The organism is Atlantibacter sp. RC6 (assembly GCF_014193285.1).
GTDB lineage: Bacteria > Pseudomonadota > Gammaproteobacteria > Enterobacterales > Enterobacteriaceae > Atlantibacter.
On record NZ_JACHZE010000010.1, the window covers coordinates 114050 to 170923 of the forward strand.

Sequence of the window (56874 nt, forward strand, 5' to 3'; positions counted from 1 at the left end):
GTTCGAGGTTCAATGCGTCTTTTATTCAAGCAATTTCAGTATATCAGTGGATGAGCGTTAACGTCTAAAAAATATATTCCTTGCAACACATTTTTTAAAACGGTGGAAAACTTTGAACAATAAAACGGCAACTTATTCGTATAAATAAGCGCTTAGGGGCGTTATTACAGATAAAACTGAAAAAATAATTGCGGCGAGGGGGATATTAAAAAGCCGGGCGGCGAGCCCGGAAAATGCACAATGAGAGAATAATTTTTTATTTTCGCTATCCGACGCGCATCAACATGCTGCGGCAGACATATGCATAAGCAGCATGTTGATACAGCACGAATTCAGGGTGAAGAGAACCAGTCGTCAGCGCTTTCCCAGGTTTCCTGAAGGATCTCGCTGATGCGGTCTTTGTCCTCTTTTGCGCCGCCTAATACAGAAAGATTGTTGGCAGCGGCATAGCGCACGCTGACATGATTTCCGGTATCCGGAAAAGAGTGCTCAATACGGCGCGTCAGTTCAGTGGTCAGCGCGTCAATCGCGCCGGGTGGTAATACGGTGGTTTTGGCTATGGTGACTTCAATACGCATGATCGCCCCCTGTTGTTTATACTGGATATTTATACAGTTAACTTATCCAGGTTGCAACAGGAGGCAGAAAATATTTCTCTGTCAGCGTTTTACCGACCAGCGCACTGTTTCACCCGCCAGGAACGGGATCAGGGTATCGTCACTCAGGGCAATGCTCGGGGCGATGGTCTGGTCCTGTTTGACCAGCGTGATGTGCTGTTCATTCACCGGCAGACCATAGAAACGCGGGCCGTTCAGCGAGCAAAACGCTTCGAAATGTTGCAGTGCATTCATCTCTTCAAACACCGTGGCATAGGCACCCAGCGCGGATGGTGCGTTGAAACAGCCTGCACAACCGCAGCTGGTCTCTTTTTTATGACGCGCATGGGGCGCGGAGTCGGTGCCGAGAAATACCCGATCGCAGCCGCTGGCAACCAGTTCGCGCAGCGCCTGTTGGTGAACGCTGCGTTTTAAAATGGGCAGGCAGTAGAGGTGAGGGCGCACGCCGCCCACCAGCATATGGTTGCGGTTAAACATCAGATGCTGCGGGGTAATGGTGGCGGCCAGCAATGTATTACCCTCCTGAACATACTGAGCGGCGTCTTTGGTAGTGATATGTTCAAACACCACTTTCAATTGAGTCAGGCGCTGGCGCAGTGGTTCCATCACGGTTTCGATAAAGCGCGCTTCCCGGTCGAAAATATCAATATCGGCGTGGGTCACTTCGCCGTGCACCAGCAGCGGCATGCCGATTTTTTCCATCCGCTCCAGCACCGGCATAATCGCATCGATGCTGGTAACGCCATGGCTGGAGTTGGTCGTGGCATTGGCGGGATACAGCTTGGCGGCAGTAAACACGCCTTCGTTAAACCCGCGCTCCACCTCGTTGGGATCAAGAGAATCGGTGAGATAGCAGGTCATTAACGGTTCAAACGTGTGACCGGCCGGTACGGCATCCAGAATACGCTGACGGTAGGCGCGGGCGGCCTCGACCGTGGTCACCGGCGGAGCCAGGTTAGGCATGACAATCGCGCGGCCATAGGTTTCGCTGGTATACGGCACTACGATGTTGAGCATTTCGCCATCGCGTAAATGAACGTGCCAGTCGTCTGGGCGGCGGATGGTTAATTCCTGGGATGATACTGTCATGAGCGTGCTCCGGCTGGTGGGAAATCAGTCAACAATGGCTGGATTTATGCCGGGCACAAAGGATATGCGGAAACGTTTTCGTTTGCATCCTTTTTATTACGGGGGCAGCGACTGCCCCCGTTCAGATCAGTCGATAAACGGAATAACGATCTCGCCCGGTTTTACTTCAATCCCTTTAGCATATTGCTTTGCCAGCGCCTCGCCTTTGGTGCGGTCTTCACTCAACACATAAGCCGGTTGCTGGTTAAAATAACTTTTTAGCGACTGGTTAAGATAGGGCGTCAGGGTCTTTAAAACGCCTTCCATTTTCTGCGGCAACACCTCTGCGCTGACCACTTCCATATCCTGCAAATAGATCGCCCCCTGCTGTTTATTAAACGTCGGCAGCGCCTTCAGGGTCAGCTTCATGGTGGCTTTCTGATCGCCGAACAGTGAGGTCAAATCCAGGTTCGCATCACCAGTCAGCGTGACTTTATTCGGCTCCTGGCGGCCAATCTGGCTGGAGAGGTTAGACAGCACGATATGCGCGTCGGCAATACCCGGCAGACCAATGTCTTTGGCAAAGTTATTGCGCTTCGCCAGCGCCTGGTTGATTTCCTGTTCGGTCACGGTGTATTGGGTCAACTGATTGCAGCCCACCACCAGCATCGTCAGTAGCCCGACGAGTGCGATAACGATTTTTTTCATGTGATTCCTCAGCGTTACGCCATCCATAATCCCGGCAGCATCGCGCAGTGAGGCGGAAAATAACAGGGGAAAAAACTGAAACGCCGGCGCGACGCGCCGGCTCTGGCTCAGATTGCCATGGAGGTGAGCAGGTTAACCTGGGTCTGCTTGGCCATATTGTCGCGGTAGTCCGCTACGCGGGTCGGCCAGGTGATCCCCTGCACCAGCGTCAGGTTACGCAACAGCGGGAACAGATCGATATCATCCTCAGACAGTTCGCCGTTAACCGCGTTCGGCGCTTTGATGTGCTTATCCAGCGCGCGCAAATCATCGCTGATGTTTTTAATCAATCCCGGCGAGTGAGCCATATGCTCGGCAAAGGGGCCAATAGCCGCCTGTTTTTTCTCGGTAAAATACGCCCGGGCTTCCGGCGTGGAGAACTCGTCAAAGGGTGCTTTCGCCATGCGCGGCAGCAGCAGACGGTTGGCGTATTCATTGACTTTGCGTAACCAGGTGGCGATAGCCGGGTTACGCGCGCCGGTCAGCAGCGGCTTGCCGTCGAGTTTATCGACGTAATGCACGATATCCATGCTCTCAGGCATATAGCGGCTGTCGTCTTTTTGCAGGATTGGCGCCATCTTCTGGCCAATCATTCGGGTGGGGGTATCAACATCGTCATTCATCAGGACGTTGAGCTCGACGGGGATATTTTTCAGCCCGAAAATCATGCGCGCTTTTACGCAAAATGGGCAGTGATCGTAAATATATAGCTTCACGTTTCTCCTCCATATGATGACCGTCACTTTCAGTATGGAGGAGAACAAAGCCGGGGGCAAATCAGCTGCCCGGCTCCAGCATGGACGGATCGACGCGGCGTAGACTGAACTGCCACCACAGCGCGAAGAAGGTAATCAACCCCACCGCGCCCAGCATCGCCCAGGGCAATTCCGGCTGGCCGAGCGTATGCCCCATATCAAACAGCCAGCCGCCGCCCGCATAGCCAAACGCGCCGCCAATCGCCAGGCCGAGACGGCTGAAGCCCATATAGCTACCGCGCGCCCGGGCGTCCGCCAGCGAGGCGCTAAGTGTTTCCCGGGCCGGTTCGGCAATAATCGAACCGATATAAAACACGCAGATCAGCGTAAACAGCTGTTGCAGGGAGTCGGTTAAGCCCATCGGCACCAGGCTTAAAGTCATCAGCAGCAGGCCTGCCATCAGGCGCTGCTCAAGCCGGAAGCGCTTTTCGCTCCAGCGGGCGATGGGGTAGAGCAGCGTCAGCGACAGCGCCGCTTCGATGGCGTACATCCATTTGACCGCCGCAGGCGTGCCGGCAATGTTGTTAACCATAATGGGCAGCATCAGCATCACCTGCACCGCCAGCATGTAGTAGCCCGCCAGAGTTAACACGTAGGTGATAAACCGCTTGTCTTTTAACACCCGGCCCATGCCTTCGCGCATTGGCGTGCGGATGGTTGAAAGCTTATAGGCAGGCAGCAGCCAGGCGTTTACCCCCGCGCACAGCACAAACAGCACCGCGCCCACGGCGCACACCAGCCGGAAATCGTATTGCAGCAGCCAGCTACCGAGCAGCGCGCCGATCACCGCCCCGGCGCTATCCTGCATCATCAGCAGCGAGAAGAAACGCCCGCGCTGGTGCGGACGCACCAACTTCACCACCAGCGCTGAGCGCGGCGGATCGAACAGCGTGCCGCCGATACCGGAGAGAAAACAGGAAAACCACAGCAGCCACGGCTCATGGGCGATCCCCATGGTGGCGAAGCCCGCCGCGCGCAGCAGCATCCCGGTGACGATCATCGGCTTAGCGCCAAACCGGTCGGCAATCGCGCCGCCAAAAATCCCTAAACCCTGTTGTGTCAGCTGACGCAGGCCGAGCGCAATCCCGACCAGCAGCGCGGCCCAGCCCATTTGGTCAACAAAGCGAATCGAAATTAGCGGAAAGACGACGAAGAAGCCCAACACCACCAGCATATTGTCGAGCAGCAGGAAATATTTACCCAGGCTCCTTGCCTGCGAGACCCCAGCCATTTCCCCCTCCCGGGAAACGAAACCACAGAAAACCATTTTGCTGTGCCCGGTCACATTTTCCCATCATCGCTGCGACAATATTTTTTTATCAATCTGTGAGATTGATTGATGGCATTAATCGAAACGCGATAACGGCCTGAAAAAAGGCATGTTGCTGTTTTCACTGTTCTCCTGGCAACAGGTATAGTAAAAACATGGCATGGCTAACGGGCGACGACAGAATGCCTGCAAGGAGTAACGACAGATGTTTGGCTATCGCAATAATGTGCCGAAAATACGCTTAGTGACCGACCGCCTGGTGGTCCGCCTGATTTACGAACGGGATGCCTGGCGGCTGGCGGACTACTATGCCGAGAACCGCCAGTTTCTTAAGCCCTGGGAGCCGATTCGTGACGAGAGCCATTGCTATCCATCCGGCTGGCAGGCGCGGCTCAGCATGATCAACGAACTGCATAAGCAGGGCAGCGCGTTCTATTTCGCGCTGTTCGATCCGGATGAAAAAGAGATTTACGGCGTGGCCAATTTCTCCAACGTAGTGCGCGGCTCGTTTCACGCCTGCTATCTGGGCTATTCGCTGGGGGAAAAATGGCAGGGGCAGGGGCTGATGTTTGAAGCGCTGACCTCCGCGATCCGCTATATGCAGCGTACCCAGCATATTCACCGCATCATGGCGAACTATATGCCCCATAACCAGCGCAGCGGGGATCTGCTCGCCCGGCTGGGTTTTGAAAAAGAGGGCTATGCCAAAGATTATTTGCTGATCGACGGCGTCTGGCGCGATCACGTATTAACCGCACTGACTACCAAAGAATGGACCGCAGGTCGTTAAGGAGCCTCAATGAAATATCAACTCAGCGCCACCGAAGCCCGCGTGATTGGCTGTATGCTGGAAAAACAGGTCACCACGCCTGAGCAGTATCCGCTGTCGGTGAACAGCGTGGTAACGGCCTGCAACCAGAAAACCAACCGCGAGCCGGTGCTGAATCTCAGCGAATCCGAGGTGCAAAACACCCTGGATTTGCTGGTCAGGCGCCACTACCTGCGCACCGTCAGCGGGTTCGGCAATCGGGTGATGAAATACGAACAGCGCTTTTGTAACTCCGAATTTGGCGATCTCAAGCTGAACAGCGCGGAAGTGGCGCTGATCACCACGCTGCTGCTACGCGGTGCGCAAACGCCGGGCGAACTGCGCGGTCGTACCTCACGGATGCACGAATTTGCCGATATGGCGGAAGTGGAGAACACTCTGGAACGGCTGGCGACCCGTGAAGATGGCCCGTTTGTGGCGCGCCTGCCGCGCGAGCCGGGTAAGCGCGAGAGCCGCTATATGCACCTGTTTAGCGGCGATATGGAAATCCCTGCCCCTGGCGATGAGCCAGTGAGCGCAGCATCGGAAGATTTAGCGCTGCGTGTGGAAGCGCTGGAAGCGCAGGTTCAGGCGTTACAAACCCGGCTCGATTCCCTGTTAGCGCACCTCGGAGAATAATATGGCTCAATTGCGGGTTGGTATGGTGGGCCTGGGCGGTATCGCGCAAAAAGCCTGGCTGCCAGTACTTTCGGCGGCGGCGCGCTGGCAACTGGCGGGGGCGTTTTCCCCGACGCAGGCCAAAGCGCAGCCGGTTTGCGACGCATACCGTATTCCTTATATCGGGTCGATTGCCGAACTGGCGACGCGCTGTGACGCGGTGTTTGTGCACAGCAGCACCGCCAGCCACTACGCGGTGGTCAGCGAGCTGCTTAACGCGGGCGTTCACGTTTGCGTGGATAAACCGCTGGCGGAAAACCTCTCGGATGCCGAGCGGCTGGTGGATCTGGCGGCGCGCAAAAAGTTGACCCTGATGGTCGGCTTCAACCGCCGCTTTGCGCCGCGCTATCGGGAGTTGAAAGCGCAGCTGGAAAATTGCGCCTCGCTGCGGATGGATAAACACCGCGCCGACAGTGTTGGCCCGCACGATTTACGCTTCACCCTGCTGGACGACTACCTACACGTAGTGGACACCGCGCTATGGCTGGCGGGCGGCGCGGCAGAGCTGCAAAGCGGCATACTGCAAACCAACGACCAGGGCGAGATGCTGTATGCCGAGCACCACTTCGCCCATCAGCAGTTGCAAATCACCACCAGCATGCATCGCCGCGCGGGCAGCCAGCGCGAGTGGGTGCAGGCGGTAACCGACGGCGGGTTGTATCAGGTCACCGATATGCGCGACTGGCAGGAAGAGCGCGGGGCAGGGGTAGTGACCCAGCCCATTCCCGGCTGGCAGAGCACGCTTGAACAGCGCGGATTTGTCGGTTGCGCGCAGCATTTTATCGACTGCGTGGCAAATCAGACCATTCCCGAAACCGCAGGCGAACAGGCGCTGCTGGCCCAGCGGGTGGTGGAAAAGCTATGGCGCGAGGCGATGGAAGAATAACCGCCCGTTACAGTCGGAGCTAGAATTTCACCCGCGCTGGGGTAGACTAGGCGCTCGCTGAATACCTGACGCCTGCTTTGCAGGCGTCAGTGTTTGTGGAACGGAATAATGAACTTATTAAAATCGCTGGCTGCGGTCAGCTCGATGACTATGTTTTCCCGCGTGCTGGGTTTTGCGCGCGACGCCATTGTGGCACGGGTGTTTGGCGCAGGGATGGCGACCGACGCCTTTTTTGTGGCGTTTAAACTTCCCAATCTGCTGCGCCGTATTTTCGCCGAAGGGGCGTTTTCCCAGGCGTTTGTACCGATCCTCGCGGAGTATAAAAGCAAGCAGGGCGAAGAAGCCACGCGGCTGTTTATCTCCTATGTTTCGGGCCTGCTGACCCTGGCGCTGGCGATTGTCACGCTGTTGGGGATTATCGGCGCACACTGGGTGATCCTGGTGACCGCGCCGGGCTTTGTGGATACTGCCGACAAGTTCGCGCTTACCGAGCAACTGTTGCGCATCACTTTCCCGTATATCCTGCTGATATCGCTGGCCTCGCTGGCCGGGGCGATCCTGAATACCTGGAACCGCTTTTCGGTTCCGGCGTTCGCGCCGACGCTGCTCAATATCAGCATGATTGGCTTTGCGCTCTTTGCCGCGCCCTATTTCCATCCGCCGGTGCTGGCGCTGGCCTGGGCGGTGACGGTAGGCGGCGTGCTGCAACTGCTGTATCAACTGCCGCATCTGAAGAAAATCGGCATGCTGGTGCTGCCGCGTATTAACCTGCGCGATGCCGGCGCGATGCGAGTGGTGAAGCAGATGGGCCCGGCGATCCTCGGTGTGTCGGTGAGCCAGATTTCCCTGATTATTAACACCATTTTCGCCTCATTCCTGGTGTCGGGTTCGGTTTCCTGGATGTACTACGCGGACCGCCTGATGGAGTTCCCGTCCGGCGTGCTGGGCGTGGCACTGGGCACAATATTGCTGCCGTCGCTGTCGCGCAGCTTCGCCAGCGGCAATCATGATGAATATAACCGTTTGATGGACTGGGGACTGCGGCTGTGCTTTTTACTGGCGCTGCCGAGCGCCGTGGCGTTGGGCATTCTGGCCGAACCGCTGATCGCCGCGCTGTTCCAGTACGGTAAATTCACCGCCTTCGATGCTGATATGACCCAGCGGGCGCTGATCGCCTACTCGGTGGGCCTGATGGGGCTCATCGTGGTGAAAGTGCTGGCGCCGGGCTTCTACTCCCGTCAGGACATCAAAACCCCGGTGAAGATCGCCATCGTGACGCTGATAATGACCCAACTGATGAACCTGGCGTTTATCGGGCCGCTGAAGCACGCCGGGCTGTCGCTGTCGATCGGCCTTGCCGCCTGTTTAAACGCCAGCCTGCTCTACTGGCAGTTGCGTAAGCAGAAAATCTTCCAGCCGGAGCCGGGTTGGGCGCGCTTTTTAATCCGGCTGATTATCGCGGTGCTGGTAATGGCGGGCGCGCTGATCGGCATGATGATGGTGATGCCTGCGTGGGATCTGGGCACCATGCCGTACCGTATTCTACGCCTGCTGGCCGTGGTGATTGTTGGGGTGGTAGCGTACTTCGCCACGCTGGCGGTGCTGGGGTTCAGAGTGCGGGATTTTGCGCGTAGAACGGCGTGAGTCGATAAAAAAAGGCCTGACAGGGAGTCAGGCCTGGTAAAGCGTATTAAATAGAAATCTTCTTCCCACCACGCACAGTATTTGCCGTCTGGCCATCCGCGCCGTAAAGGGTCGGTTCCTGGTGCGGTTTTAGCACCTCCAGCGCCTGCTGATTGCGGGCGATTTGCCCCTCCAGCAGCCAGCCGTTGTGCTGGTTAAGCGTGCGCAATTGTTGCGTCGTCTCGGTTATCGCCTGCCAGCGTCCTGGCGCATCGTCATTGGCGCTGCGTCCGGCGTTCTGCTCCGCGCGGCGCTGTTGCTCCAGGTAATCAAGCGTGGCCAGCAGCGAGCTTTTTTGCTCGGTAATACGTTGCAACGCGCTGCCATTCACGTGGCCTGCTGATAATTGAAGTTGCTCGGCATCCATCACCTCTTTCAGCGAGTTGAGGACTGCCGTCATTTGATCCAGCACTTCTGACAGACGACTCATACCATTATTTACTCTGCAGGAAACTCTGAGCTTCGTTAATTAGCGCATCGGCAATTTTGCCTGTGTCCATTTTGAGCTCACCGTTTCGAATAGCGGTTTTGAGCGCTTCGACACGCTCCATATTGATATCACTGCTTCCAGCCTGCATCAGACGCGCCTGCGCGCCGCTGAAGGTGACGCTGGTGCTGGTGGCGGACGCGGTTTTATCCAGGCGATTAACGGGAACTTGTGCAGGCTCGGCCGCCTCGCGCGGTTGGACAGTGCCGATTGGTTTTAATGGCGATGTGCGTTCTATGCTCATGTTCAATCCTCATCGAGGGGGCTCGTGGCTGTGAGCCTGTCTTATCATTTGTTGATATTCTATCGGCAGCCGCAGCAAAATCTTTACACCCATCATTACGCTTACCCGCGAATTAATGACCAGAAAGAATGCCTTACTCTACGGCCCCGGCTACCGGCGCCAGCGATTACGCGCGCCTGGATGAGTGTAGAGGCAAGAGATTAAAGCGTTATCAGAATATTCCCATCATTATCTACCGTTCCGCTGACCACCTGGCCGTTGGCCATGCGCACCCGGGCATTTTGCGTGACGGCGGCATTATTTAACGCCTGGCCTTCACTGTTGACGCTGAATCCCTGGCCGGTGGCAATCACCATGACGCGCTGCCCGGCTTTCACCCGCCAGGGCTGGCGCACCATCGACATGGTCAGGGTTTGCCCCGGCGCTAAATCGCGCAGCGTCTGGGACTGGCGCGCCTGATCGAGCGACAACATCGCCCGCGGCGGTAGCTGGTCCAGCCGACCGCGTTGCAGGCGCAAATTCCCGTCATTCAGCTCGCTGCCGCGAGCAACCGGCGCGCTGGCCACGACATACTCGCCGTAAGCCTGAACCGTTACCTGTAAATAACGTTTATCGTTGCCGCAGCGCGCCAGCACGCTCAGGTTGCCCCACAGCCTGGCGTTGCCGGGCAGGCTGTAAGCCGGATTGTCACAGGCTGGCCAGTTGCTTTGCGGCGACTTAACCGTGACCTGAACCTCGTCGCTGATACCCGCCAGTCGTTGGGCGAAAAAAGCCGTCAATCCTGCCGTCACATCGGCGTTAACCGATGCGCTAAGCAGCATCAAAGCGGTAGCAAGCGTGGCGGGTAAACGTTTCATCCGAGGCTCCGGTAGCGCGATGGTGAGGATTTTACCGCGACTCGTGATGACTCAAGGCAACAAATAGCGACGCATTTTGCGCTTATTCCAACGATAAGGCGAGGTGGTCGCGCATTAAGCTGTCGCCATCACCATGCTATTCGCGGAGGAACCATGCTCGACAAACTCGATGCCGCGTTACGTTTTCAGCAGGAAGCGCTCAATTTGCGCGCGCAGCGTCAGGAGATCCTGGCGGCGAACATTGCTAATGCCGATACCCCAGGCTATCAGGCCAGGGACATCGATTTCGCCAGCCAACTCAAACAGGTAATGGAGCGCGGACGGGTTCAGGGCAACACGGTTGCACTGACCATGACCTCCGCTCACCACATTCCCGCCCAGGCTTCCACGGCCCCATCCATGAATTTGCTGTACCGCATTCCCGACCAACCGTCGATGGACGGCAACACCGTGGATATGGACCGCGAACGTACCCAGTTTGCAGATAACGCGCTGAAATACCAGACGGATCTGACGCTGATGAGCGGGCAAATCAAAGGCATGATGAACGTGCTGCAACAAGGAAACTAATCATGGCGCTGCTCAATATTTTTGATATCGCCGGTTCAGCCATGACCGCGCAATCGAAACGCCTCAACGTGGCGGCAAGCAACCTCGCCAACGCCGACAGCGTGACCGGGCCGGACGGCCAGCCCTATCGCGCCAAACAGGTGGTATTCCAGGTGGATGCCCAGCCTGGCGCGGCCACCGGCGGCGTGAAGGTCAGCCAGGTGGTGGAAAGCCAGGCGCCGGACAAGCTGGTTTACGAGCCAGGCAACCCGCTGGCGGACGCCAACGGCTACGTCAAAATGCCTAACGTCGACGTGGTCGGCGAAATGGTCAACACCATGTCGGCGTCGCGCAGCTATCAGGCCAACGTCGAAGTGCTGAACACCGTGAAAAGCATGATGCTGAAAACGCTGACCATCGGACAATAAGGAGAACACCATGTCCATTGCCGTTAACGTTAACGACCCAACCAATACTGGCGTCAGCGGAACCAGCTACTCCACCGGTTCCAACAGCCTGACCGGTAGCAGCGCGTCCGATCTCCAGAGCAGCTTCCTGACGCTGCTGGTGGCGCAGCTGAAAAACCAGGATCCCACCAACCCGCTACAGAACAACGAACTGACCACCCAGCTGGCGCAAATCAGCACCGTGAGCGGGATTGAGAAGCTCAACACCACGCTGGGCGCGGTATCGGGCCAGCTTGACAGTAACCAGTCGCTGCAAGCCAGCGCGCTGATCGATCGCGGAGTGATGATCCCGGGCAGCACCATTCTGGCCGGTAAAGAAACCACCACCCCGTTTGGCGTGGAGTTGCAGCAGGCGGCGGATAAAGTCACCGCCACCATCACCAATAAAGAAGGCGTGGTGATGCAAACCCTGGATATCGGCAAACTCAGCGCGGGCGTTCACACCTTTAGCTGGGACGGCAAGATGGCAGACGGCACCGCTGTGCCGGACGGCGCATATAACGTGACGATTTCAGCCAGCTCCGCCGGGACCCAACTGGTGGCGCAACCGCTGAATTTCGCTTTAGTCAACGGCGTGACGCGCAGCAACGGCAGCACCCTGTTAGACCTGGGCACCTACGGCACTCTCGCAATCAGCGAAGTGCGACAAATTATCTAACGCTTGCACTTACAGGAGTAAGACATGGGCTTTTCTCAAGCGGTCAGCGGCCTGAATGCTGCGGCCTCCAACCTGGACGTGATTGGCAACAACATCGCCAACTCCGCGACCTACGGTTTTAAATCCGCTTCCGTTTCCTTCGCAGATATGTTCGCCGGCTCTAAAGTCGGCCTCGGGGTAAAAGTCGCGGCGGTGACCCAGGACTTCAGCGACGGCATTACCACCAATACTGGCCGTGGCCTCGACGTTGCTATTAGCCAGAACGGTTTTTTCCGTCTGGTGGACAGCAACGGCTCGGTGTTTTACAGCCGTAACGGCCAGTTCAAACTGGACGAAAGCCGTAACCTGACCAATATGCAGGGCATGCAGGTGACCGGCTACCCGGCAACCGGTACGCCGCCGACCATCCAACAGGGCGCCAACCCGGTTGGTCTGACGATCCCCAATACGCTGATGTCGGCGAAAGTTACCACTACCGCGTCGATGGTGGTCAACCTGAACTCCTCGGATAAAACCATTGCCGCGGATGTGGCGTTTAACCCGGCCAATGCCGATAGCTACAACAAAAAAGGCAGCGTCACGGTATTCGATACCCAGGGCAACGCCCACGACATGAACGTCTATTTCCGTAAGAACGCCGACAGCAGCTGGGCGGTATATTACCAGGACAGCAGCGTGGCGGGCAGCCCGGTTTCCGCACCGACCACCATGACCTTCGACGGCAACGGTAACCTGACGGCGCCGACCAACCCGGCGACGATTGCCATGACGCCAGGCTCGTTGAACGGGGTTGCGCCAACGCCGTTTACCCTGGATTTCACCGGCTCGATGCAGCAGAACACCGGCTCCAACAACATCGTCTCCACCGAGCAGAACGGCTATAAGCCGGGCGACCTGGTGAGCTACCAGATTAACGATGACGGCACCGTGGTCGGCAACTACTCCAACGAGAAGCAGCAATTGCTGGGCCAGATCGTGCTGGCGAACTTCGCCAACCCGGAAGGGCTCTCATCCCAGGGCGATAACCTGTGGGAAGCGAGCAACGCATCCGGCGTGGCCCTGCTGGGCACCGCAGGCAGCGGCAACTTCGGCCAACTGACCAACGGCGCGCTGGAAGCCTCTAACGTCGATCTGAGTAAAGAGCTGGTCAACATGATCGTGGCCCAGCGTAACTACCAGTCCAACGCCCAGACCATCAAAACTCAGGACCAGATCCTGAACACGCTGGTTAACCTGCGTTAATGCCTGACGGGACGGCCTAATGGATCACGCAATTTATACCGCTATGGGGGCTGCCAGCCAGACCCTGAATCAACAAGCGGTCAATGCCAGCAACCTGGCGAACGCCTCCACGCCGGGTTTCCGCGCCCAGCTTACCGCGCTGCGCGCGGTGCCGGTGGAAGGCTTATCGCTGCCGACCCGCACCCTGGTGGCGGCGTCCACGCCTGGGGCCAATATGTCACAGGGCGCGCTGGATTATACCTCGCGTCCGCTGGACGTGGCGCTGCAACAGGACGGCTGGATCGCCGTCCAGAGCGCGGCGGGCACCGAAGCCTATACCCGTAACGGGAATATCCAGGTCACTGCCGGGGGGCAGTTGACCATTCAGGGTAATCCGGTGATGGGCGACGGCGGCCCGATTGTGGTGCCGGAAGGCGCGGAGATCACCATTGCGGCAGACGGCACCATTTCGGCGCTCAACCCCGGCGATCCGCCAAACACTGTCGCGCCGGTCGGTCGTCTGAAGCTGGTGAAGGCCGATGGGAATGAAATCGTGCGCGGCGATGACGGATTATTCCGCTTAAGCGCCGCCGCGCAGGCGCAACGCGGCCCGATGTTGCAGGCCGACCCGAGCATCCGCGTGATGTCCGGCGTGCTGGAAGGCAGCAACGTCAAACCCGTCGAAGCGATGACCGATATGATCGCCAACGCCCGACGCTTTGAGATGCAGATGAAAGTGATCTCCAGCGTCGATGATAATTCTCAGCGGGCTAACCAGCTGCTGTCGATGACTTAATTAAGGGCACTTTATGATTAGCTCATTATGGATTGCGAAAACCGGCCTCGACGCCCAGCAAACCAATATGGACGTGATCGCCAATAACCTGGCGAACGTCAGCACTAACGGCTTTAAGCGCCAGCGCGCGGTATTTGAAGATCTGCTGTATCAAACCATCCGCCAGCCGGGCGCGCAGTCCTCCGAACAAACCACGCTGCCGTCGGGTCTGCAGATTGGTACCGGCGTGCGTCCGGTAGCGACCGAGCGCCTGCACAGCCAGGGCAACCTGTCGCAAACCAGTAACAGCAAAGACGTGGCGATCAAAGGCCAGGGCTTTTTCCAGGTGATGTTGCCGGATGGCACCTCTGCCTATACCCGCGACGGTTCATTCCAGGTGGATCAGAACGGCCAGCTGGTGACGGCGGGCGGTTTCCAGGTGCAGCCTGCGATCACCGTTCCGGCGAACGCGCTCAGCATCACCATCGGTCGCGATGGCCTGGTGAGCGTGACCCAGCAGGGCCAGGCCGCGCCGGTACAGGTTGGGCAGTTAAACCTGACCACCTTTATGAACGACACCGGGCTGGAAAGCATTGGTGAAAACCTGTACATCGAAACCCAGTCTTCCGGCGCGCCGAACGAAAGCACGCCGGGGCTGAACGGTGCCGGGCTGCTGTATCAGGGCTATGTGGAAACCTCAAACGTTAACGTGGCGGAAGAGCTGGTGAATATGATCCAGGTGCAGCGCGCTTACGAAATTAACAGTAAAGCGGTCTCCACCACCGACCAGATGCTGCAAAAATTGACGCAACTCTAACGTGATCCCGGCGCGGCGGCTGTCGCGCCGGGCACGAATACTGAAGATGAAAGCAATGCAAAATACCGGTGCGCAATATCGCCCTCTTTTGATCGCCCTGATGGTGACGTTATCCGGGTGTGCCTGGGTCCCCTCGAAGCCGCTGGTGCAGGGCGCGACAACCGCGCAGCCCGCGCCTGGCGCCGCGCCGGTGGTCAATGGCTCAATTTTCCAGTCCGCGCAGCCGATTAACTACGGCTACCAGCCGCTGTTCGAAGACCGCCGGCCACGCAACATTGGCGATACCCTGACGATTGTCCTGCAGGAAAACGTCAGCGCCAGCAAGAGCTCGTCGGCCAACGCCAGCCGCGACGGCAAAACTAACTTTGGCTTTGAGGCGGTACCGCGCTACCTGCAGGGACTATTCGGCAACGATCGCGCCACCGTGGACGCTTCCGGCGGCAACAGCTTTAACGGCAAAGGCGGCGCTAACGCCAGCAACACCTTCAGCGGCACGCTCACCGTGACCGTCGACCAGGTGCTGGCGAACGGCAACCTGCATGTGGTGGGCGAAAAACAGATCGCCATCAACCAGGGCACAGAATTCATTCGTTTCTCCGGTGTCGTGAATCCACGCACCATCAGCGGCAGCAACACCGTTCCGTCCACCAACGTGGCGGACGCGCGTATCGAATATGTCGGCAACGGCTATATCAACGAAGCGCAAAACATGGGCTGGCTGCAGCGTTTCTTCCTTAACTTATCGCCGATGTAAGCGAGGTGACTATGTTGAAATCACTCCTCACAATCGGGTTGCTGCTGGTGGCGTCTTTTGCCCAGGCCGACCGTATTCGTGACCTCACAAGCGTACAGGGCGTTCGGGAAAACTCCTTGATTGGCTACGGCCTGGTGGTGGGCCTGGACGGAACGGGCGACCAGACCACCCAGACGCCGTTTACCACCCAGAGCCTGAATAACATGCTCTCCCAACTGGGCATCACCGTGCCGCCGGGCACCAACATGCAGCTGAAAAACGTGGCGGCGGTGATGGTGACCGCGTCGTTCCCGGCCTTTGCCCGCCAGGGGCAAACCATCGATGTGGTGGTTTCCTCAATGGGTAACGCCAAAAGCCTGCGCGGCGGTACGCTGCTGATGACGCCGCTGAAAGGTGTGGACAACCAGGTTTACGCGCTGGCGCAGGGGAACATTCTGGTGGGCGGCGCGGGCGCGTCGGCGGGCGGCAGCAGCGTTCAGGTTAACCAACTGAACGGTGGCCGTATCACCAACGGCGCGGTCGTAGAGCGCGAGTTGCCCAGCCAGTTCGGCGCCAGCAACACCCTGAATCTGCAACTGAATCAGGAAGATTTCACCCTGGCGCAGCAGATCACCGACACCATCAACCAGGCGCGCGGCTACGGCAGCGCCACGGCGCTGGACTCCCGTACCATCCAGGTGCGTGTGCCCACCGGTGGCAGCTCCCAGGTGCGCTTCCTGGCGGATATCCAGAATCTGGAAGTCAGAGTCGCCCCGCAGGATGCCCGGGTGATTATCAACTCGCGCACCGGCTCAGTGGTGATGAACCGTGAAGTGACGCTGGACAGCTGCGCGGTGGCGCAGGGCAATCTGTCGGTGACCGTCAACCGCCAGCTTGACGTCAGCCAGCCGGATACGCCGTTCGGCGGCGGCCAGACGGTGGTGACGCCGAACACCCAGATCGATATGCGCCAGAGCGGCGGTTCGCTGCAAAGCGTGCAGTCCAGCGCCAGCCTGAACAGCGTGGTGCGGGCGCTTAACGCGCTGGGCGCAACGCCGATGGATTTGATGTCGATTTTACAATCGATGCAAACGGCGGGCTGCCTGCGCGCCAAACTGGAAATCATCTAGGTCATTGTTATGCTGAACGACACCAAACTGCTCTCCAGCGCCGCGTGGGACGCGAACTCGCTGAACGATCTGAAAGCCAAAGTGGGACAGGACCCGAAGGCGAACGTTAAAGCGGTGGCCCAGCAGGTCGAAGGCATGTTTGTCCAGATGATGCTGAAAAGCATGCGCGAAGCGCTGCCGAAAGATGGCTTGTTCAGCAGCGACCAGACGCGGCTTTACACCAGCATGTATGACCAGCAAATCGCCCAGCATATGTCCAGCGGTAAGGGGCTGGGGCTGGCGGACGCGATGGTCAAGCAGATGACCAGCGAGTCACAGGAGCCTGGCGAGACGCCGGACCAGGTGCCGCTGAAGTTCGATCTGGAAACCATCACCCGCTACCAGACCCAAACCCTGGCGCAGACCGTGCGCCAGGCGGTACCGCGCGCGCCGTCTCAGGAAGAACCGCTCAGCGGCGACAGTAAAGATTTCCTGGCGGCGCTGTCGTTGCCCGCCAAACTGGCCAGTGAGCAGAGCGGCGTGCCGCACCATCTGATTCTGGCCCAGGCGGCGCTGGAATCCGGCTGGGGACAACGCCAGATTTTAAAAGCCAACGGCGAGCCGAGCTTCAACCTGTTCGGCATTAAAGCCAGCCCCGGCTGGAAAGGCGAAGTGGCGGAAATCACCACCACCGAATATGAAAACGGCGAAGCCAAAAAGGTGAAGGCTAAATTCCGCGCCTACGGCTCGTATCTGGAAGCGCTGTCGGATTACGTCAATTTGCTGACCCGCAACCCGCGCTATGCCGCCGTAACCAGCGCGGCGACGGCGGAGCAGGGCGCGACGGCCCTGCAGAACGCCGGTTACGCCACCGATCCCAACTACGCCCGCAAGCTGACCACCATGATTGGCCAGCTGAAAGCGATGAGCGAAAAAGTTTCTAAAGCCTATAGCAACGATATTTCTACTTTGTTCTGAAAATGCCTCAAGTCTGGTAGAGCGCTGCCGATAACGGTATGCAGGAACCGAGTCTGAAAGTTCATAAGGAACCTCCATGTCCAGTAGCTTAATTAACAGCGCAATGAGCGGCCTTTCCGCGGCTCAGGCGGCACTGAATACTGTCAGTAACAACATCAACAATTACAATGTTGCGGGCTATACCCGTCAGACGACGGTGCTTTCTCAGGCCAACAGTACGCTGGGTGCCGGTGGATGGGTGGGCAATGGCGTTAATGTCACCGGTGTACACCGCGAATATGACGCGTTTATCTCCAATCAGTTACGCGCCGCGCAGAACCAGAGCAGCGGCCTGACGACCCGTTATGAGCAGATGTCAAAAATCGACAATATGCTCTCCAGCAGCACCAATACCCTGTCGTCCACCATGCAGGATTTCTTTAAAACCATGCAGACGCTGGTGAGCAACGCAGAAGATCCGGCGTCACGCCAGGCGCTGCTGGGCAAGGCGGAAGGGCTGGTTAACCAGTTCCGCGTCACCGACCAGTATCTGCGCGATCAGAATAAAGAAGTGAATGGTTCGATTAGCACCAGCGTCAGCCAGATCAACACCTACGCGAAGCAGATCGCCAACCTGAACGACCAGATTTCGCGTTTGACCGGCGTGGGCGCCGGGGCCTCTCCGAATGATTTGCTCGATCAGCGCGACCAGTTGGTGAGCGAGCTGAACAAGATTGTCGGCGTGGAAGTGACTGTTCAGGACGGCGGCACCTACAACGTGACCGTGGGCAACGGCTATACCCTGGTTCAGGGCAGCACTGCGAACCAACTGGCGGCAGTGGCGTCAAGCGCCGATCCGTCGCGCACCACGGTAGCGTTTGTTGATAAAACCGCAGGCAACGTCGAGATACCGGAAAAACTGCTGACCAGCGGCTCTCTGGGCGGTCTGATGACGTTCCGCTCTCAGGATCTCGATCAGACGCGTAACTCCCTGAACCAGATGGCGCTGGCGTTTGCCGACGCGTTCAACACCCAGCATAAAGCGGGTGTGGATGCCAATAATGAGAGTGGCACCGATTTCTTTAGCTTCGGCAAACCAGAAGCGCTGAGCAATGCCAAAAACAGCAAGCCGGGCGCGACCTTTGACGTGAGTTTTACCAATACCTCGCAAGTGCAGGCGTCGGATTATAAAGTGACCCGCGTCGGCGGCGAATGGCAGGTGACGCGTTTGTCCGACAACGCCAACGTAAAACTGACCGATAATGGCGACTCCATTGAATTTGATGGCCTGAAAATCGACATCACCGGCACGGCGGCAAACAATGACTCGTTTATGGTGAAACCGGTCACCAACGCCATTATCAACATGGAAGTGAAGATCAAAGACGAGTCGCAGATCGCGATGGCGAGCGCCAAAGACAGCGGCGAGAGCGACAATACCAACGGTCAGAAACTGCTCGATCTGCAAAATAACAAAATGGTCGGCGGCAATAAAACCTTTAACGATGCCTACGCCAGCCTGGTGAGTAATGTCGGCAACAGTACCAGTACGCTTAAAGTGACCAGCACTACGCAGAGCAACGTGGTGGTGCAGTTGACCAACCAGCAGCAGTCTATCTCCGGGGTCAACCTCGACGAAGAGTACGGCAATCTGCAACGTTTCCAGCAATATTACCTGGCGAATGCCCAGGTGCTTCAGACGGCATCCACGCTGTTTGATGCGCTGCTGTCCATCCGCTAACGGGAGAATTGATCGATGCGTATCAGTACTCAAATGATGTACCAGCAGAATATGCGTGGCATTACTAACGCGCAGACTGAATGGCTGGGGTATGGCGAGCAAATGTCCACCGGCAAACGGGTGAACAAAGCGTCGGACGATCCGATTGCCGCCGCCCAGGCGGTGGTGCTGTCGCAGGCGCAGGCTGAAAACAGCCAGTATACCCAGGCGCGTTCGTTCGCCACCCAGAAAGTCTCGCTGGAAACCAGCGTACTGAGCCAGGTGACGACGGCGATCCAGACTGCCCAGGAAAAAATCGTCCAGGCGGGCAACGGCACGCTGAGCGATGATGACCGCGCCTCGCTGGCAACTGATTTACAAGGTATCCGCGACCAGCTACTGAACCTGGCAAACAGCACCGACGGCAATGGACGCTTTATTTTTGCCGGTTATAAAACCGATGCCGCGCCGTTTCAGGGAGAGGCGGGGAGTATTGAATACAAGGGCGGCAGCGAGCAGATCACCCAGAAGGTGGATTCGGCGCGTACCATGGTGATTGGTCATACCGGCGATTCCGTGTTTATGAACGTCACCAGCAATGCCGTACCGGAGCCGGAAGGCGGCACCCAGGAGAAGAGCCTGTTCAACATGCTCGACACCGCTATCGCGGCGCTGAAAACCCCGAAAGCGGGTGCCACGGAAGAAGAGCAGGCCGCTCTGGATGCCGCAGTGGATAAAACCAACCGCGGCCTGAAAAACTCGCTTAATAACGTGTTGACCGTGCAGGCCGAGCTGGGTACGCAACTGGCCGAGCTGGGCAGCCTGGATACCCTGGGCAGCGATCGCGCCCTGGGCCAAACGCAGCAGATGAGTAACCTGATTGATGCGGACTGGAACTCGGTGATTTCATCCTATGTGATGCAGCAAGCCGCGCTTCAGGCCTCGTATAAAACCTTCACCGATATGCAGGGCATGTCGCTGTTCCAGTTGAACCGTTAAGGCGAAAGATTTGAGCATATTTTGAAACTGGATATGCTTTCTGCCCGCTTCCGCACCCCGGAGCGGGCTTTTTTTTACCTCAAACGGGCTGCTATTCCACCGTCCATGCTTCAGAGTATCGCCGGTCGGCAAACATCTCTTTCAGCCCTGCGGTTTGCTTCAGGCGCAACACCTCGTCCTGCTCCATCCCCAGCTCTTTGGCAATATGCTCATCGTCCCATCCATAGTGAGATAACTCCAGCACCAGCGCCGACATTGCGGGGATCTGATGCTTACCCCTGGCGCGGTTATGGCGCACGGTAGAGGCCATATTATCTTCGCGGCTGACCTGATCTGTTTGCAGCAGCACCACGGGAATATAACCACGCAGCCTGGCCGATAGCGTTTTATTTTTTACGCCCACCCGGAAACGGTGCGCGCCGTCCACCAGATTCAGTGTTTCGTCACTCGCGGGCGTTGCCACCACCGGTTGGGTATAGCCGTCCTGAATCAACGAATGAACCAAAAGCTTGCGTTCAGCGGCCGCCATGACGTTCGGGTTATAGCTATTTTCTCTGAGCGCATCAGCTTTGATCCACAGTACACAATCCACCGGCTCCTGATGAAAAGGGCTCAGGCCATGCAATGCCTGCTTGATGGTATTTAATGCCTCAATGCGTTCGGCTTCGGGCTGGCTCTGTAGCCAGGCGGTAAGAGGAGATAACAGACCTGCCAGCCTCTCATTCATAGTACTTTCCATAATTTACGTTTCTCCTGAATACGCTTTTTCCAGCGTTCGTAATGATGAGTCCGGGTCGGGCTGAAAGAGAGCCCCCGGCACCAGTAATCGTTGCGTAAAATCGTCCGGCATATCCGTCGCCAGGAGGGGATATCACGACTGCCGGTGTCTTTATCCTGACAATCAGGAATGTCTTGCGGGTAATCGCGCTGACGATACCACTGGAGATAAATGGCGATCTTATTACGGTAATGTTCCGCTGTTGACGGCGGCAGGCTGTCGAGCAGAAACATCGCGTAAGCTTTCCAGGTCATGGCGTCGGGCTTAACCAGCACGCCCTGGCCATAAAATCCGTTGCGTTCGGCGCCATACAGCTCGCCAGTGTGGGCACCGCTGACCCGCTGGCATACCCGATCCCATATGTCCGGTTCAAGAACATGATACAGCCATAATCCCGCGCGCTGCTCGGGCCCGAACGGTTCGCAAATCCGCATATAGCGCGGTTTTACGCCCGCCTGAAACATGAGCTGGTACAGCGGATTACACAGCGCATCGTGGTGGGCGAACCATGACCAAATGTCCGCTGTTTTCCAGTCATACAGGGGAGCGACAGTACAGACACCGGACGTCATACTGACCGTGGTCCAGGGTTTTTCCGGGCTATAACGTGCTTTACGGCGGTCGCAAATACTCTGAAAACGTAGCAGTGATTCATCGGCGCGCATGCCGGTAAGAACGGCGGTTGGGGTAATCGGGGCCTGCCGGGCCAGCCAGTCGTTAAATGCGGGAATGAAATCTTCAAACGTCATGCCCGGGGTATAAAACGCGAAGTATTGCGGATCGATGATGGCGTCTTGCGGCGGCTGACGCACCCATTCAACGCCCGGTTGCCAGGCGGTCCATTCCGGCTGGCAGGCCGAGGTGCCGTTAACGGTGGTAATGGGTAGCGCCACCCAATAAAACGTGTCGATACAATCGGCGTACAGGGATCGCATCGCCTCCACATGATTAATGGTGTGCCTGAACTGAACCTCCCAGTCAATAAACAGCACACTAAATGTTTTGCCGCGCTGGCGCGCTTCCTGCGCCGTTAAATGCAGTAATAAAGTAGAATCCTTGCCGCCGGAAAAAGAGACACAAATCCGGGAGAAAGTATCGAAAATCCAGGCTATTCGCTCAGCAGCCGCATCGGAAACGGTCATGTTGAGTGGGATTTTGCGCACCGGCGACTTCTGACTGACGTTGCTCATAAAATTCCCTTTTTTTAGCGCCAGGACATTCGCCAGACGGTTACTGATGCTACCCGCTTGCGAAGCCATATGCGCATTCTCATATTAATTTTCAGTAGCTTAGTGGAAGTGACTTCCGGGCTAAATATAATCCCAAACGAATGCATACTCGCGGGTTTAGCCCCAGTTTTAGGATTTCACTAATATCAGACAGGGTGACTCATGCGCTGCTGGCGACGCTCGGCCATCCGCACCACCAGGCTGCCTGCGCTGGCGAGCACGGCAAGCATCACCACGCCCATCCAGCCATACTCTTCCCACATGGCGCTGCCGAGCACGGAACCTAATGCCATGCCGATAAACACGCCGGTAAACAGCAGGGCGTTGAGGCGGCCTCGCGCCTGAGGGTCGAGCCGGTAGACCAGGGTCTGGTGCGCCACCAGCGAAGATTGCAGCCCAAGATCGAAACCAATGGCGCACAGCGCGATCAGCGTCAGTTGCCAGAAAGGCGACAGCAGGGGGAGCAAGAACATCAGCGCAAAGGAGAGCGTGGCAAGCGCGGCGGCATATTGGGTGACCCGGTTCGATCCTACTTTATCCGCCAGCGCTCCTGACAGCGGCGCCGCCAGCGCGCCTGCGGCTCCGGCGATGCCGAATGCGCCAGCCACGGCGCTACCCAGATGGAATTGCTGGCTTAACATCACAGCGAGCATGGACCAGAAGGCGCTAAAGCCGATCGAGAGCAGCCCCTGCGCCAGCGCGGCGCGGCGTAACGCAGGATGACGGATCCACAAACCAACCATGGATTTCATCAGCGACGGGTAACCCAGCTCCGCCTGGGCAGTAAAGCGCGGCAGCACGCGCCACAGGGCCAGGCCGATCAGGGCGATGCTGAATGCCGCCAGCTGATACATAACGCGCCAGCCAAAAGCTGCGCTCACCAGGCCGCTCACGGTGCGGGATAACAGGATCCCCAGCAGTAAGCCGGTCATCACCATGCCCACGGCTTTGCCCTGCTTACCCGAAACGGAAAGAATGGCGGCGGCCGGAACGATGTCCTGCGCCACGGTGGCGGCAGCGCCCAGCAGCAGGCTTAATGCCAGCAGGTTGTGTTCGCCGGTTGAAAAACTATACAGAACCAGCATCAGCGCCAGGGCGAATGCTTTTACCAGAATAATGATACGCCGGTCGAAACGGTCGCCGAGTGGCAGCAGGAACAGGATCCCCAGCGCATATCCGGCCTGGGTGAGCGTAGGGATTAACCCCATGCTGCCGATGCCGAGATGCAGATTATCGCCCATCAGGGGCAGTATCGGTTGCGCGTAATAGATCGATGCCACGCTGAAACCCGCGGCGGCGGCAAGCACCAGCAAAGTACGCATCAGCGCCGAAGAGGAAAGGGAAGTGGTCATGGGTAAAGCCTCACATATCTGGAAGATGTCAGGATTGTCGGCGACAGAGGGCTGGCGCGGTAGCGGGACAACTGATAAAACGGTTATACACCAAACGTATGCCAGGAAAATTTTTATGGCAAATGAACGTATAGACAGAATTGAGTTGATGAACACCTTTATCCGCATCATTGAAAGCGGATCGCTGAGCGCGGCGGCGGTGCAGTTGAACACCACCCAGGCAACCGTCAGCCGACGGCTTAAATCGCTGGAGGAGATGCTGGGCTGCAAGCTGCTGTTGCGTACCACCCACGCCATGAAGCTCACCGATGATGGGGAGCGCTGCTATCACCATGCCAAAACCGTGACGGGCCACTGGATGATGCTGGAGGACGATCTGCGCAATGCCGGGGATGAGCCGGTGGGCACCTTGCGGGTGCGGGCACCCCACGCGTTTGGGCAACAGCAACTGATTGCGCCGCTCACGCAGTTTCTGCGCCAATATCCGCGGATGAACGTAGAGTGGATGCTGAACGATAAAGCGCCGCTGTTTGTCACCGAGAACATCGATTGCGCTATCCACCTCGGCGCGCAGCCCGACCCGTCTACCATTTCGGTGTTACTGGCGGAAGTGCCGCGTATCGTGGTTGCCGCGCCGGCGTTGCTGGCGGGGTATCCGCCGATTAACCAGCCGGAGGCACTGGCGGCGTTGCCCTGGGTCGCCTTAAACCTGTTCTATCAACAGGAAGTCACGCTGAGAGAAGTCGCAGGGGGCGAAACGCGATCGCTTGCCATTGCGCCGCGTCTGAGTACAGACAGCCTGTACGCGGTAAGAGAGACGGTGCTGGCAGGGTTAGGTGTGGGGATCGTCTCGGCGTGGATCGTGGCGCAGGATCTTGAGCAGGGCAAACTGGTGCATGTGCTTCCGCAGTGGCAGGCAGCGCCGCTGCCGGTGTGGCTGGCTTATCCCTACAGTCGCTACTATCCCGCGCGCTTGCGTAAATTCCTCGAGCTGATGCGGGAAATCTTGCCTGGGTTGATGGGAATGCAGCCGCCGGAGAGGCGAAAAAAAAGCCGGTCATAGTGACCGGCTTACGGGGAGATTACTCAGCCTGACCCGGACGGGTGGCTGGCGCGGTAGCCTGGTGGCTGGCGCTGTGGCCGCCAGCTGAACCTTTGCCGCTAAAGGCAAATGGCTCACGCACCCAGTTGCTGTGACGCGGCGCTTCCGGTACGTATTCCGGAGCCGGAGCACGTGTCATCGGCGCGCTGGCAACCGGTTTGGCGGCAGCGGGCTGGGCTTCAGGTTGCAGCTCAGCTTGTACAGGCGCAGCGGCTTTCACCGGCGCTTCCACTTTTACCGGCGCTTCCACTTTCACCGGTTCAACAACCGGTTTGGCAACGTCGGCTTCCGGCGTCTCAACGATGGCGGGCTGCGGCTGTTCAGCTTCGCGCACAGCAGGTTGTTCCTGCGGCGCATCGGCGATGCTTTCTTCGGCAACCGGTTCAACCACCGTGGCTTCCTGAGCGGCTTCCAGTACGGCTTCAGCAGCGGGCACAGAGTCTACCGGTTTGGCTTCTTCAGCAACCTGCTCAGCAACCACTTCATCCTGCGGCGCGATAATTTCCGGCTGGGCATCTACCGGGGCGGCAATCACTTCCGGATGGGTCGTTTCAACCGGTGCGGCTTCGGCGACCTCGGTTACCACGGGCGCAATCTGGATCGCCTGCTGTTCCACCGGTGCTTCAACCGGCTGTTCCTGTTGTTCAACCAGCGGCGCTTGCGCGACCGGGTAGCGGATCCAGACTTTGCCGGACGCCATTTCCGGCGAAGCGCATGCCACGGCCAACGGCATCGGCGATGCGGTTGGGTAACGCTCATCACGATAACGGCGGCGGCGCTGACCGCTCACGCGCAGATGACGCGGTGAACGACGGGAGCGGCGCGGCATACCGTTGGCGTCAGCGCGGTTTTCAGCGCTTTCTTCCTGCTCGGCTGTTTCGTTTTCTACCACGGCAGGCAGCGGGATGGTTGCCAGTTCGGTACGCTGTACCGGCGCGGCTTCCTGCTGTTCAACGTCGACAATGGCTTCGGACTCAACCACTGTGTCATTGAAGCGCACTTTCTGGCTCAACTGGCGCTGTTTACGGCGCGGCATCACCTGGACGCGTTCTTCCTGCTCGGCATCCTGCTCCGGGCGCTCTTCGCGGTTCAGCGCTTTAACGTCCTGCTGCGCCTGGCGCTTGTCTTCAGAACGGCGGCGGCTGCGTTCACGACGCGGCTGCTGCTCGTCACGACCTTTGGTCTGTTCGGTCTCATCAACGGTAACGTCACGGACTTCACGCGCTTCAGCGGTCTGCTGCTGGGCCTGACGGCGGTTGCGGCGGTTCTCGTCGCGCGGCTCACGTGGCTCACGCGGTTCGCGAGGTTCACGCGGCTCACGGCCTTCACGATTATCGCGGCTGTCGCGTCCCTGGCGATCGTTGCGATCGCGGCGGTTGTTCTGGCGACGGTTATTACGACGATCGCCACGCTGTTTCTCTTCACTTGCTTCTTTCTTCGGCTCTTCCGCAACCGGGGCTGGAGCGGCTGGCTCACCGGCGAACAGCGATTTCAGCGCGCTGATAAAGCGGCTGAACAGGCCCGGCTGGGATGCCTGAGGCGCGACAGGCTGCGGCGCGACCTGCACTTTCGCCGGGGCTTCCTGAACGGCTTTTGTCTCTGGCGGCGCAGGCGGGATATCCGGCATCGCGAAGGTGGCTAACGCCGGCTCTTCCGGACGTTTGCGTTCGGCTGGCTCGTCATCGGACGGCATGGCCATCGCTTCTTCATGCAGCTTCGGCAGCATGTAGCTCAGCGTCTTGGTCTCTTCCCCTTTACGCACGCGCAGCACGGAGTAATGCGGGGTTTCCATCTGGTCGTTCGGCACGATTACCGCGCGCACGCCGCCCTGACGGTTTTCAATGGCGGTGATGGCGTCGCGTTTTTCGTTCAGCAGATAAGAAGCGATCGGTACCGGAACGATGGCGTGAACTTCTTTGGTGTTCTCTTTCAGCGCTTCTTCTTCAATCAGACGCAGAATCGACAGGGACAGCGATTCATTGTCACGAATGGTGCCGGTGCCGCTACAGCGCGGGCAGACGTGATGGCTGGATTCACCCAGAGACGGGCTCAGGCGCTGGCGCGACATCTCCAGCAGGCCGAAGCGTGAAATATGGGAAATCTGGATACGCGCGCGGTCCTGTCGAACGGCTTCGCGCAGACGGTTTTCCACCGCGCGCTGGTGGCGCACCGGGGTCATATCGATAAAGTCGATAACGATCAGGCCGCCAAGGTCGCGCAGGCGCAGCTGACGGGCGATCTCATCCGCCGCTTCCAGGTTGGTGTTAAAGGCCGTTTCTTCGATATCGCCGCCGCGGGTCGCGCGGGCGGAGTTGATGTCGATAGCGGTCAGCGCTTCGGTGCTGTCGATAACGATAGAACCGCCTGACGGCAGGCGCACTTCGCGCTGGAATGCCGATTCAATTTGCGATTCGATCTGATAGTGGCTGAACAGCGGGATTTCACCGGTGTACAGTTTGATTTTGCTGCTGAAATCCGGACGGCCCAGCGCGGAGATGTGCTGGCGAGCCAGCTCAAGCACTTTCGGGTTATCGATCAGGATTTCGCCGATGTCCTGGCGCAGATAGTCGCGGAAGGCGCGCACAATCACGTTGCTTTCCTGATGGATCAGGAAAGGAGCAGGGCGGCTTTCAGCGGCTTTCTTGATGGCTTCCCAGTGTTTCAGACGGAAGCTTAAGTCCCATTGCAGCGCTTCGGCAGATTTGCCCACGCCTGCGGTACGCACGATAAGGCCCATGCCGTCCGGTAGTTCGAGACTGGCCAGCGCTTCTTTCAGTTCGGTACGGTCGTCACCTTCGATACGGCGAGAAATGCCGCCCGCGCGCGGGTTATTCGGCATCAGAACCAGATAGCTGCCCGCCAGACTAATGAAAGTGGTCAGGGCCGCGCCTTTGTTGCCGCGCTCTTCTTTGTCGATCTGAACGATAACTTCCTGGCCTTCGCGCAGCACATCTTTGATGTTCGGGCGGCCATGAGAAGCATAGTTAGCAGGGAAGTATTCGCGGGCGATTTCTTTAAGAGGGAGGAAACCGTGTCTTTCAGCGCCGTAATCAACAAATGCAGCTTCAAGACTGGGTTCAATGCGGGTGATTTTGCCTTTGTAGATGTTTGCTTTTTTCTGTTCGTGCCCTGGGCTTTCAATGTCCAGGTCGTACAGGCGTTGCCCATCCACAAGGGCGACACGCAACTCTTCTTGCTGAGTCGCGTTAATTAACATTCTTTTCATCGTAACTTACTCATTATTCTTACATTGACGACTAAGCTGCGGGCAAGATATCGCCTTTCCGGGTATGAACCGATGGCCTCGTGACTATTCACGTCGCCAACCTCACGGTTGTCGCTCGCTTAAGAGGCGCAGAGTGTCGGTAGCCTGTATTTCATCTGGAAATACAGCGCAATTATCAGGGGAACTGCCTGGGATGTTTCGCCAGAGAAGCTTCCATTTTACCGGTAAGGACTGCAACCCGCAGCCCGCTAACTGCCTGAAGGTTCAATACGTCTTACGCCATTGCTGCGTGGATGAACGGACAGGCAAAACTGGTAATTCCGCAAAGTTCCTTGTCTTAACAAGTTTTAACACGGAAAACTACAGCATTATTCCATTGCTAAGCTTGTTATAGCAAGATGACTTTTGCCATTTATCACCCGGTTACTCACAGTTTCTTAACCACAAATTACCGATTGTTGTTATATCCACCAATCCGGTGATTCATAAGCTGCCTGAATCCGAGTGACAGTAAGTATAAGCATATAAAAATGAGTGGCGCTAATGAATGTCGATAATTAGAATCGCCACCATGAAAACTGAGACCCCAGCCGTAAAAATCGTTGCCATTACCGCTGATGAAGCGGGGCAGCGTATCGATAACTTTTTGCGCACCCAATTAAAGGGTGTGCCTAAGAGCATGATTTATCGCATCCTGCGCAAAGGCGAGGTGCGGGTAAATAAAAAACGTATCAAACCTGAATACAAACTCGAAGATGGGGATGAAGTGCGTATCCCGCCGGTTCGCGTCGCCGAGCGCGAAGAGCAGGCAGTCTCTCCGCATCTGCAAAAAGTCTCCGCGCTCACCGAGGCGATTTTGTATGAAGATGATCATATCCTGGTGCTGAATAAGCCCTCCGGCACCGCCGTGCACGGCGGCAGCGGGCTGAGCTTCGGGGTGATTGAAGGCCTGCGCGCCCTGCGCCCGGAAGCCCGTTTCCTGGAACTGGTCCACCGTCTTGACCGCGATACCTCCGGCATCCTGTTGGTGGCAAAAAAGCGTTCGGCGCTGCGTTCGCTGCATGAACAGTTGCGCGGCAAAGAGATGCAAAAGGATTACCTGGCGCTGGTGCGCGGGCAGTGGCAGTCGCATGTCAAAGTGGTGCAGGCGCCGCTGTTGAAGAACATTCTGCAAAGCGGCGAGCGCATCGTGCGGGTGAACAGTGAAGGCAAACCATCGGAAACGCGCTTTAAAGTAGAGGAGCGCTATGCGTTCGCCACGCTGGTGCGCTGTAGCCCGGTAACGGGACGCACCCACCAGATCCGCGTGCATACCCTGCATGCCGGGCATCCCATCGCCTTTGACGATCGTTACGGCGACCGTGAATTTGATAAACAGCTGGCGGATACCGGCCTCAGCCGCCTGTTTCTGCATGCGGCGGCGCTGAAATTCCAGCACCCCAATACTGGCGAGACGATGCGCGTTGAAGCGCCGCTGGACGATGAGCTAAAACGTTGTCTGAGCGTGTTGCGCAACGGCAAATAACAGTAATAGCCCGGTGTGATACCGGGCTTTTTTACGTTAGCGCAGCGGATTTACCCCTTCATTACGCAGCATCTGGCCCAGCGCGATCAACGGCAGGCCAACCAGCGTATTCGGATCGCGCCCGCTTAAGCGTTCAAAAAGCGTTATGCCGAGCCCTTCGCTTTTAAAGCTGCCCGCGCAATAAAGCGGCTGTTCCTTTTTTACATAGCCAGCGATCTCGTCGGCGCTGAGATGACGGAAGTGCACATCAAACGGCTCGCATTCGGTTTGCAACTGCCCGTTGGCGGAGTTATATAGCGCCAGACCGGTATAGAAGGTAACGACGTGACCGCTGGCTTTGGTCAACTGCCAACGCGCGTTTTCTTCGGTCAACGGCTTGCCGGTGATGTTGCCGTCCAGCACGCAAACCTGATCGGAGCCGATGATCAAATGATTCGGAAAACGGCCCGCCAGCGACTGCGCTTTCTGTTGCGCCAGACGCACCACCAGATGGCGGGCCTCTTCGTTCGCTAACGGCGTCTCATCGCAGTCCGGCGCGGCGGTAATAAACGGCAGGCCCAGTTTTTCAAGCAGGCTCTGGCGGAAGGGGGAAGTGGAAGCGAGTACCAGTTGGGTCATTTTTTTCTGCCATAATTCGCGAATCTGATTATGACATCTTAAACTGTGGACAATGCTGTGTGTGATTTATTAGCAAATGGCATGTTGATACCGCCTTTTCCTTTGACTCTATGACATTACGACGTTAATATGCGCGCCCTATGCAAAAGGTAAAATTACCCCTGACTCTCGATCCGGTTCGTACCGCTCAAAAGCGCCTTGATTATCATGGCGTGTATACCCCTGAACAGGTGGAGCGCGTCGCTGAATCAGTTGTCAGTGTGGACAGCGATGTGGAATGCTCCATGCGCTTCGCCATCGATAACCAACGTCTCGCCGTGTTAACCGGCGATGCGAAGGTGACGGTGACGTTGTCATGTCAGCGTTGCGGGAATCCGTTCTCCCATCAGGTCCACACAACGTATTGTTTTAGTCCGGTTCGTTCAGACGAACAGGCTGAAGCACTCCCGGAAGCGTATGAGCCGATTGAGGTTAACGAATTCGGTGAAATCGATCTGCTGGCGGTTGTCGAAGATGAAATCATCATCGCGCTGCCGGTGGTTCCGGTGCATGATCATGAACACTGTGAAGTGTCCGAAGCGGACATGGTATTTGGTGAACTGCCTGAAGAAGCGCAAAAGCCAAATCCGTTTGCCGTATTAGCCAGCTTAAAGCGTAAGTAATTGGTCTTCCCCGCGCAAACGGGGTAAACCGTAATTGAGGAGTAAGGTCCATGGCCGTACAACAGAATAAACCAACCCGTTCCAAACGTGGCATGCGTCGCTCTCACGATGCACTGACCGCTGTAACCAGCCTGTCTGTTGACAAGACTTCTGGTGAAACCCACCTGCGTCACCACATCACTGCCGACGGTTACTACCGCGGCCGCAAGGTTATCGCTAAGTAATCACGCGCAAGCGTGATTAAACTTAGCGTCGTTTCCCCGTTTATGCGGGGATATAACGTCGCCCGGCGATACCTTGACACGTCTAACCCTTGCGTTAGATGCCATGGGTGGGGACTTTGGTCCCTCCGTGACAGTGCCTGCAGCCTTGCAGGCACTGAATTCTAATTCGCAACTGAATCTCCTTTTAGTCGGCGATCCCGACGTCATTACTCCATTACTCGCCAAAGCTGATTTTGAACAACGCTCGCGTTTGCAGATCGTTGCGTCCCAGTCGGTTATCGCCAGTGATGTCAGGCCGTCTCAGGCGGTACGCAATAGCCGCGGCTCCTCCATGCGCATGGCGCTGGAACTGGTTAAAGAGGGGCGGGCGCAGGCCTGCGTCAGCGCCGGCAATACCGGCGCGCTGATGGGGCTGGCCAAGCTGCTGCTCAAACCGATTGACGGGATTGAGCGCCCGGCGCTGATGACGGTGTTGCCGCATCAGCAAAAAGGCAAAACCGTGGTGCTGGATTTAGGCGCTAACGTGGCCTGCGATAGCACGATGCTGGTGCAGTTCGCCATTATGGGTTCGGTGATGGCCGAAGAGGTGCTCGGCATTACGACGCCGCGCGTGGCGTTGCTGAATATCGGCGAAGAAGAAACCAAAGGCCTCGACAGTATTCGTGACGCGGCGGCATTGTTAAAAAACCTGCCGTCGCTGAATTATATTGGCTATCTTGAAGCCAATGAATTGTTAACCGGCAAAACGGATGTGCTGGTGTGTGATGGTTTTGTAGGCAATGTCACACTCAAAACCATGGAGGGCGTTGTACGAATGTTCCTTTCTCTGCTGAAATCGCAGGGAGAAGGGAAAAAACGGTCGTGGTGGTGGCGTTTATTAAAGCACTGGTTACAAAAAAGCCTCTCAAGGCGATTCAGTCACCTCAACCCCGACCAGTATAATGGCGCCTGTCTGTTAGGATTGCGCGGCACCGTGATCAAGAGTCACGGCGCGGCCAATCAGCGCGCGTTTAGTGTGGCGATTGAACAGGCAGTGCAGGCGGTGCAGCGGCAGGTTCCTCAACGGATAGCCGCTCGCCTGGAATGTTTATATCCCGCAGGTTTCGAATTGCAGGACGGCGACAACGCCCCGGCAATACCACCGGCGGGTATATTACCCAAGAGTGACTGAGCGTACATGTATACGAAGATTATTGGCACAGGCAGCTATCTGCCTGAGCACGTGCGGACTAACGCCGATCTTGAAAAAATTGTGGAAACGACTGACGAGTGGATTGTCACCCGCACAGGCATTCGTGAGCGTCGTATCGCCGGTCCTGACGAGACTGTTGATTCCATGGGCTATCAGGCCGCGCTGCGCGCCATTGAGATGGCCGGTATCGATAAAGAACAAATTGGTATGGTTGTGGTGGCCACAACCTCCGCGACCCACGCATTCCCGAGCGCTGCGTGCCAGATTCAGGGCATGCTGGGCATTAAAGGCTGCCCGGCGTTTGATGTCGCTGCGGCCTGCGCGGGCTTCACTTATGCGCTGAGCATTGCCGATCAGTATGTGAAATCCGGCGCGGTGCAGTATGCGCTGGTGATCGGCTCCGACGTGCTGGCTCGTACGCTTGATCCAGAGGATCGCGGTACTCTTATTCTGTTTGGCGACGGCGCGGGCGCCGTGGTGCTGAGCGCATCGAAAGAGCCGGGCATTATCTCCACCCACTTGCATGCCGACGGCAGCTACGGTGAGTTGCTGACGCTGCCGAACCACGATCGCGTGGTGCCGGAAAACCCAATCTATTTAACCATGTCCGGTAACGAGGTGTTTAAAGTTGCCGTGACTGAGCTTGCGCATATCGTTGATGAAACGCTGGCTGCGAATCAGCTCGACCGCTCCTCGCTGGACTGGCTGGTGCCCCACCAGGCGAACCTGCGCATTATCAGCGCAACCGCCAAAAAACTCGGCATGTCGATGGATAATGTGGTGGTGACCCTGGATCGCCACGGCAATACCTCCGCCGCGTCCGTGCCCAGTGCGCTGGATGAAGCGGTGCGCGATGGCCGCATCAAGCCTGGCCACTTAGTGCTGCTTGAGGCCTTTGGCGGCGGCTTTACCTGGGGCTCGGCGCTGGTTCGTTTCTGATAAACAAGGATTAAAAACATGACGCAATTTGCATTTGTGTTTCCGGGACAGGGCTCCCAGGCCGTAGGTATGCTGGCGGATGTCGCCGCGCAGTATCCCATCGTTGAAGAGACCTTTGCCGAGGCTTCTGCGGTTTTAGGTTACGATCTCTGGGCGCTGGTTCAGCAAGGGCCTGCGGAAGAGTTAAACAAGACCTGGCAAACCCAGCCGGCGCTGTTGACCGCGTCGGTCGCGTTGTACCGCGTATGGCAGCAGGAAGGCGGTAAAGCGCCGGCAATGATGGCGGGCCATAGCCTTGGCGAATACTCCGCGCTGGTGTGCGCGGGCGTTATCGCGTTCAGCGACGCGGTCCGTCTGGTGGAGCTGCGCGGTAAACTGATGCAGGACGCGGTGCCGGAAGGTACGGGCGCCATGTCGGCGATTATCGGTCTGGATGATGAGTCCATTGCCAAAGCCTGCGAAGAGTCGGCGCAGGGCCAGGTGGTATCGCCAGTCAATTACAACTCGCCGGGCCAGGTGGTGATCGCCGGCCATAAAGAGGCGGTTGAGCGTGCGGGCGCAGCCTGTAAAGCCGCGGGCGCTAAACGCGCGTTGCCGCTGCCGGTGAGCGTGCCGTCGCACTGCGCGCTGATGAAGCCTGCCGCAGAGAAACTGGCGGTAGAGCTGCAGAACATCACTTTCAACGCCCCGTCGATCCCGGTGGTGAATAACGTGGATGTGGCCTGCGCCACCGATCCGGATGAGATCCGCAATGCGTTGGTGCGCCAGCTTTACAGCCCGGTGCAGTGGACCAAAAGCGTTGAGCTTATGGCTTCCCGTGATATCACCCATCTTTACGAAGTTGGTCCAGGCAAAGTCTTGACCGGCCTGACTAAACGCATCGTGGACAGCTTAACCGCCTCTGCGATCAACGAGCCGGCAAGCCTGGCCGCAGCACTCGAGCAATAAGACGAGGAATACCATGAGTTTTGAAGGAAAAGTCGCGCTGGTTACCGGCGCGAGCCGCGGCATCGGCCGCGCAATTGCTGAAACCCTTGCAGCGCGCGGCGCGAAAGTTATTGGCACCGCCACCAGCGAAAGCGGCGCGCAGGCGATCAGCGACTATCTGGGTGCTAACGGTAAAGGTCTGATGCTTAACGTGACCGACCCGGCATCTATCGAATCCGTACTGGAAAATATTCGCAGCGAATTTGGTGAAGTGGATATTCTGGTCAATAATGCCGGTATCACTCGCGATAATTTGCTGATGCGCATGAAAGAAGAAGAGTGGAGCGATATCCTCGAAACCAATCTTTCATCGGTTTTCCGTCTGTCAAAAGCAGTAATGCGCGCTATGATGAAAAAACGTCATGGGCGTATTATTACTATCGGTTCTGTGGTTGGTACCATGGGAAATGCGGGTCAGGCCAACTACGCTGCGGCGAAAGCGGGTCTTATCGGCTTTAGTAAATCGCTGGCGCGCGAAGTAGCGTCTCGCGGTATTACAGTGAACGTTGTTGCTCCGGGCTTTATTGAAACGGACATGACGCGTGCGCTATCTGACGATCAGCGTGCGGGTATCCTGGCGCAGGTTCCTGCGGGTCGCTTAGGCGATGCGAAGGAAATCGCCAGTGCGGTTGCATTCTTAGCTTCTGATGAAGCGGGTTACATCTCTGGTGAAACTCTGCACGTCAACGGCGGGATGTATATGGTTTAACCATGTTTATCCTTTTCGCTATCTGAGACAGGAAAAGCCGCTGAACAGATCCTCGCCTGACAGTTTATTCTGTAAGCAAGAATGTTCAGAGATGGCTTAAAACCTGCCGTCTGAATGGGGAAGGGGATAAAATTATTTGCGTTATTAGGGCGAATGCCCGCAAAATAGCGTAAAATCGTGGTACGACCTGCCGGGATTTAGTTGCAACTTTTTCAACATTTTATACACTACGAAAACCATCGCGAAAGCGAGTTTTGATAGGAAATTTAAGAGTATGAGCACTATCGAAGAACGCGTTAAGAAAATTATCGGCGAACAGCTGGGCGTTAAGCAGGAAGAAGTAACCAACAATGCTTCTTTCGTTGAAGACTTGGGCGCTGATTCTCTTGACACCGTTGAGCTGGTAATGGCTCTGGAAGAAGAGTTTGATACTGAGATTCCGGACGAAGAAGCTGAGAAAATCACTACTGTTCAGGCTGCCATTGATTACATCAACGGTCACCAGGCGTAAGTGAACATCTCCAGGCGGTCACTCGACCGCCTGAGTTTTTTTATCCCACGAATCCCTTTTTTATCCCTCCCTGGAGGACAAACGTGTCTAAGCGTCGTGTAGTTGTGACCGGACTGGGCATGTTGTCTCCTGTCGGCAATACCGTAGAGTCTACCTGGAAAGCTCTCCTTGCCGGTCAGAGTGGCATCAGCCTGATCGACCATTTCGATACTAGCGCCTATGCAACGAAATTTGCTGGCTTAGTAAAGGATTTTAACTGTGATGACATCATCTCGCGTAAAGATCAACGCAAGATGGATGCCTTCATTCAATATGGAGTTGTTGCCGGTATTCAGGCCATGCAGGATTCTGGTCTGGAAGTGACGGAAGAAAACGCAACCCGATTCGGTGCCGCTATCGGTTCCGGGATCGGCGGCTTAGGTCTTATCGAAGAAAACCACACCTCGCTGGTGGCCGGTGGCCCGCGTAAGATCAGCCCGTTCTTCGTCCCGTCTACTATCGTTAACATGGTGGCAGGTCATTTGACTATCATGTTCGGCCTGCGTGGACCGAGCATCTCTATCGCCACGGCCTGTACTTCTGGCGTTCACAATATCGGTCATGCGGCGCGCATGATTGCTTATGGTGATGCGGACGCAATGCTTGCGGGCGGTGCTGAAAAAGCCAGTACCCCGCTGGGCGTGGGTGGTTTTGGTGCCGCTCGTGCACTGTCCACTCGTAACGACAATCCACAAGCGGCAAGTCGTCCGTGGGATAAAGAGCGCGATGGTTTTGTACTGGGTGATGGCGCGGGCATTATCGTGCTGGAAGAGTACGAACACGCGAAGAAACGCGGCGCGAAAATTTATTGCGAAGTTGTCGGTTTCGGGATGAGCAGCGACGCATATCATATGACGTCACCGCCGGACAACGGCGCGGGCGCGGCGCTGGCGATGGCAAATGCCCTGCGCGACGCAGGCATCGAAGCGGGCCAGGTTGGCTACGTCAACGCACACGGCACCTCGACCCCTGCGGGCGACGTGGCGGAAGCGCAGGCGGTGAAATCGGTATTCGGTGATGCAGCGCATCGCGTGATGGTCAGTTCCACCAAATCGATGACCGGTCACCTGTTGGGCGCGGCGGGTGCGGTAGAGTCCATTTTCTCTATCCTGGCGCTGCGCGATCAGGCGATCCCGCCGACCATCAACCTGGATAACCCGGATGAAGGTTGCGACCTGGATTTCGTTCCGCACGAAGCGCGCCAGGTTTCCGGTATGGATTACGCCCTGTGTAACTCCTTCGGCTTCGGCGGCACCAACGGTTCGTTGATCTTCAAAAAGATCTAACCGATTCTTTTTAAAGGCCCCTCTGCGGGCCTTTTCATCAGACTTCTCCTCTTGCCCCTCGCTTTACATCCTGCGACACTAGCGCGCTATCGGTAAGGAGCCCTCATGTTCTTAATCAATGGCACATGGCAACATACGCTGGCGGCTAACGATCGGGCGATCCAGTTTGGCGACGGGTGTTTTACCACGGCGCGGGTGATCGACGGTCAAATTCAGCTTTTTGACGCGCATTTGCAACGGCTGGCGCAGGCATGCGACCGGTTGAGCATCGCTTTTCCTGACGCCGCCGTGCTCGGCGAAGAGATGCGCACTATTGCCCAGTCGCAGCAACAGGCGGTTCTCAAGGTCATCATTAGCCGTGGCGCGGGCGGGCGAGGGTACAGCGCCGCAGGGTGCGATTCGCCGACTCGTTTGCTGTCGATTGCGCCTTATCCGGTGTGGTATACCCAGTGGCGGGAGCAGGGCATTACCTTAACCCAAAGCCCGGTGCCGCTTGGGCGCAATCCGTTTCTGGCGGGCATCAAGCACCTTAACCGGCTGGAACAGGTGTTAATCCGGCGTCATCTGGAACAGACGGACGCCCAGGAAGCGCTGGTGCTGGATAGTGAAGGCTGGCTGACAGAATGCTGTGCCGCAAACCTGTTCTGGCGCAAAGGGCAGCGCGTGTATACGCCGAAGCTCGACCAGGCGGGCGTTAACGGGTTAATGCGCCAGCATATCCTGCGCCAGCTTGAGCACAGTTCCTGGCAGGTGGAAGAGGTGCGTGCCTTACTGAGCGATCTGGCAACGGCGGATGAGGTGTTTATCTGCAATGCGCTCATGCCCATTGTCCCGGTGAATCAAGCCATGCACACGCGCTACGCTTCCCGCGAGCTTTACCACTTTTTAGCCCCTCTTTGTGAGCCGAATTGAACCAATGAAGAAAATGCTGCGTTTTGTTTTGCTGATTGTTGTTGGGTTGGCGATTGCCGCAGGCGTTGGCTACTGGAAAGTCCGCCAACTGGCGGACAGCCGTCTGCTCGTCAAGCAAGAAACCATTTTTACCCTGAAAGCGGGCACGGGCCGACTGGCGCTGGGTAACCAACTCTCCGACGAAAAAATCATTAACCGGCCCCGGGTGTTCCAGTGGCTGCTGAAAGTGGAGCCCGAGCTGTCGCATTTTAAAGCCGGCACTTATCGTTTTACGCCGGATATGACCGTGCGCGACATGCTCAAACTGCTGGAAAGCGGTAAAGAAGCGCAGTTCCCGCTGCGGTTTGTGGAAGGCACCCGCCTGAGCGACTGGCTCGCCAGGCTGCGTGAAGCGCCTTATATCAAGCACACCCTGAAAGATGATGAATACGCAACGGTTGCTGAAGCGCTCGGGTTCGACAGCGCCAAATCCATCGAAGGCTGGTTCTACCCGGATACCTGGCTGTATACCGCCAATACCACCGATGTGGCTTTGCTAAAGCGCGCGCATCTGCGTATGGTAAAGGCCGTTGATAAAGCCTGGGATGAGAAAGCGGCGGGGTTACCGTATCAGGATAAAGAGCAGTTGCTGACCATGGCCTCGATTATTGAGAAAGAGACCGCGGTCGCCAGTGAACGTCCTGAAGTCGCTTCGGTGTTCGTGAACCGCCTGCGGATCGGCATGCGCCTGCAAACCGATCCCACCGTGATTTACGGGATGGGCAAAGACTATGAAGGCAATCTGACCCGTAAAGCGCTGGATACCCCCACGCCGTACAACACCTATGTGATTAACGGCCTACCGCCGGGGCCAATCGCCATTCCAGGTGAAGCTTCATTGATGGCCGCGGCGAAGCCGGCAAAAACGCCTTATCTTTATTTTGTCGCCGACGGCGATGGCGGCCATACGTTTAATACCAACCTCGCGGACCATAACAAGTCGGTGCAGGATTATTTGAAAGTCATGAAGGAAAAAGATGGGCAAGTACATTGTCATTGAAGGCTTAGAGGGAGCAGGCAAGACCACGGCGCGCAATGTGGTGGTGGAGACGCTGTCGTCGTTGGGTATTGAAGATATGGTCTTTACCCGCGAACCCGGCGGCACCATTCTGGCGGAAAAACTGCGCAGCCTGGTGCTGGATATTAAATCCGTAGGCGACGAAGTGATTACCGATAAAGCAGAAGTGCTGATGTTTTACGCGGCGCGCGTTCAGCTGGTGGAGACCGTGATCAAACCGGCGCTGGCGCGCGGCGCGTGGGTCATCGGCGATCGTCACGACCTGTCGACCCAGGCCTATCAGGGTGGCGGTCGCGGCATCGATGCGCATCTTCTCAGCACCTTACGCCAGACCGTATTAGGCGATTTCGCCCCGGACCTGACATTGTATCTGGACGTCGATCCGATAATCGGCCTTAAGCGCGCCCGCGCCCGTGGCGATCTGGACCGCATCGAGCAAGAGTCGTTTGATTTCTTTCATCGCACCCGCGCCCGCTATCTTGAACTGGCGGCGTCGGACAGCCGTATCTACACCATCGACGCGACACAACCGCTCGAGGCGGTAACGCAGGCGATTCGCGAAACGGTTACGTGCTGGGTTAAGGGGCAGGCGTAATGAAATGGTACCCATGGCTGCGTCCTGCCTATGAGCAACTGGTGGCGAACCATCAGGCTGGCCGTGGTCACCATGCGTTACTCGTTCACGCCCTGCCGGGCATGGGCGACGACTCGCTGATTTATGCGCTTGGCCGCTGGTTGATGTGCCAGCAGCCGGACGGGCAGAAAAGCTGTGGTCAATGCCGCGCCTGCCAGCTGATGCAGGCCCAGACGCATCCCGATTATTATCTTATTGAACCCGAGAAAGGCAAAGCGACGCTGGGCATTGACGCGATCCGCGAAGTGACCGAAAAGCTTTACGATCGCGCCCGGCTGGGCGGTGCGAAAGTGGTGTGGATCAAAGATGCCGCGCAACTGACGGAAGCCGCCGCCAATGCCCTGCTGAAAACCCTTGAAGAGCCGCCGGAAAAAACCTGGTTTATGCTGGGCTGCCGCGCGCCGGAGCGCTTGCCCGCGACGCTGCGTAGCCGCTGTTTATACTGGCACCTGTCACCGCCGGACGATCGCTGGGCCGAAGCCTGGCTGGCGCGTGAAACCGATGCGCCCCAGGCGCAGCGTATTGCCGCCTTGCGGTTAAGCGGCGGCGCGCCTGCGGCGGCGCTGGAACTGTTGCAAACCAGCGGTTGGTCGCAGCGCCCGGTACTGGCTGAGCGTCTGGAACAGGCCATTACTGCACGCGATGCGCTGACGCTGCTGCCCGATCTGCATCACGACGACGCGGCGATGCGCCTGCACTGGCTGGCGGCGCTGCTGCTGGACGCCATTAAGTGCCAGCAGGGGGCAGGGGATTACATCACTCACGTTGATTTAACCGCCCACAGCCAGCGGCTGGCGACGCTGCTGCCCGCAGACCGGTTGCAGTCGATGCTCAATCTGCTGCTGCCGTGCCGCGAACAGCTAATCTCGGTCGCCGGGCTTAACCGCGAACTGATGCTCACTGAACTACTCTTAAACTGGGAACAGGTTTGGCGCACTGGCGCACCGCTCCCGTATTCCCCTCTCTGAGAGACACTATGTTTTTAGTTGATTCCCACTGCCACCTTGACGGGCTGGACTACAAGACGCTGCATGCCAGCGTAGACGATGTACTGGAAAAAGCCGCCGCGCGCGACGTGAAGTTTTGCCTGGCGGTAGCGACCACGTTGTCGGGTTACCGGGCAATGCGCGAACTGATTGGCGAGCGTGATAACGTGGCGTACTCCTGCGGCGTTCATCCGCTGAATCAGGATGAAGCCTGGGACGTCGAGCAACTGCGCGAGCTGGCAGCGGACCCACGCGTGGTCGCCATGGGCGAAACCGGCCTCGACTATTACTACACCCCGGAAACCAAACCTCAGCAGCAAGAGTCGTTTCGCAACCATCTGCGCATTGGCTGCGAGCTGAATAAACCGGTGATCGTCCACACCCGCGACGCCCGTGAAGACACGCTGGCGATCCTGCGCGAGGAAAACGTGACGGAATGCGGTGGCGTACTACACTGTTTTACTGAGGACAAGGAAACGGCAGCGAAGCTTCTCGATATGGGAATGTATATCTCGTTTTCCGGTATCGTGACGTTTCGTAATGCAGAGCAACTGCGCGACGCCGCGCGATACGTACCGCTCGACCGTTTGTTGATCGAAACGGACTCCCCCTGGCTGACGCCAGTGCCTCATCGCGGCAAAGAGAACCAGCCAGCGTTAGTGAGAGATGTCGCTGAGTACATGGCTGTGCTGAAAGGGGTTTCCGTTGAGGAACTGGCGCGTATCACTACGCGTAATTTCTCCGAACTCTTCCATCTCGACCTCTCCCACCTCGCCTGATCTGCAGGCTCTCGCAGTTATTTTAAAGCTCGTAATTAATATTTAAAGCGAGTAAAGTTCACCGCCTGAAAAAGGGCGGTGACGCAGTGTTTCGACACATTCAGACATCTTTTGTGTAAAGATATGCAAGTTTTTGGAATGCGTTTTGCTGAAACGTGATAGCTGTCAAACAATGTTGAGCCTATTTATTTTACTCTGCGTAATAAATAAAGGGCACTTAGATGCCCTGTTTATGGCCTGTCTCTCCCCACAGGCTGATGCGTTAAACGCGTAAAAAGCACTAATACTCAGGAGCACTCTCAATTATGTTTAAGAATGCATTTGCTAACCTGCAAAAGGTGGGTAAATCGCTGATGCTGCCGGTATCCGTACTCCCGATCGCAGGTATCCTGCTGGGCGTCGGTTCCGCAAACTTCAGCTGGCTGCCAGCGGTGGTTTCCCATGTGATGGCAGAAGCGGGCGGGTCAGTTTTCGCCAACATGCCGCTGATTTTCGCCATTGGTGTCGCGCTTGGCTTTACCAATAACGATGGCGTTTCCGCTCTCGCCGCTGTGGTGGCTTACGGCATCATGGTGAAAACCATGGCTGTGGTTGCGCCGCTGGTTCTGCATCTTCCGCCGGAAGAGATCGCTGCTAAACACCTGGCTGATACCGGTGTGCTTGGCGGGATCATCTCGGGTGCGATTGCAGCCTACATGTTCAACCGTTTCTACCGCATCAAGCTTCCTGAGTATCTGGGCTTCTTCGCCGGTAAGCGTTTCGTACCGATCATCTCTGGTCTGGCTGCGATCTTCACGGGCGTTATCCTGTCCTTTATTTGGCCGCCGATTGGCTCCGCTATTCAGACCTTCTCTCAGTGGGCTGCATATCAGAACCCGGTAGTGGCGTTTGGTATCTATGGCTTTATCGAGCGCTGCCTGGTGCCGTTCGGTCTGCACCATATCTGGAACGTTCCTTTCCAGATGCAGATTGGCGAATACACCAACGCCGCAGGCCAGGTGTTCCACGGTGATATCCCGCGTTACATGGCAGGCGACCCGACTGCGGGCATGCTGTCTGGCGGCTTCCTGTTCAAAATGTACGGTCTGCCTGCTGCCGCGATTGCCATCTGGCACTCCGCTAAGCCGGAAAACCGCGCTAAAGTCGGCGGTATCATGATCTCCGCTGCGCTGACCTCGTTCCTGACCGGTATCACCGAGCCGATCGAGTTCTCCTTTATGTTTGTTGCGCCGATCCTGTACGTCATCCACGCGATTCTGGCAGGCCTGGCATTCCCGATCTGTATCCTGCTGGGTATGCGTGACGGTACTTCGTTCTCTCACGGCCTGATCGACTTCATCGTTCTGTCCGGTAACAGCAGCAAACTGTGGCTGTTCCCGATTGTGGGCGCAGGCTACGCAGTGGTTTACTACACCATCTTCCGTGTGCTGATCAAAGCGCTGGACCTGAAAACCCCGGGTCGTGAAGATGCTACCGAAGACAGCAAAGCCGCTGGCACCAGCGAAATGGCACCGGCTCTGGTTGCAGCGTTCGGCGGTAAAGAAAACATCACTAACCTGGATGCATGCATCACCCGTCTGCGCGTTAGCGTGGCTGACGTGGCGAAAGTCGACCAGCCTGGCCTGAAAAAACTCGGTGCTGCGGGCGTGGTTGTTGCAGGTTCCGGCGTTCAGGCGATTTTCGGTACTAAATCCGATAACCTGAAAACTGAAATGGATGATTACATCCGTAACAGCTAAGCGTTGTTCGGGGAGACTGAGGGAGCCGTAAGGCTCCCTTTTTTATTGCCTGCGATTTGGCGGAGGAAAAAGCGGGGCGCGTTAACGTCCCCGGTTGAGAAAGGTTAGAAGCTGTAGTTTGCGGTGACAGAGAAGTTACGCGGCGCGCCGTAGATATAGGATTGCTCGATATTGGTATCGTATTCCTTATCAAACAGGTTGTTCAGGTTCGCCTGGATGGCGAAGTTTTTGTTTACCTGGTAGCGGCCAAACAGATCCACCAGCGCGTAGCTGCCCTGCTCAGCGCGGAAGGTGCCATACGGCGTGGCAACGTTCTGGTAAACGCGGTTCTGCCAGTTCACGCCGCCGCCGACGGTCAGCTGTTGCAGCATCGGCAGGTTGTAGCTGGTGAACAGTTTCACAGTCGTACGCGGCAGGTTCGGGTTAAACGCATTGCCGTCACGATCTTCCGCAACATAGCGCGTCGCGCCGACGGTCATCTGCCAGTAGTCGGTGATTGCGCCATTCACTTCAAACTCTACGCCTTTGCTCACGGTGCCATCGGCTTCGGCATAAGCGCTTTCACCCGCGCTGCCTGGGATCACCTGACCTGTGGTCACGCCAAGGTTATCCTGCTCGATGCGGAACACCGCCAGCGAGGTAGTCAGACGGCTGTCCATCCAGTCAGATTTCACGCCCAGCTCGTAGTTATTGCCGGTGATAGGCGACAGGTATTTACCATTGATGTCGCGTACGGTTTGCGGCTGGAACACAGAGGTGTAGCTGGCGTAGGTTGACCAGTTTTCGTTGATATCGAAGACCAGACCCGCATAGGGGGTGGTGTTGTTTTTCTCGATATTCTGGGTCAGGGTGTCACTGCTCCACTTGGTGTAGCGCGCGCCGACAATCAGGTGCAGCGGATCGGCCAGCGAGATACGGGTTGCGGTATAAGCCGATTTGATATGGATTTTATCATCCTGGGCCACTGCCAGGTCGCCCCACTGGGTTTCCGGGAAGTTGCCGTTGTAGTCATAGTAGCTGCCCAGATCGTCCGGACCGATGTTAGCCCAGCTGTTCAGATAGCGGTTATGCTGTTTGCTGTAGTTCGCGCCGACCATTAACTGATGTTGACGCCCCAACAGCTCATACGGCCCACTGGCGTACAGATCCAGCGCATCCACTTTACGCTTGCCGGTGTTATAGCCAGTCCCACCCACTACCGGATAGCTCGCGCCATAGTAGCTTTCCATCATGCCGGTGGATTTATCCACCAGGCCATCCAGATACAGCGCCTTACTGTCGAGATTCATTTCGGTGTGGGTGGCGTTAAGGGTCAGTTCCCAGTTGTTCTCGAAACGCTGCTTCAGGGTCGCGAACACTTTGTTGAAGTCTTTATCGTTGTAAGCCCAGTTAGGCGCGGTGCTGTCGTGTTTGTTATGGCCCACCAGGCTACCGTCGGTATACCAGCGCGGCAGGCCGCCCCAGGTCTGGCTATCGACGTTGATGTCCTGATATTCATAGCCTACGGAGAAGCTGGTCATCGCGGTTAAATCAACGTCCAGCACGCCGTAGAAGAATTTCTTCTCATTGTTATAACGATCCAGCCAGCTGTCGTTGTTCTGGTATCCCGCGATCATGCGGCCACGAATTCTGCCATCATCGGTCAGCGGCGACTGCACATCGGCAACGTAGCGCTGTTTATCCCAACTGCCGTACTCTGCCGATACATTGCCTGTAAACTCCCGGCTGTCGGCGTGTTTACGCACCATGTTTACCGCAGCGGAGGGGTTGCCCGGCCCGGTCATTAAACCGGTGGCGCCGCGCACGATTTCCACACGCTCAAGCAGCGCGGTGTCGGACAGGGCATCGCCCAGGTTCCAGCGGGTTTCGAAGAAGGTGGGAATGCCGTCCACCATATAGTTATCGATCAGGAAGCCGCGCGAGTAATAGGAAACACGATCGGAGTCGGCAACCGATGCGCTAATGCCGGTGGTATTGGATAACACATCGCCCAGCGATTGCAGCTGCTGATCCTGCATCCGCTGTTTGCTAACCACGCTGACAGACTGCGGGATATCGCGCTGCACCAGCAGCATTTTTGTCCCGGCTGCGGTGGTTTTAACACTGTAGTCCTGGCTCTCTTCAGCCGGGCCGCTATCTGCGGAAGCCTCAACCAGCACGGTATCTTCAGACTGCGGCGCAGCCAACGCGGTACTCACCGGCAGGGCGGCGCAAATGCACATCGCCAGTAACGAGCGGTGCGGAAGAGCATTTTTCCTGGTATGACAAACTAACGGCATGATTAATCCTTAATAAAAGACGCAAAAATTGCCGCCCGGCCCGGTTGGCTCCTGGACGGGGAGCAGAGTGTGTTGTGATAAAAAATTTAGGGATACGAATAGAAATGAGAACTATATTCATTTGCGGTATTGCTGTAAACAAATGTAAGAAAGGATTTGAAACGGAATTCCGGAAATGGGGATAACCCTCGCCAGGTGGTTATCAGCAGAGGGCGGGTCTACAGTGAATAGGTCTGTTCACAGCGAGAGAGAACGAAGATGAAAGTTTCAGGTTATGCAGCGCTTTCCCCCACCGAACCTTTAGCACCTTTTCAGGTTGAACGCCGCACGCCGCGCCCCGATGACGTGACGCTGGAGATCCTGTATTGCGGCGTATGCCACTCCGATCTTCATCAGGCCCGTAACGACTGGGGCTTCAGTCAGTATCCACTGGTGCCGGGCCATGAAATTATTGGCCGGGTTACCGCCGTGGGCGATAACGTCACCAAATTCAAACCCGGCGATCTGGCGGGTATCGGCTGTATGGTGGATTCGTGCCGCGAGTGCAATCCGTGCCGGCAGGGGCTGGAGCAGTACTGCGAAGAAGGCAATATCCAGACTTACAACGGCCAGGATCGCTTCGACCATCGTCCTACCTTTGGCGGGTACTCGCAGGCCATTCTCGCCAGCGAAGATTTTGTGCTGCGTATTCCGGAGGGCCTGGATTTAAAGGGTGCCGCACCGTTGCTGTGCGCGGGCATCACTACCTGGTCGCCGCTCAAACGCTGGAATATCGGCGCGGGTAGCAAAGTGGCGGTGGTCGGTCTCGGCGGGTTAGGGCATATGGCGCTCAAGCTGGCGAACGGGCTGGGCGCGGAGGTCACACTGTTTACCCGCTCGCCGGGAAAAGAAGAGGATGCGCGTCGGCTCGGAGCCCATCACGTGATTATTTCCACCGATCCGTCACATATGGAACAGGTGAAAAACCAGTTCGATCTGATTATCGACACGGTGCCCTATACCCATGACATTAATCCTTATCTGTCGACGCTGACGCTCGACGGCACGCTGGTATTTGTCGGCCTGCTGGGCGAACTGCAACCCTACGTTAACACCGTGCCGTTGATCCTGGGCCGCCGTTCCGTGGCGGGTTCCTGCATTGGCGGGATAGCGGAGACGCAGGATATGCTGGATTTCTGCGCGGAAAAAGGCATCGTTTCCGATGTGGAAGTAATTAATATTCAGGAGATCAACGAAGCTTACGAGCGGATGCTGAAAAGCGATGTAAAATACCGCTTCGTGATCGATATGGCGTCTCTCAGCGCGTAATCATGCGGTTTGTTTTGCTGACGAGACGGCGAAACAAACCGATTTCCCCCGCTGAACACCACGCAAGCTATTGATTAAAACCAGTGTTTGATTTGTGGCAATCAGTGGGAGTGATATACTGAAAGCACAGAGAATTACTCGTTTACTGCGCTTAATACCGACGCAGCGTTAAATAAGGATACGGTCATGGCTGAAGAAACTATTTTTAGTAAAATTATTCGTCGCGAGATCCCAGCCGACGTGGTGTTTCAGGATGAGCTGGTTACCGCGTTCCGCGATATCTCTCCACAAGCCCCCACCCATATCTTAATCGTTCCTAATATTTTGATACCCACCGTCAATGACGTCACTGCGGAACACGAGCAGGCGCTGGGCCGCATGTTAACCGTGGCGGCTAAAATCGCCGAACAGGAAGGCATTGCCGAAGACGGCTACCGTCTGATCATGAACTGTAATCGTCACGGCGGGCAGGAAGTTTACCATATCCACATGCACCTGCTGGGCGGACGCGCGCTGGGGCCGATGCTCTCCCATAAAGGCCTGTAATATGAAGCGTGCGTGCCTTCTGGCATTGTGTTCTCTGATGGTGCTGGCAGGGTGCAGTTCGCGCCCGGAAATTCCGGTGAGCGAACGGCAAACGCTGGTGATGGAGACGTCGGTGATGGCGGCAGGCGTAATGGCTGAAAAACCAGAATTATCCAGTCAATCAGGCAAGCTCGTCGCCGCCAGTACGCTTTACAATGAAAAGGATGTGCCCGTAACGCTGAACTATCAATTTTACTGGTACGAAGAGAGCGGACTGGAATTGCATCCACTGGATAAGTCCGCCACGGTAATTATACCTGCGCACAGCCGTATCGTGCTGAATGCGGCGTCGCCGTTTCTGGGCGCCAGCCAGGTTCGACTCTATCTCTGGTTATAAGGGGTGATATTAATGAGGGCAATGCCTCGTTTTTGGCTGCTGGCGACAGTAGCGTTAATACTTTCCGGGTGTGTCATGCGCGGGCAACAGGAGCCTGCGCCGGTGGATCAGGCCACACCTGCGCCACAGCAACCGGTACCGACGCCTCAGCCGGTGCCGACCGTGCCGTCGGTACCGTCAGTGCCATCGCAACCGGGGCCGATTGAACATCAGGAACCGACCCCGGCCGAGCCGAAAGTGCGTCAGTACGACTGGAGCGGCGCGGTGCAACCGATGGTTGGCAAAATGTTGCAGGCGGGCGGCGTGAATGCAGGCAGCGTGCTGCTGGTGGATTCGGTCAACAACCGCACCAACGGTTCGCTGCAAACCGGCCCCGCCACCGAAGCGCTGCGCAATGCGCTGGCGAACAACAACACCTTTACCCTGGTCTCCGCGCAGCAACTGTCGATGTCGAAGCAGCAGCTTGGCCTCTCTCCGCAGGACAGCTTAGGGACGCGCAGTAAAGCGATCGGCATTGCCCGTAATGTGGGTGCGCACTATGTGCTGTATACCAGCGCAAGCGGCAACGTCGGCGCGCCGACCCTGCAAATGCAACTGATGCTGGTGCAAACCGGCGAAATTATCTGGTCAGGTAAAGGTGCGGTTTCCCAAATCCAGTGATGCGGCATTAAACGCCTTGCTTCAATCCAGATTTCCGGCGGCTCAGGCCGCCGGTTCTGTTTTTGCGCTTCCCGGCTCCAGCGGCCAGAGCCTGCGCCTCGAATGGGCTGGCGTCCCGCTGGTGGCCCGGCGCGACATCGGTAATCTGCAATCCGGCGTCAGCCTGCGCCGCCATTATCGTGCTCTTAAGCGTCTCACGCCCGGCCTCGGGCCAAAACCGTACGCGCTGGGCAACGGCTGGCTGGTGAGCGAATTTATCCGCGGCGAGGTGGTCGAAACCCTGGCAGATGCGGGGGAGCTGGCCGCGTTACTGTATACTCTCCATCAGCACAGACGATTCGGCTGGCGTATTCAACTGTTGCCGCTGCTGATGAGCTACTGGCAGCAGAGCGACCCGGCCCGGCGTACGCCGCTATGGTTGCGTACTTTGCAGCGCCTGCGCGCGCAGGGCGAACCGCGTCCACTGCGCCTCGCGCCGCTGCATATGGATCTCCATGCGGGTAATATGGTACGCAGTGCAGGCCAGCTACGGCTGATTGACTGGGAATACGCCGGAGACGGCGATGTGGCGCTGGAAATCGCCGCCGCCAGTCTGGATGAACACCAACGACAAACCCTGATCGGCGACTATGCGCAGCGCGCCGCGCTTGACGCCCGGCAACTGGGTTTACAGGTTGCGCGCTGGCGGCCCTGGACCATGGCTCTGATGGCGGGCTGGTACGAGCGCCATTTCTGGCAAACGCGCGATAGCCAGTTTATTACACTTGCTAATGACGCCTGGAACAGGCTTAAAAATAATTAACCGGAGGTTGATGTGGGACCAGTAATGTTGGATGTGGCGGGCTTTGAGCTGGATGCCGAAGAGCGCGAGATTTTAAACCATCCGCTGGTGGGCGGGCTGATTTTGTTTACCCGCAATTACCACGATCCGGCGCAGTTGCGCGAACTGGTGCGGCAAATCCGCGCGGCGTCCCGTCATCGTCTGGTGGTGGCAGTGGACCAGGAGGGCGGGCGCGTCCAGCGTTTTCGCGAAGGCTTTACCCGCTTGCCTGCGGCGCAATCCTTCGCCGAACTGTATGGCGAGGAAGAGGGCGCGAAACGGGCGTTTGACGCCGGATGGCTGATGGCCAGCGAAATGATCGCCATGGATATCGACATCAGCTTCGCGCCGGTGCTCGATCTTGGTCACCTCAGCGCCGCCATCGGCGAGCGTTCATTCCATGCCGATCCGGCAATTGCCCTGCGCGTCGCGGAGCAGTTTATCGACGGGATGCACAGCGCCGGGATGAAAACCACCGGCAAACATTTCCCCGGCCACGGTGCTGTGCTGGCGGACTCGCATAAAGAGACGCCGCGCGATCCTCGTCCGGAAGAGGAGATCCGCAGCCGCGATATGGCGATCTTCAAAAACCTGATCCTCGATAACAAACTCGACGCCATCATGCCTGCCCATGTGATTTATCCGGAGGTGGATGACCGTCCGGCCAGCGGCTCGCCGCACTGGCTGAAAACGGTGCTGCGTGGCGAGTTAGGCTTTGACGGGGTGATTTTCTCCGACGATCTCTCCATGGAGGGCGCGGCGATTATGGGCAGCTATGCCGAGCGCGGCCAGGCCTCGCTGGACGCCGGCTGCGACATGATCCTGGTTTGTAATAATCGTGAAGGCGCGGTTAGCGTGTTAGATAACCTGTCGCCGATCAATGCTGAACGTGTTACGCATTTGTATCATAAAGGTTCATTTTCACGCAGCGAACTGCTTGCCTCAGCGCGCTGGAAGCAGGTGAATCGCGAGCTGGAAGCGCAGCATGAGCGCTGGCAGGCCCATAAAGCAGGGCTGTAATCGTTTATCGGTAAGCGGCAGGGTGAGGTCACGATGATAATTTATTTACACGGTTTCGACTCCAGTAGTCCGGGTAACCATGAAAAAGTGTTGCAACTGCAATTTATCGATCCGGATGTGCGGCTGATCAGCTACAGCACGCTGCACCCCAAACACGACATGCAACATCTGCTGCGTGAAGTGGACAAGATGCTACAGTTAAATGCGGATGACCGGCCGCTGATTTGCGGCGTTGGGCTCGGCGGCTACTGGGCGGAGCGGGTAGGGTTCCTGTGCGATATCCGCCAGGCCATCTTCAACCCGAATCTGTTCCCCTATGAAAATATGGAAGGGAAGATCGACCGCCCGGAAGAGTACCAGGACATCGCCACCAAATGCGTGGAGAACTTCCGCGAGAAAAACCGCGACCGCTGCCTGGTGCTGTTATCCCGTAACGACGAAGCGCTTGACAGCCAGCGTTCGGCTCAGGTGCTGCTGCCGTATTACGAAATTGTCTGGGACGAGCAACAGACCCACAAATTTAAAAACATTTCGCCCCATTTGCAGCGCATCAAGGCGTTTAAAAGCCTCGGATAAGCGATGCAGCGGTCAAAATGTTAACGGGTCAGCCAGGTGCTGGCCCTTTTTGTTGAAGTTTTCGGCAGAAAAATTGATTCACATCAAATTTGGTATGACCATTGACCCGTTCATGTTATTCTTTGGTCAACAGGATGAAGAAATGCGGGTAACCCTTTGTTAATTAAAAGCTATTTGGATAACTTTTAATTAACAATTGGTTAATAATTTAAGGGGGTCACGTTGACTACACCATTGAAAAAGATTGTGATTGTCGGCGGCGGTGCTGGCGGGCTGGAGCTGGCGACGCAGTTGGGTAAAAAGCTGGGTCGCGGTAAAAAAGCCAAAATCACCCTGGTGGATCGCAATCACAGCCATCTGTGGAAACCGCTGCTGCACGAAGTGGCGACCGGCTCCCTCGACGAAGGCGTGGATGCGCTAAGCTATCTGGCCCACGCCCGTAACCACCATTTCCAGTTCCAGTTGGGATCGGTGGTAGACATTAATCGCGAAAGCAAAACCATCACCCTGGCGGAGCTGCGCGACGAGAAGGGCGAACTGCTGGTGCCGGAACGCAAACTGGCCTATGACACGCTGGTGATGGCGCTGGGCAGCACCTCTAACGACTTCAACACCCCGGGCGTGAAAGAGCACTGTATTTTCCTGGATAACCCGCATCAGGCGCGGCGTTTCCATCAGGAAATGCTCAACCTGTTTCTGAAATACTCCTCCAACCTCGGCGCCAGCGGCAAAGTGAACATCGCGATTGTCGGCGGCGGGGCGACCGGCGTTGAACTGTCGGCGGAGCTGCATAACGCGGTGAAGCAACTGCACAGCTACGGTTACAAGGGCTTAACCAACGAGGCGCTTAACGTCACGCTGGTGGAAGCGGGTGAACGCATCCTTCCGGCGCTGCCGCCGCGCATTTCCAGCGCCGCGCACAGCGAACTGACCAAACTGGGCGTGCGCGTGTTGACTAACACCATGGTCACCAGCGCGCAAGCCGATGGTCTGAATACCAAAGAGGGCGAATTTATCAAAGCGGACCTGATGGTCTGGGCCGCAGGCATCAAAGCGCCGGACTTTATGAAGGATATCGGCGGCCTGGAAACCAACCGCATCAATCAACTGGTGGTCGAGCCAACGCTGCAAACCACCCGTGATGCGGATATTTTCGCTATTGGCGACTGCGCTTCCTGCGCCCGTCCGGAAGGCGGATTCGTACCGCCGCGCGCCCAGGCCGCGCACCAGATGGCCTCCCTGGCGCTGGACAACATTCTGGCCAAGTACAAGGGTAAGCCGCTCAAGAACTACGTCTATAAAGACCACGGTTCACTGGTATCGCTTTCTAATTACTCCACCGTGGGCAGCCTGATGGGTAACCTGATGCGCGGCTCGATGATGGTGGAAGGGCGTATCGCGCGCTTTGTGTATATCTCGCTGTACCGTATGCACCAGATAGCCCTGCACGGCTACATCAAAACCGGCCTGATGATGCTGGTAGGCAGTATCAACCGGGTGATCCGCCCACGCCTGAAGCTGCATTAATCGTTCGGTCCCTCCCGCCTGCCGGGAGGGACCCGGCGTTAATCAGGAAAATTTGCCTTAAGTCACCTCGGACTCCTCTGAAACCCCCTGCAAAATCCAGTTACTGCTCGCTTTTGCTCCTTCGTCTGATGTTTTCCCCTTACATCTGGTTGCACAATTGTTATGAATAACACAGCCAGGAGGATGTCCTGTGAACAAATCAATGTTAGCGGGTATAGGGATTGGCGTCGCAGCCGCGCTGGGTGTGGCTGCAGTAGCCAGCTTAAATGTATTCAATCCTGCGCCTAAGTATGCGCAGGTGGTGTCCGCCACGCCGATCAAGGAAACGGTTAAAACGCCGCGTAAAGAGTGTCGCAACGTTACCGTAACGCACCGTCGTCCGGTGCAGGATGAAAACCGTATTGCCGGGTCAGTACTGGGTGCGGTGGCAGGCGGTGTGATTGGCCATCAGTTCGGCGGCGGACGCGGCAAAGATATCGCCACGGTCGCGGGCGCGCTGGGCGGCGGCTATGCCGGCAACCAGATCCAGGGCGTCATGCAGGATCGCGATACCTACACCACCACGCAACAGCGCTGCCAGACGGTCTATGACAAGTCTGAGAAGATGATCGGCTATGACGTGACCTACAAAATCGGCGATCAGCAGGGCAAAATCCGCATGGACAAACAGCCCGGCGAAACCATTCCCCTGGACAGCAATGGCCAACTGATTTTGAATAACAACGCGTAAAAACAGACGTACCTAAAGATTAGCCCCTCTGGCGCTCAGGCAGAGGGGCTTTTTTTGTGCCCGAGAGGAACCAGGCGGGGTCTAGATGATGTTATGTTGTCTAATTAACAATAAGCCGGTAATAAGCACCGACACAAAGGCAAAAAGTACGGTACCGCCTAATAACATCCAGAGACCGAACAACACCGTAATGACTATTAACACTTTCAGTAAAGGTAATAGCATGATCATATTATTTTCCTTCTGCGGGTGTAGCCAGATGGGGAAATACACTCCTGTTGTTGTGTGTTGCAGTGCTCACCGTGCAATCCATGTGAAGGCATCATCCTGATGAGGTGTTTTGCTCTGTAAAGCTGTGTCAACGCTAATCATTAGCTAACGAATAATCCGTGTTGATGGTAAAAATTCTAGTTACCCCCGAAAATATATTTATAAAGTTTTGCCTATCGTTGATATAGGGGGTTCCTATCATAAAAACAGAGGTGAAAAGCTGATACATTACGGATGGTTATAAATTGTTGGCGCAAAAATTAAAAAAACCTGGTGCGACGCAACGTCGCCACCAGGTTGAATGGAAGCGTTAATTTACAGGGTATTCATACGCGGCGGGCAGCGCTCCAACAGTTCCACACTACCGTCTTCGTTCTGCTGCTCCAGCATCACGTCAAATCCCCACAGGCGGTGCACGTGCTTCAGCACTTCCCGGCGGCCTTTATCCAGCGGCGCGCGGTTATGCGGGATATAACGCAGGGTTAACGAACGGTCACCGCGCAAATCGACATTCCATACCTGAATATTGGGTTCCAGATTACTCAGGTTGTATTGCGATGACAGTTTGTTGCGAATTTCGCGGTAGCCCTCTTCGTTATGGATAGCGGAAATTTCCAGATAATTATTGCGATCGTCATCCAGCACGGTGAACAGACGGAAATCACGCATCACTTTCGGCGACAGGAACTGGCTAATAAAGCTCTCGTCTTTAAAATCGCGCATCGCGAAGTGCAGCGTATCCAGCCAGTCCGCACCGGCGATATCCGGGAACCAGTAGCGGTCTTCTTCCGTCGGCGACTGGCAGATGCGCTTGATGTCCTGGAACATAGCAAAACCCAGCGCATACGGGTTGATGCCGTTATACCACGGGCTGTTATACGGCGGCTGGAACACCACATTGGTGTGGCTGTGCAGGAATTCCAGCATAAAACGTTCGGTCACTTTCCCTTCGTCATAGAGATGATTCAGGATGGTGTAATGCCAGAACGTCGCCCAGCCTTCGTTCATCACCTGGGTCTGTTTCTGCGGGTAAAAATACTGGCTGACCTTGCGCACGATGCGCAGGATCTCGCGCTGCCATGGCTCCAGCAGCGGCGCGTTCTTCTCCATAAAATAGAGCAGGTTCTCCTGCGGCTCGGAGGGGTAGCGGCGCGCAATTTCTACCGCTTTTTCCTCTTCTCTGCGCGGCAGGGTGCGCCACAGCATATTCACCTGGCTTTGCAGGTACTCTTCGCGGCTTTTCTGGCGCGCTTTCTCCTCCTGGAGCGAAATTTTCTGCGGGCGTTTGTAGCGGTCCACGCCGTAGTTCATCAGGGCGTGGCAGGAGTCCAGCAGCCGCTCCACTTCATCCACGCCATAGCGCTCTTCGCACTCGGTAATATAACCGCGGGCAAAGATCAGGTAATCGACAATCGAGCTGGCATCGGTCCAGCTGCGGAACAAATAGTTATTCTTGAAGAACGAGTTATGCCCGTAACAGGCGTGGGCCATCACCAGCGCCTGCATGGTAATGGTGTTCTCTTCCATCAGGTAGGCGATACAGGGGTTAGAGTTGATGACAATCTCATAGGCCAGACCCTGCTGGCCGTGCTTGTACAGCCTTTCGGTCTCGATGAACTTTTTACCAAATGACCAGTGGGGATAATTAATCGGCATCCCGATACTGGAATAGGCGTCCATCATCTGTTCGGAGGTGATGACTTCAATTTGATGCGGGTAGGTGTCGAGCCGGTACAGCTTCGCCACTCTATCGATTTCAGCGAGATAGATATCCAGTAGATCGAACGTCCAGTCTGGCCCATCGCTCAGGCGACGGGAATCCCTTGTTTCGGAATCAATAATAGCCATCAGCGCGCCCTCATTGTTGGCGGAACCCTCTGCGCGGGGAACCTTACCTACAAAGCATAGAACACAGCGGAAAAATCCGTGGCTTAACGAAATTTTTTTCTCCGCGATTTAGTGATCCAGAACAGGGGATTTGCCGTCCGGCATTAGCATTTTATCTTGCAGAATTTTGCGCCGAAGCAGGAGATGCTATTTTCCAGCATCCTGTGCTGGCTGGGAGAGATGTGAGGTCAGTCACCATAAAAAAAGCCTATGTTGAATAATATTTTCTTCTGAGTTATCAATTTGTAATCAGAAGATTATTCTTTCGGTTAAATCGGAGTGGATATGCGAGTCGTTGTGCTGGGAAGTGGCGTGGTGGGAGTGACCAGCGCCTGGTATTTACGTCAGCAGGGTCATGACGTCACCGTCATTGACAGAGAACCGGATGCGGCGCTGGAAACCAGCGCGGCCAACGCCGGGCAGATCTCGCCGGGTTACGCTGCCCCCTGGGCCGCGCCGGGCGTACCCCTGAAAGCCATCAAATGGATGTTCCAGCGCCATGCGCCGCTGGCAATCAGCCTCGACGGCTCCAGCTTTCAGCTTAAGTGGATGTGGCAGATGTTGCGTAACTGCGATACCCGCCACTACATGGAAAACAAAGGCCGGATGGTGCGTCTGGCGGAATACAGCCGCGACTGCCTGAAAGCGCTGCGCGCCAGTACTGGCATCGCTTATGAAGGGCGGCAGGGCGGTACGCTGCAACTGTTCCGCACTGAACAGCAGTATCAAAGCGCGGCAAAGGATATCGCGGTGTTAGAAGACGCGGGCGTGCCGTATCAATTGCTGGAATCCCATCGGCTGGCGGAAGTGGAACCGGCGCTGGCGGATGTGGCGCATAAGCTGACCGGCGGTTTACAACTGCCGAATGATGAAACCGGCGATTGCCAGCTATTCACCCAGCGGCTGGCGCGCATGGCCGCCGACGCGGGCGTGGTATTCCGTTATAACACCCCGGTAGACAGCCTGCTGTATGAAGGTAACCAGATTTACGGCGTCCAGTGCGGCCAGGAAGTGGTCAAAGCCGACGCCTATGTCATGGCCTTTGGCTCGTATTCCACCGCGATGCTCAAGGGCATAGTCGATATTCCGGTCTATCCTTTGAAGGGCTACTCTCTGACGATACCCATCGCCGAAGAGAGCGGGGCGCCGATGTCGACGGTTCTCGATGAGACTTACAAAATCGCCATTACCCGTTTTGATTCCCGTATCCGGGTGGGCGGCATGGCGGAAATTGTCGGCTTCAATACTGCACTGCTGCAACCGCGCCGCGAAACCCTTGAAATGGTGGTACGCGATCTCTATCCGCGCGGCGGGCATGTAGAACAAGCCACGTTCTGGACCGGGCTGCGGCCCATGACGCCGGACGGCACGCCGATTGTCGGGCGTACCCCGTATAAGAATTTATGGCTGAATACCGGGCACGGCACCCTGGGCTGGACCATGGCCTGCGGCTCCGGCCAGTTGATCAGCGATCTGATTTCCGGGCGCACCCCGGCGATTCCTTTTGACGATCTTGGCGTGGCGCGTTACTCCTCCGGATTCCGCCCAACGTCATCCCATCGTTTACACGGGGCGCACCAATAACACAGGAGTAGACATGGCTCGTCCAATTGTCGCGCGTCTCGATTTGCAAGCATTGCGGCAAAATCTTCAGGTGGTGCGCTCAGCCGCACCCCATTCCCGGGTGTGGTCGGTTGTCAAAGCGAATGCCTATGGACACGGTCTTGACCGCGTCTGGTCAGGCCTTTCCGGCACCGACGGCTTCGCGATGCTCAATATTGAAGAGGCGATTTTACTGCGTGAACGCGGCTGGAAAGGCCCGATTCTGATGCTGGAAGGGTTTTTCCATGCCGATGAGCTGGCGCTGTTTGACCGCTACCGTTTAACCACCAGCCTGCACAGTAACTGGCAGGTAAAAGTGCTGGCCAATGCCCGGCTGAACGCGCCCATCGATGTGTATCTTAAAATCAACAGCGGGATGAACCGGCTGGGCTTTACGCCGGAGCGGGTCCAGACGGTATGGCGGCAGTTGCGCGAGTTAAAAAACGTCGGCCAGTTGACCCTGATGGCGCATTTCGCTGACGCCGAACACCCGGACGGCATTGCCGAACCGCTGGCGCGCATCGAGCAGGCGGCGGAAGGGCTCGACAGCCCGCGTTCGCTCGCCAACTCCGCCGCCACGCTGTGGCACCCGGAGGCGCATTTTGACTGGGTGCGTCCGGGGATTGTGCTGTATGGCGCGTCGCCGAGCGGGCAGTGGCGCGATGTCGCCACGTCAGGCATT

The 56874-nt window shown here is 56.8% G+C and carries 57 protein-coding genes (1 of these 57 running past the window's edge); 42 read left to right on the forward strand and 15 right to left on the reverse strand.

From position 1 onward, the window contains the following. Positions 1-332 precede the first annotated feature (332 nt). From dinI to mdtH, 5 genes are all read right to left on the reverse strand, one after another. Positions 333-578: a DNA damage-inducible protein I gene (dinI, locus tag FHW74_RS19025; RefSeq protein WP_125292137.1), complete on the reverse strand. Its 246-nt coding sequence runs from the start codon at positions 576-578 to the stop codon at positions 333-335. 81 nt (positions 579-659) lie between these two features. Continuing rightward, positions 660-1706, reverse strand: a complete 1047-nt coding sequence (gene pyrC / locus FHW74_RS19030) for a dihydroorotase (protein WP_183171915.1) — start codon at positions 1704-1706, stop codon at positions 660-662. Positions 1707-1832: 126 nt separating this feature from the next. Then, a complete protein-coding gene (locus tag FHW74_RS19035; RefSeq protein WP_183171916.1) occupies positions 1833-2393 on the reverse strand; it encodes a lipoprotein in 561 nt (186 codons plus the stop codon). 107 nt (positions 2394-2500) lie between these two features. Continuing rightward, positions 2501-3148 carry a glutaredoxin 2 gene (grxB, locus tag FHW74_RS19040; protein WP_183171917.1) on the reverse strand — a complete coding sequence of 216 codons (648 nt, stop codon included), beginning with the start codon at positions 3146-3148 and terminating at the stop codon, positions 2501-2503. A 61-nt stretch (positions 3149-3209) separates the two neighbouring features. Next, the gene (mdtH, locus tag FHW74_RS19045) at positions 3210-4418 is read right to left on the reverse strand and encodes a multidrug efflux MFS transporter MdtH (protein ID WP_183171918.1); all 1209 of its coding nucleotides are present in this window, start codon (positions 4416-4418) and stop codon (positions 3210-3212) included. 244 nt (positions 4419-4662) lie between these two features. Here mdtH and rimJ point away from each other — a divergent pair, with 244 nt between their 5' ends. From rimJ to murJ, 4 genes are all read left to right on the forward strand, one after another. Beyond that, positions 4663-5247 carry a ribosomal protein S5-alanine N-acetyltransferase gene (rimJ, locus tag FHW74_RS19050; RefSeq protein WP_161661569.1) on the forward strand — a complete coding sequence of 195 codons (585 nt, stop codon included), beginning with the start codon at positions 4663-4665 and terminating at the stop codon, positions 5245-5247. A gap of 9 nt (positions 5248-5256) precedes the next feature. Beyond that, positions 5257-5904, forward strand: a complete 648-nt coding sequence (locus FHW74_RS19055) for a YceH family protein (protein ID WP_183171919.1) — start codon at positions 5257-5259, stop codon at positions 5902-5904. 1 nt (position 5905) lies between these two features. Continuing rightward, positions 5906-6829 (forward strand): Gfo/Idh/MocA family protein, encoded by a 924-nt coding sequence (locus FHW74_RS19060; protein WP_183171920.1) that lies wholly within the window; start codon positions 5906-5908, stop codon positions 6827-6829. Positions 6830-6937: 108 nt separating this feature from the next. Next, the gene (murJ, locus tag FHW74_RS19065; RefSeq protein WP_183171921.1) at positions 6938-8473 is read left to right on the forward strand and encodes a murein biosynthesis integral membrane protein MurJ; all 1536 of its coding nucleotides are present in this window, start codon (positions 6938-6940) and stop codon (positions 8471-8473) included. A gap of 46 nt (positions 8474-8519) precedes the next feature. Here the strand turns inward: murJ and flgN are convergent, their stop codons facing one another. From flgN to flgA, 3 genes are all read right to left on the reverse strand, one after another. Next, positions 8520-8942 (reverse strand): flagella biosynthesis chaperone FlgN, encoded by a 423-nt coding sequence (flgN, locus tag FHW74_RS19070; RefSeq protein ID WP_183171922.1) that lies wholly within the window; start codon positions 8940-8942, stop codon positions 8520-8522. A gap of 4 nt (positions 8943-8946) precedes the next feature. Next, the gene (gene flgM, locus FHW74_RS19075; protein WP_144129210.1) at positions 8947-9243 is read right to left on the reverse strand and encodes a flagellar biosynthesis anti-sigma factor FlgM; all 297 of its coding nucleotides are present in this window, start codon (positions 9241-9243) and stop codon (positions 8947-8949) included. 200 nt (positions 9244-9443) lie between these two features. Continuing rightward, the gene (gene flgA, locus FHW74_RS19080) at positions 9444-10100 is read right to left on the reverse strand and encodes a flagellar basal body P-ring formation chaperone FlgA (protein WP_183171923.1); all 657 of its coding nucleotides are present in this window, start codon (positions 10098-10100) and stop codon (positions 9444-9446) included. Positions 10101-10253: 153 nt separating this feature from the next. Here flgA and flgB point away from each other — a divergent pair, with 153 nt between their 5' ends. From flgB to flgL, 11 genes are all read left to right on the forward strand, one after another. Then, entirely contained in the window at positions 10254-10670 is a 417-nt protein-coding gene (gene flgB, locus FHW74_RS19085; protein WP_183171924.1) for a flagellar basal body rod protein FlgB, read from the forward strand. Positions 10671-10672: 2 nt separating this feature from the next. Next, on the forward strand, positions 10673-11077 hold the full coding sequence (gene flgC, locus FHW74_RS19090) for a flagellar basal body rod protein FlgC (RefSeq protein ID WP_125292124.1): 405 nt from the start codon (positions 10673-10675) through the stop codon (positions 11075-11077). A 10-nt stretch (positions 11078-11087) separates the two neighbouring features. Next, the gene (gene flgD / locus FHW74_RS19095) at positions 11088-11774 is read left to right on the forward strand and encodes a flagellar hook assembly protein FlgD (RefSeq protein ID WP_183171925.1); all 687 of its coding nucleotides are present in this window, start codon (positions 11088-11090) and stop codon (positions 11772-11774) included. A 24-nt stretch (positions 11775-11798) separates the two neighbouring features. After that, positions 11799-13016, forward strand: coding sequence for a flagellar hook protein FlgE (flgE, locus tag FHW74_RS19100; RefSeq protein WP_183171926.1), 1218 nt, complete (start codon positions 11799-11801; stop codon positions 13014-13016). Positions 13017-13035: 19 nt separating this feature from the next. Next, positions 13036-13791 carry a flagellar basal body rod protein FlgF gene (locus tag FHW74_RS19105; RefSeq protein WP_183171927.1) on the forward strand — a complete coding sequence of 252 codons (756 nt, stop codon included), beginning with the start codon at positions 13036-13038 and terminating at the stop codon, positions 13789-13791. 13 nt (positions 13792-13804) lie between these two features. Beyond that, entirely contained in the window at positions 13805-14587 is a 783-nt protein-coding gene (gene flgG, locus FHW74_RS19110; RefSeq protein WP_125292120.1) for a flagellar basal-body rod protein FlgG, read from the forward strand. Between the two features lie 55 nt (positions 14588-14642). Beyond that, a complete protein-coding gene (gene flgH, locus FHW74_RS19115; protein ID WP_183171972.1) occupies positions 14643-15341 on the forward strand; it encodes a flagellar basal body L-ring protein FlgH in 699 nt (232 codons plus the stop codon). An 11-nt stretch (positions 15342-15352) separates the two neighbouring features. Then, positions 15353-16450 (forward strand): flagellar basal body P-ring protein FlgI, encoded by a 1098-nt coding sequence (locus tag FHW74_RS19120; RefSeq protein ID WP_183171928.1) that lies wholly within the window; start codon positions 15353-15355, stop codon positions 16448-16450. A gap of 9 nt (positions 16451-16459) precedes the next feature. Continuing rightward, positions 16460-17407 (forward strand): flagellar assembly peptidoglycan hydrolase FlgJ, encoded by a 948-nt coding sequence (flgJ, locus tag FHW74_RS19125; RefSeq protein WP_183171929.1) that lies wholly within the window; start codon positions 16460-16462, stop codon positions 17405-17407. 76 nt (positions 17408-17483) lie between these two features. Then, positions 17484-19127, forward strand: coding sequence for a flagellar hook-associated protein FlgK (gene flgK, locus FHW74_RS19130; protein ID WP_183171930.1), 1644 nt, complete (start codon positions 17484-17486; stop codon positions 19125-19127). 15 nt (positions 19128-19142) lie between these two features. After that, positions 19143-20105, forward strand: coding sequence for a flagellar hook-associated protein FlgL (gene flgL / locus FHW74_RS19135; protein ID WP_183171931.1), 963 nt, complete (start codon positions 19143-19145; stop codon positions 20103-20105). Between the two features lie 91 nt (positions 20106-20196). Here flgL and FHW74_RS19140 read toward each other — a convergent pair whose 3' ends face one another. The 3 genes from FHW74_RS19140 to FHW74_RS19150 form a co-directional block, all read right to left on the reverse strand. Further along, positions 20197-20832 (reverse strand): ParB N-terminal domain-containing protein, encoded by a 636-nt coding sequence (locus FHW74_RS19140; RefSeq protein WP_255459947.1) that lies wholly within the window; start codon positions 20830-20832, stop codon positions 20197-20199. Next, positions 20829-22073, reverse strand: coding sequence for a DUF3440 domain-containing protein (locus FHW74_RS19145; RefSeq protein WP_183171973.1), 1245 nt, complete (start codon positions 22071-22073; stop codon positions 20829-20831). Before FHW74_RS19145 ends, FHW74_RS19140 begins: the two co-directional genes overlap by 4 nt. A 185-nt stretch (positions 22074-22258) precedes the next feature. Further along, entirely contained in the window at positions 22259-23464 is a 1206-nt protein-coding gene (locus tag FHW74_RS19150) for an MFS transporter (RefSeq protein WP_183171933.1), read from the reverse strand. A 115-nt stretch (positions 23465-23579) separates the two neighbouring features. Between FHW74_RS19150 and FHW74_RS19155 the strand changes: the two genes are divergently transcribed. Beyond that, positions 23580-24527: a LysR family transcriptional regulator gene (locus FHW74_RS19155; protein ID WP_183171934.1), complete on the forward strand. Its 948-nt coding sequence runs from the start codon at positions 23580-23582 to the stop codon at positions 24525-24527. A 19-nt stretch (positions 24528-24546) separates the two neighbouring features. Here FHW74_RS19155 and rne read toward each other — a convergent pair whose 3' ends face one another. After that, positions 24547-27792: a ribonuclease E gene (rne, locus tag FHW74_RS19160; RefSeq protein ID WP_183171935.1), complete on the reverse strand. Its 3246-nt coding sequence runs from the start codon at positions 27790-27792 to the stop codon at positions 24547-24549. 571 nt (positions 27793-28363) lie between these two features. On the opposite strand from rne, the gene rluC reads away from it, so the two are divergent. Further along, complete coding sequence (gene rluC / locus FHW74_RS19165; protein WP_183171974.1) at positions 28364-29317, forward strand: 23S rRNA pseudouridine(955/2504/2580) synthase RluC; 954 nt, start codon at positions 28364-28366, stop codon at positions 29315-29317. A gap of 36 nt (positions 29318-29353) precedes the next feature. Here rluC and FHW74_RS19170 read toward each other — a convergent pair whose 3' ends face one another. Beyond that, positions 29354-29935: a nucleoside triphosphate pyrophosphatase gene (locus FHW74_RS19170; RefSeq protein WP_183171936.1), complete on the reverse strand. Its 582-nt coding sequence runs from the start codon at positions 29933-29935 to the stop codon at positions 29354-29356. A 140-nt stretch (positions 29936-30075) separates the two neighbouring features. Between FHW74_RS19170 and yceD the strand changes: the two genes are divergently transcribed. The 14 genes from yceD (at position 30076) to ptsG (ending at position 42591) form a co-directional block, all read left to right on the forward strand. Next, entirely contained in the window at positions 30076-30597 is a 522-nt protein-coding gene (gene yceD, locus FHW74_RS19175; RefSeq protein ID WP_125292109.1) for a 23S rRNA accumulation protein YceD, read from the forward strand. Between the two features lie 50 nt (positions 30598-30647). Next, entirely contained in the window at positions 30648-30821 is a 174-nt protein-coding gene (gene rpmF, locus FHW74_RS19180; protein ID WP_002435125.1) for a 50S ribosomal protein L32, read from the forward strand. Positions 30822-30894: 73 nt separating this feature from the next. Beyond that, entirely contained in the window at positions 30895-31992 is a 1098-nt protein-coding gene (plsX, locus tag FHW74_RS19185) for a phosphate acyltransferase PlsX (RefSeq protein ID WP_183171937.1), read from the forward strand. A gap of 6 nt (positions 31993-31998) precedes the next feature. After that, positions 31999-32952, forward strand: coding sequence for a beta-ketoacyl-ACP synthase III (locus FHW74_RS19190; RefSeq protein WP_183171938.1), 954 nt, complete (start codon positions 31999-32001; stop codon positions 32950-32952). A gap of 18 nt (positions 32953-32970) precedes the next feature. Further along, positions 32971-33900, forward strand: a complete 930-nt coding sequence (gene fabD / locus FHW74_RS19195) for an ACP S-malonyltransferase (protein ID WP_183171939.1) — start codon at positions 32971-32973, stop codon at positions 33898-33900. A 13-nt stretch (positions 33901-33913) separates the two neighbouring features. Continuing rightward, positions 33914-34648 carry a 3-oxoacyl-ACP reductase FabG gene (gene fabG, locus FHW74_RS19200; RefSeq protein ID WP_125292105.1) on the forward strand — a complete coding sequence of 245 codons (735 nt, stop codon included), beginning with the start codon at positions 33914-33916 and terminating at the stop codon, positions 34646-34648. Between the two features lie 274 nt (positions 34649-34922). Then, positions 34923-35159 (forward strand): acyl carrier protein, encoded by a 237-nt coding sequence (gene acpP, locus FHW74_RS19205; protein WP_000103754.1) that lies wholly within the window; start codon positions 34923-34925, stop codon positions 35157-35159. Between the two features lie 83 nt (positions 35160-35242). Beyond that, on the forward strand, positions 35243-36484 hold the full coding sequence (gene fabF, locus FHW74_RS19210) for a beta-ketoacyl-ACP synthase II (protein ID WP_183171940.1): 1242 nt from the start codon (positions 35243-35245) through the stop codon (positions 36482-36484). Between the two features lie 105 nt (positions 36485-36589). Then, on the forward strand, positions 36590-37396 hold the full coding sequence (gene pabC, locus FHW74_RS19215; RefSeq protein WP_183171941.1) for an aminodeoxychorismate lyase: 807 nt from the start codon (positions 36590-36592) through the stop codon (positions 37394-37396). Positions 37397-37400: 4 nt separating this feature from the next. After that, a complete protein-coding gene (gene yceG / locus FHW74_RS19220; RefSeq protein ID WP_183171942.1) occupies positions 37401-38435 on the forward strand; it encodes a cell division protein YceG in 1035 nt (344 codons plus the stop codon). Continuing rightward, positions 38413-39048, forward strand: a complete 636-nt coding sequence (gene tmk, locus FHW74_RS19225) for a dTMP kinase (RefSeq protein WP_183171943.1) — start codon at positions 38413-38415, stop codon at positions 39046-39048. Before yceG ends, tmk begins: the two co-directional genes overlap by 23 nt. After that, positions 39048-40055, forward strand: a complete 1008-nt coding sequence (gene holB, locus FHW74_RS19230; RefSeq protein WP_183171944.1) for a DNA polymerase III subunit delta' — start codon at positions 39048-39050, stop codon at positions 40053-40055. The genes tmk and holB overlap by 1 nt, the downstream gene beginning before the upstream one ends. A gap of 8 nt (positions 40056-40063) precedes the next feature. Next, on the forward strand, positions 40064-40852 hold the full coding sequence (locus tag FHW74_RS19235; RefSeq protein ID WP_183171945.1) for a metal-dependent hydrolase: 789 nt from the start codon (positions 40064-40066) through the stop codon (positions 40850-40852). A 305-nt stretch (positions 40853-41157) separates the two neighbouring features. Next, entirely contained in the window at positions 41158-42591 is a 1434-nt protein-coding gene (ptsG, locus tag FHW74_RS19240; RefSeq protein WP_183171946.1) for a PTS glucose transporter subunit IIBC, read from the forward strand. Between the two features lie 104 nt (positions 42592-42695). Here the strand turns inward: ptsG and fhuE are convergent, their stop codons facing one another. After that, positions 42696-44870, reverse strand: coding sequence for a ferric-rhodotorulic acid/ferric-coprogen receptor FhuE (gene fhuE, locus FHW74_RS19245; RefSeq protein ID WP_183171947.1), 2175 nt, complete (start codon positions 44868-44870; stop codon positions 42696-42698). Positions 44871-45128: 258 nt separating this feature from the next. On the opposite strand from fhuE, the gene FHW74_RS19250 reads away from it, so the two are divergent. The 9 genes from FHW74_RS19250 (at position 45129) to FHW74_RS19290 (ending at position 52433) form a co-directional block, all read left to right on the forward strand. Beyond that, the gene (locus tag FHW74_RS19250) at positions 45129-46178 is read left to right on the forward strand and encodes an NAD(P)-dependent alcohol dehydrogenase (protein WP_183171948.1); all 1050 of its coding nucleotides are present in this window, start codon (positions 45129-45131) and stop codon (positions 46176-46178) included. 186 nt (positions 46179-46364) lie between these two features. Beyond that, positions 46365-46724, forward strand: a complete 360-nt coding sequence (gene hinT / locus FHW74_RS19255; RefSeq protein WP_125292095.1) for a purine nucleoside phosphoramidase — start codon at positions 46365-46367, stop codon at positions 46722-46724. 1 nt (position 46725) lies between these two features. After that, positions 46726-47100, forward strand: a complete 375-nt coding sequence (locus FHW74_RS19260; protein ID WP_183171949.1) for a YcfL family protein — start codon at positions 46726-46728, stop codon at positions 47098-47100. 12 nt (positions 47101-47112) lie between these two features. Continuing rightward, positions 47113-47760: a penicillin-binding protein activator LpoB gene (lpoB, locus tag FHW74_RS19265; RefSeq protein WP_183171950.1), complete on the forward strand. Its 648-nt coding sequence runs from the start codon at positions 47113-47115 to the stop codon at positions 47758-47760. Next, a complete protein-coding gene (gene thiK, locus FHW74_RS19270; RefSeq protein WP_183171951.1) occupies positions 47738-48562 on the forward strand; it encodes a thiamine kinase in 825 nt (274 codons plus the stop codon). The genes lpoB and thiK overlap by 23 nt, the downstream gene beginning before the upstream one ends. Before the next feature lie 12 nt (positions 48563-48574). Beyond that, positions 48575-49600, forward strand: coding sequence for a beta-N-acetylhexosaminidase (nagZ, locus tag FHW74_RS19275; protein WP_183171952.1), 1026 nt, complete (start codon positions 48575-48577; stop codon positions 49598-49600). Between the two features lie 33 nt (positions 49601-49633). Next, positions 49634-50176, forward strand: a complete 543-nt coding sequence (gene ycfP / locus FHW74_RS19280; RefSeq protein ID WP_183171953.1) for an alpha/beta hydrolase YcfP — start codon at positions 49634-49636, stop codon at positions 50174-50176. A 222-nt stretch (positions 50177-50398) separates the two neighbouring features. Then, entirely contained in the window at positions 50399-51703 is a 1305-nt protein-coding gene (locus FHW74_RS19285) for an NAD(P)/FAD-dependent oxidoreductase (RefSeq protein WP_183171954.1), read from the forward strand. A 190-nt stretch (positions 51704-51893) separates the two neighbouring features. Next, a complete protein-coding gene (locus FHW74_RS19290) occupies positions 51894-52433 on the forward strand; it encodes a glycine zipper 2TM domain-containing protein (protein WP_183171955.1) in 540 nt (179 codons plus the stop codon). Between the two features lie 585 nt (positions 52434-53018). Here the strand turns inward: FHW74_RS19290 and FHW74_RS19295 are convergent. Beyond that, complete coding sequence (locus FHW74_RS19295) at positions 53019-54551, reverse strand: SpoVR family protein (protein WP_183171956.1); 1533 nt, start codon at positions 54549-54551, stop codon at positions 53019-53021. A 324-nt stretch (positions 54552-54875) separates the two neighbouring features. Between FHW74_RS19295 and FHW74_RS19300 the strand changes: the two genes are divergently transcribed. Both FHW74_RS19300 and dadX read left to right on the forward strand, forming a co-directional pair. After that, positions 54876-56174 carry a D-amino acid dehydrogenase gene (locus FHW74_RS19300; RefSeq protein ID WP_183171957.1) on the forward strand — a complete coding sequence of 433 codons (1299 nt, stop codon included), beginning with the start codon at positions 54876-54878 and terminating at the stop codon, positions 56172-56174. Positions 56175-56187: 13 nt separating this feature from the next. After that, on the forward strand, positions 56188-56874 hold the 5' portion of the coding sequence (dadX, locus tag FHW74_RS19305) for a catabolic alanine racemase DadX (protein ID WP_183171958.1). Its footprint extends 384 nt past the window's final position; only the first 687 of its 1071 coding nucleotides appear in the window; it begins with the start codon at positions 56188-56190; its stop codon lies off the right edge, out of view.

What these genes read in the sequence shown, in the direction of transcription:
- flgH (WP_183171972.1), top strand. Translation starts at nt 14,643, where the DNA reads ATGCAAAATACCGGTGCGCAATATCGCCCTCTTTTGATCGCCCTGATG.
- FHW74_RS19155 (WP_183171934.1), top strand. Translation starts at nt 23,580, where the DNA reads ATGGCAAATGAACGTATAGACAGAATTGAGTTGATGAACACCTTTATC.
- flgJ (WP_183171929.1), top strand. Translation starts at nt 16,460, where the DNA reads ATGCTGAACGACACCAAACTGCTCTCCAGCGCCGCGTGGGACGCGAAC.
- acpP (WP_000103754.1), top strand. Translation starts at nt 34,923, where the DNA reads ATGAGCACTATCGAAGAACGCGTTAAGAAAATTATCGGCGAACAGCTG.
- flgM (WP_144129210.1), bottom strand. Translation starts at nt 9,243, where the DNA reads ATGAGCATAGAACGCACATCGCCATTAAAACCAATCGGCACTGTCCAA.
- FHW74_RS19250 (WP_183171948.1), top strand. Translation starts at nt 45,129, where the DNA reads ATGAAAGTTTCAGGTTATGCAGCGCTTTCCCCCACCGAACCTTTAGCA.
- yceG (WP_183171942.1), top strand. Translation starts at nt 37,401, where the DNA reads ATGAAGAAAATGCTGCGTTTTGTTTTGCTGATTGTTGTTGGGTTGGCG.
- FHW74_RS19140 (WP_255459947.1), bottom strand. Translation starts at nt 20,832, where the DNA reads ATGAATGAGAGGCTGGCAGGTCTGTTATCTCCTCTTACCGCCTGGCTA.
- yceD (WP_125292109.1), top strand. Translation starts at nt 30,076, where the DNA reads ATGCAAAAGGTAAAATTACCCCTGACTCTCGATCCGGTTCGTACCGCT.
- flgE (WP_183171926.1), top strand. Translation starts at nt 11,799, where the DNA reads ATGGGCTTTTCTCAAGCGGTCAGCGGCCTGAATGCTGCGGCCTCCAAC.
- ptsG (WP_183171946.1), top strand. Translation starts at nt 41,158, where the DNA reads ATGTTTAAGAATGCATTTGCTAACCTGCAAAAGGTGGGTAAATCGCTG.
- FHW74_RS19235 (WP_183171945.1), top strand. Translation starts at nt 40,064, where the DNA reads ATGTTTTTAGTTGATTCCCACTGCCACCTTGACGGGCTGGACTACAAG.
- FHW74_RS19120 (WP_183171928.1), top strand. Translation starts at nt 15,353, where the DNA reads ATGTTGAAATCACTCCTCACAATCGGGTTGCTGCTGGTGGCGTCTTTT.
- FHW74_RS19150 (WP_183171933.1), bottom strand. Translation starts at nt 23,464, where the DNA reads ATGACCACTTCCCTTTCCTCTTCGGCGCTGATGCGTACTTTGCTGGTG.
- FHW74_RS19035 (WP_183171916.1), bottom strand. Translation starts at nt 2,393, where the DNA reads ATGAAAAAAATCGTTATCGCACTCGTCGGGCTACTGACGATGCTGGTG.
- flgN (WP_183171922.1), bottom strand. Translation starts at nt 8,942, where the DNA reads ATGAGTCGTCTGTCAGAAGTGCTGGATCAAATGACGGCAGTCCTCAAC.
- dinI (WP_125292137.1), bottom strand. Translation starts at nt 578, where the DNA reads ATGCGTATTGAAGTCACCATAGCCAAAACCACCGTATTACCACCCGGC.
- FHW74_RS19060 (WP_183171920.1), top strand. Translation starts at nt 5,906, where the DNA reads ATGGCTCAATTGCGGGTTGGTATGGTGGGCCTGGGCGGTATCGCGCAA.
- FHW74_RS19105 (WP_183171927.1), top strand. Translation starts at nt 13,036, where the DNA reads ATGGATCACGCAATTTATACCGCTATGGGGGCTGCCAGCCAGACCCTG.
- FHW74_RS19260 (WP_183171949.1), top strand. Translation starts at nt 46,726, where the DNA reads ATGAAGCGTGCGTGCCTTCTGGCATTGTGTTCTCTGATGGTGCTGGCA.
- flgL (WP_183171931.1), top strand. Translation starts at nt 19,143, where the DNA reads ATGCGTATCAGTACTCAAATGATGTACCAGCAGAATATGCGTGGCATT.
- FHW74_RS19300 (WP_183171957.1), top strand. Translation starts at nt 54,876, where the DNA reads ATGCGAGTCGTTGTGCTGGGAAGTGGCGTGGTGGGAGTGACCAGCGCC.
- rluC (WP_183171974.1), top strand. Translation starts at nt 28,364, where the DNA reads ATGAAAACTGAGACCCCAGCCGTAAAAATCGTTGCCATTACCGCTGAT.
- lpoB (WP_183171950.1), top strand. Translation starts at nt 47,113, where the DNA reads ATGAGGGCAATGCCTCGTTTTTGGCTGCTGGCGACAGTAGCGTTAATA.
- rne (WP_183171935.1), bottom strand. Translation starts at nt 27,792, where the DNA reads ATGAAAAGAATGTTAATTAACGCGACTCAGCAAGAAGAGTTGCGTGTC.
- fhuE (WP_183171947.1), bottom strand. Translation starts at nt 44,870, where the DNA reads ATGCCGTTAGTTTGTCATACCAGGAAAAATGCTCTTCCGCACCGCTCG.
- mdtH (WP_183171918.1), bottom strand. Translation starts at nt 4,418, where the DNA reads ATGGCTGGGGTCTCGCAGGCAAGGAGCCTGGGTAAATATTTCCTGCTG.
- pabC (WP_183171941.1), top strand. Translation starts at nt 36,590, where the DNA reads ATGTTCTTAATCAATGGCACATGGCAACATACGCTGGCGGCTAACGAT.
- hinT (WP_125292095.1), top strand. Translation starts at nt 46,365, where the DNA reads ATGGCTGAAGAAACTATTTTTAGTAAAATTATTCGTCGCGAGATCCCA.
- fabG (WP_125292105.1), top strand. Translation starts at nt 33,914, where the DNA reads ATGAGTTTTGAAGGAAAAGTCGCGCTGGTTACCGGCGCGAGCCGCGGC.
- rimJ (WP_161661569.1), top strand. Translation starts at nt 4,663, where the DNA reads ATGTTTGGCTATCGCAATAATGTGCCGAAAATACGCTTAGTGACCGAC.
- flgD (WP_183171925.1), top strand. Translation starts at nt 11,088, where the DNA reads ATGTCCATTGCCGTTAACGTTAACGACCCAACCAATACTGGCGTCAGC.
- flgB (WP_183171924.1), top strand. Translation starts at nt 10,254, where the DNA reads ATGCTCGACAAACTCGATGCCGCGTTACGTTTTCAGCAGGAAGCGCTC.
- holB (WP_183171944.1), top strand. Translation starts at nt 39,048, where the DNA reads ATGAAATGGTACCCATGGCTGCGTCCTGCCTATGAGCAACTGGTGGCG.
- FHW74_RS19055 (WP_183171919.1), top strand. Translation starts at nt 5,257, where the DNA reads ATGAAATATCAACTCAGCGCCACCGAAGCCCGCGTGATTGGCTGTATG.
- ycfP (WP_183171953.1), top strand. Translation starts at nt 49,634, where the DNA reads ATGATAATTTATTTACACGGTTTCGACTCCAGTAGTCCGGGTAACCAT.
- FHW74_RS19170 (WP_183171936.1), bottom strand. Translation starts at nt 29,935, where the DNA reads ATGACCCAACTGGTACTCGCTTCCACTTCCCCCTTCCGCCAGAGCCTG.
- flgG (WP_125292120.1), top strand. Translation starts at nt 13,805, where the DNA reads ATGATTAGCTCATTATGGATTGCGAAAACCGGCCTCGACGCCCAGCAA.
- FHW74_RS19145 (WP_183171973.1), bottom strand. Translation starts at nt 22,073, where the DNA reads ATGAGCAACGTCAGTCAGAAGTCGCCGGTGCGCAAAATCCCACTCAAC.
- tmk (WP_183171943.1), top strand. Translation starts at nt 38,413, where the DNA reads ATGGGCAAGTACATTGTCATTGAAGGCTTAGAGGGAGCAGGCAAGACC.
- flgA (WP_183171923.1), bottom strand. Translation starts at nt 10,100, where the DNA reads ATGAAACGTTTACCCGCCACGCTTGCTACCGCTTTGATGCTGCTTAGC.
- flgK (WP_183171930.1), top strand. Translation starts at nt 17,484, where the DNA reads ATGTCCAGTAGCTTAATTAACAGCGCAATGAGCGGCCTTTCCGCGGCT.
- FHW74_RS19295 (WP_183171956.1), bottom strand. Translation starts at nt 54,551, where the DNA reads ATGGCTATTATTGATTCCGAAACAAGGGATTCCCGTCGCCTGAGCGAT.
- fabD (WP_183171939.1), top strand. Translation starts at nt 32,971, where the DNA reads ATGACGCAATTTGCATTTGTGTTTCCGGGACAGGGCTCCCAGGCCGTA.
- FHW74_RS19190 (WP_183171938.1), top strand. Translation starts at nt 31,999, where the DNA reads ATGTATACGAAGATTATTGGCACAGGCAGCTATCTGCCTGAGCACGTG.
- rpmF (WP_002435125.1), top strand. Translation starts at nt 30,648, where the DNA reads ATGGCCGTACAACAGAATAAACCAACCCGTTCCAAACGTGGCATGCGT.
- pyrC (WP_183171915.1), bottom strand. Translation starts at nt 1,706, where the DNA reads ATGACAGTATCATCCCAGGAATTAACCATCCGCCGCCCAGACGACTGG.
- flgC (WP_125292124.1), top strand. Translation starts at nt 10,673, where the DNA reads ATGGCGCTGCTCAATATTTTTGATATCGCCGGTTCAGCCATGACCGCG.
- murJ (WP_183171921.1), top strand. Translation starts at nt 6,938, where the DNA reads ATGAACTTATTAAAATCGCTGGCTGCGGTCAGCTCGATGACTATGTTT.